This is a genomic window from Mycobacterium sp. 852002-51613_SCH5001154 (assembly GCF_001667425.1).
GTDB lineage: Bacteria > Actinomycetota > Actinomycetes > Mycobacteriales > Mycobacteriaceae > Mycobacterium.
Genome location: NZ_LZII01000019.1, coordinates 1 through 57,671, shown reverse-complemented (window position 1 = coordinate 57,671; position 57,671 = coordinate 1). Strand labels below are relative to the sequence as shown.

Sequence of the window (57,671 nt, the reverse complement as noted above, 5' to 3'; positions counted from 1 at the left end):
CCTCCGGCACCGGCACCTCGTGCCAGCCAAGCGTGTACAGCAGCCGGGAAACGTCGCCGCCAAGCCCGCGCAACAAGGCTTCCCGGGGCGCGCGTTTGACGGTGAACTCGCGTATTCCGCCGAGGTGACGGCCATTCCGATCCACGAAATCGAGATCGAAGACCTGAGTTTCGCTTTCGACGCCGCCGGTACGCCACTTCGCTCGGCAATAGAACCGCTGCGGCATCCGATCCGACAGCACCACTCGCCCGTACCGCAGCGGGAGAAACAGATCCGGAACCGCTCCGCGTTCGGTCGCCGCTAGCAGCGCCGGGAAGGCAGGGAAGGCGACGCCCGTGCACAGGTCCAGCAGCACCGGATGGACCGGCTCACTTCCCAGGTGTTCGGCGAGTTCATCGCCGACGACGACATCGCCGATCGCCTCACCTTCGCCCACCCACAGCGATTTCAGGGACGTCGACCAGGTCGGACCCCATGCCAGCTCCATGTCGGCGAAGGTGTCGAACAGCTGCTGGGGACGGGTGCGGTTCAACCGCTCGATCGCCGCTTCGACGGGGTCCGCCGGATCAACTGCCGACTCTTCGTCGACACCGGTGAAGACGGCGCCATCGGCGTTCAGCGCCCACTCGGCATCGCGGACGCCATATGGGCGGCTGTGCACTTGGAAGGTCCAGCCGCCGCGATCCTCGGAGGGATGCAATGTCAGCTGCACCTCGCGAGATTGCTTGTCGGCCAAGATGATCGGCTCATAGAAGAAGACGTCTCGTACGTGAGCCGGCGTTCCGACCGCCGCGAGGGCCATCGCCGCGTAGGTCGCGCCCGGAACGACGACGGTGCCATAGATGACGTGATGGGACAGCCACGGCTGGGACTTGACGGACAACCGGCTGGTATAGACGACGTCACCCGAGGCGAGGTCCTTTTCAGCGCCCAAGATGGCGGATACCGTGCCGCCCTGAGCATCGGTGCCTGCGATCCCGGACGCCTTGGGCCAAAAGTGCCGGCGCTGGAACGGATAGGTGGGCAGGTCGAGCCTGCGGCGTGGGAGTTGTTGCAGCGCAGCGAACTCGAGCCGATGTCCGGCAACGTACGCCGCGGAAAGCGCTTCGGCCATCTGGCGCCGGGCGCCCGCTCCCTTGCGCAGGGAAACGATCGCCCGTGGCGCCGGCGAGTGTTCCGGCCAGACCTGCACCGCAGCCGCGGTCAGAATCGGTTGCGGCCCGATCTCCATCAACACCGAGCATCCCAGCGCCGCCAGCGTGCGGACGCTCTCGGTGAACTGCACCGGCTGGCGGGAATGCCGCCGCCAGTATTGCGCGTCGAGCGCGGTTTCCGCCGTGAGCACGGCGCCGGTGCGGTTGCAGACCAGCGGCCGTGTCGGTGTGGCGAACTGCAGCCGCGCCGCATACGACTCGAATTCGTCGAGCGCCGGCTCCAGCAGCTCCGAGTGGAAGGCGTGGCTGGTATCCAGCCATGTGCAGCGGATCCCGTCATCGCTGAAGATCGCGACAATCTTTTCCAGCTCGGCACCCGGACCCGACAGCACCGTATTGCGGCCGTTGTAGGCGGCGACCGAAACGGCGGAGAACTGCTTGGCGGCGTCCTCCACCTGCTCGGCGTCGGCGAACACCGCCACCATTCGACCGCCCTCGGCCAGATTGCCGAAGAGCCGGCCGCGTTCGGCCATCAACCGTGCCCCGTCCTCGAGGCTGAAGACTTCGGCCACGCATGCCGCCGCATACTGGCCGACGCTGTGCCCAAGCACAACGTCGGGTTCGATGCCCCACGACTGCCACAACCGGGCCAGGCCCATCTCGATCGCGAAGAGTGCCGGCTGAGCAAAAGAGGTGTGCCGCAACGCGTCTCCCCCGGAGTCGCGGTCGGTGTCGAACAACACCTCCAGCAACGGACGCGGCAGCAGATCTTCGACCGCTTCCGCGCACCTCGTCACCGTTTCGGCGAATACCGGCTCCGTGTCGAACAATTCGCGAGCCATCCCCGGGTACTGGCTGCCCTGGCCGGTGAACAGCCACGCCGTCTTCGGCGGGTCGGCACACTCGCCGCGGACCACACCCGGTCGCACCCGGCTCTCGGCCAATTCGGCCAATGCGTCGCGGGCACCTTTGACGGAATCGACGACCAGGGCGGCGCGGTGTTCGAAATGCGAACGCCCGACGCCGGCCGTGAAGCACACGTCGGCGATGTCAACCTCGGGGTGTGCGTCCAGCCAGGTGCCGTAGCGCTGCGCCAAGGCCGCCAACGCCTGCGGCGAGCGCGCCGACAACGCAAACACGCCGAGCCAATCACCCGAGACGCCCGACTCCGGCGCCGTCGCGTCACCGTTTGCGGGGTCGCCGGCCACCGTTTGCGGCGGCGCCTCCTCGAGCAGCACATGGGCGTTCGTGCCGGTGAACCCGAACGAGCTCACTCCGGCCCGGCGGGGCCTGCCGTCGGTCTGCCAGGGCATCGCCCTGTCCACCACCCGCACCGGCAACGAGTCCCACGGAATATGCGGCGAGGGATTCTGGAAATGCAGGTTCTGCGGCAGAAGTTCGTGCTGCAGAGACAACACGACCTTGATCAAACCGGCGACCCCCGCGGCCGACTCGAGGTGGCCGAGGTTGGTCTTCGCCGATCCAATGAGCAAGGGCCGGTTCGGGTCACGGCCGGCGCCGTAGACGGCCGCCGCGGCCTGCACCTCGATCGGGTCACCCAGGGAGGTACCCGTGCCGTGCGCTTCGAGGTAATCGATGTCTGGACCGGCGACGCCGGCCCGGGCCAGCGCCGCGGAGATAAGCCGCTGCTGCGCACCCCCGTTGGGCACGGTCAAACCGCTGGAGGCGCCGTCCTGATTGACCGCGCTGCCCCGAATGACGGCACAGACGCGGTCGCCACTGCGCTGCGCATCGCTCAGCCTCTTGAGCACCAGAACGCCGCAGCCTTCACTGCGCACGTAGCCGTCGGCGGCGGCGTCGAAGGTCTTGCACCTTCCGTCCGGCGACAACATCCGGGCGCGGGAGGCGGCGACGATCGAGGCCGGACTCAGCAAGACGTTCACCCCGCCGGCCAGCGCCAGATCGCAGTCACCGGAGTGCAACGCCTGGCAAGCCTGATGGACGGCCACCAGCGAGGAGCTGCACGCGGTGTCCACCGCCACGGCCGGTCCTTCCAGCCCGAGCGCGAACGCGACCCGGCCCGCGATGGCATTGAGCGCATTGCCGGTGATGAAGTGTGCTTCGATGCTCTCGACCGAGTCCCGCGACAGCAGGTGTGAGTATTCGTTGGCGGCCACGCCGACGAAGATGCCGCTTCGGCTACCGCGCAGGGCCGCAGGGGAATAGCCGGCGCGTTCCAGCCCCTCCCAAGCGATCTCCAGCATCAACCGCTGCTGCGGGTCCATCCATAAGGCCTCGCGCGGGGAGATACCGAAGAACTCCGGATCGAATTCGTCGATCCCGTCGAGGAATCCGCCGCTGCGGCTGTAGATCTTGCCCGGCGTTTCGGGGTCCGGGTCGTAGTACTCGTCGATTTCGAAGCGGTCATCCGGGATCTCCCGGATCGCGTCGACAGCGCCGGACAGGACTTCCCAATACGCTTCGGGATCGGGCGAGGCCGGAAAACGGCACGCCACCGCGACGATCGCGATCGGCTCGTCCGCGGACCCGGTCGACAGCGACGGCGGCGGCTGGGTAGCCGCCTTGGAGCCCGCCTGCGCGGTGAGGCCGAGGACGTCGGTGAGCAGGTACTCCGCCACGTCGGTGACACGCGGGTAGTCCATCGCCAGGGTCGCCGGCAGTTCCTTGCCCACCGCATGTTCCACGCGGCGCCGCAATTCGACCGCCATCAGCGAATCCATGCCCAGGTCGAAGAATCCGGCCTCCTCCCGAATCTCCGCCGCGTCGATCCGTGTCACCTCGGCGACAACATCGCGCAGGTAATCGACGAGGAGTTTCTTGCGCTGCTGCGCCGGGGCGAGGGTGAGCTGTTCCACGAACCGCGTGGGCCCAGCGGAAGGTTCGGGGGCCGTCACCGACTCGGGCACCTCGCGGCCGACCTCCTCGAGGAAGGACCGCTTGCCCGCCTGCTGATAGAGCGGCAGGAAACGGGACCAGTCGATCCGAGCCACCACCCCTTGCGTCGCAGAAGCCACGATGAGCTCGGCCATTCCGGCCAGCGCATCAGCGGGCGGCAGCGTGCGGACTCCGCGTTGCTCCAGTCGCGCACATGCGTCTTCGTCGGCCATGCCGGCCGTCCACGGACCGAAGTTGACGCTCACCGCAGTGACACCCTGCTCGCGGAGCCGCCAGGACAATCCGTCCAGGAAGGCGTTGGCCGCGCCGTATGCGGTCTGGCCAAAGCTGCCCCATACCGAGGCGATCGAGGATGTGCTGAGGAAGAAGTCCAGCGCCAGGTCCACGGCAGCTTCGCTCAAATGCCAAGCGCCCCAGACCTTTCCCGCGAACACCCGATCCACTTCAGCATCGTCCAGGTGGCGCAGCGGCGTGTTACCGATCTCTCCGGCGGCATGGACGATCCCGGCGAGCGGCGGTAGTTCGGCCTGCACGGTGGCCAGCAGGCGAGCAACGTCGTGCGGATTGGCGACATCGGCTGTGATGACCCGCGTTTGGCAGCCCCACTGTTCGCGCATGGCATCGATCCGCCGTTGCGCCGCATCGCTGGGCGGGCGCCGGCCCGTCAACACCAGGTGCCCGGCACCGTGCGCGGCCAGGTATCCGGCGATTTCCAGCCCGACCGCGCCCAATCCACCGGTCACCAAATAGGTGGCCTCGGCACGCAAGGCGAGCGGTGTTCCGATCGGCCGCCCTTCGCGCCGGGTCAGCCGGGCGACATAGACACCTTCGTCTCGCAGCGCGACTTGGTCTTCGCCACGCGGCCCTGCCACCACCTGACTGATCAACCGGGTCCACTCGCCGGCAGTGCCTTCGGACAGATCAGCCAGCCCGCCCCACAACTGCGGATGCTCGAGGGAAGCGGCGCGCCCGAACCCCCACAGACAGGACTGTGCGGGCCGTACGCTGTCGGCCGCGGTGACACGTTGCGCGCCACGGGTTATCAGCCAGATGTGTGCGCGGATTTCGGCGGCGGCAGCGGCGCGGAAGAGTCGACGCGTTCCGCCCAGGACATGGTGTTGCATCCGCAACAAGGAACGCATCGATGGCGCATTGCCCCGATCGAGCCCCGCGCAATGCAGGATGCGTAGCGTCGGTTGCTCTGCCGCCGCCGCGCGCAGCGCCGATTCGAGCCGCTCCTCTTCGGCGTCGGACACCGGCAGCCCGACGATCCGGAACGGATGACCCTGAGCGGTCAGCGCGTCGGCTAACGGTGCGACCGCTTCGGCGTCATCGCCGATCAACAGCCAGGAAACGGTGTCCGTGCGGGTGGCCGCGGCAACGGATTTCTCCCAACGGACCTCGTACCGAGCATCCGCAATGGACTCGGTTTCCCGCTGTCGGTTGTGTTGTGCCGCAAGCCTGGTCAGCACGTCGGTGGTCTGCCGGCTGGCGTTCGCACCGTCGATCAGCGCGGCAAGTTCCTCGATCCGGCCGTCCTCGAGAAGCTGGACGGCTTCGGTGCGCGTGGCGTCGGCTTTCGCGGGCACCTGGGTGGATGGAACGTCGTTGTCCCGGAACCAGTACCGGCGATGCTGGAACGGATAAGTGGGCAAGTCGAGCTTGCGCGTCGGCCCCTGCTGCAGAGCCCCGAAGTCCGGCAGGTGACCGCCGGTGTAGGCGGTGGCAAGGGCTTCGATGATCTGGCGGTGGTCGCCGCCGGTTCGGCGCAACGACGGGATCGCCCGCGGCGCCGCCGCCCGGTCAGGCCATGCCCGCAAAGCCGCGGCGGTGAGCACCGGTTGCGGACCCACCTCCAGCAGCATGGCGCAATTGAGATCGGCCAGGGTGGCCACACTCTTGGCGAATTCGATCGGCTGGCGCGCGTGGCGGCGCCAGTACGGTCCATCGAGTTTCGCATTCCGGCCGAGGGCGGCGCCGGTGCGGTTGCATACCAGAGTCCGTTGTGGCGAGCAGAAATCGAATCGGCTTGCGTACGACTCGAATTCATCGAGGGCCGGGTCCAGCAGCGCTGAATGGAACGCGTGGCTGGTGTCCAGCGACTCGCATCGAACACCGTCGGCGGTCAAGCTGGCCACCGCCCGGTCCAGATCCTCTGCTGGTCCCGACAGCACGGTATTGGCACCGTTGTAAGCGGCCACCGAGAGCCGCGGGAATTCGTCGGTGAAGCCCTCGACCCGCTCCGCGGCGGCGAAGACCGCCACCATCCGACCGCCCGCGGGCAAACCGCCGAAGAGGCGACCGCGTTCGGCGAGCAACGACGCTCCGTCCTCGAGGCTGAACACACCGGCGACGCATGCGGCGGCATACTGGCCGACGCTGTGACCCAGCACCACGTCGGGTTCGAGGCCCCACGACTGCCAGAGCCTCGCCAAGCCCATCTCCACGGCGAACAACGCCGGCTGGGCGTTGTTCGTCCGCCGCAGATCTTCGGAACTCGCGGGGTCGAAAATGACGTCCAACATTGGCTTTTCGAGCGCGCCATCGACCACCGCCGCGCAACGGGTCATCGTTTCGGCAAACACCGGTTCGGTTTCGAACAACTCCCGGGCCATGCCGGCGAACTGGCTGCCTTGACCCGGAAACAACCACGCCGTCTTCGGCCTGTCGTCGCACGTTCCCCGCACCAAACCCGGCGCGGGACGGTCGTCGGCGAGCGCCCCGAGCAACTCCGCGGCGGACTCCGTCGAATTGACCACCAACGCGGCGCGGTGCTCGAAGTGAGCTCGGCCGACGCCGGCGGTGAAGCACAGCTCTGACAGGCTGGTATCCGGATGCGCGCTCAACCAGCTGCGGTATCGACCGGCCAGCTGCGCCAAGGCTTCTGGGGTGCGCGCCGACAGCGGCAGCACGCTGAATCCTCCGTCCGCGGTCTTCGCGACGGGTACCGCGGGCGCAGCGAGCTGGGGCGCTTCCTCGAGGATGACGTGCGCGTTGGTCCCGGAGAAGCCGAACGAACTGACCCCCGCAACCCGGGGTCGACCGTTGCGCTCCCAGCTGGTGGCCTCGTCCACCACCCGCACCGCAAGCCGATCCCACGGGATGTAGGGCGATGGGTTCTCGAAGTTCAGGTGCTTCGGCAAAACCTGGTGCTCGAGCGACAGGACAACCTTGATGATTCCGGCGATCCCCGCGGCGGCTTCCAGATGCCCGATATTGGTCTTCACCGACCCGATCAACAGCGGCCGGCCCGCATCACGACCCTCGCCGAGTACCGCGGCCGCGGCCTGGACTTCGATCGGGTCGCCCAGCGATGTCCCGGTCCCATGCGCCTCCAGGTATCCCACGTCGCGGGCGGAGACGCCGGCGCGCTTCAGCGCCTCGGCGATGACGCGCTGCTGGGCGACACCGTTCGGCACGGTCAGTCCGCCCGACGCGCCGTCCTGATTCACCGCGCTGCCGCGGACCACCGCCCGAATCCGGTCACCGTCGCGGATCGCGTCGTCCAGCCGTTTGAGGACGACGACACCGCATCCCTCACCGCGCACGTAGCCGTCCGCCGCCGCGTCGAACGTCTTGCAGCGGCCATCGGGCGCGAGCATGTGCGCCCGCGAAAAGGTCATCATCGTGGCCGGGCTGAGCAGGACATTCGCACCGCCGGCCAGCGCGAGGTCACATTCCCCCAGCCGCAGCGCTTGGCAAGCCTGATGGACCGCCACCAACGACGAGCTGCACGCGGTGTCGACCGTGACGGCCGGGCCCTGCAGCCCCAACCGGTAACTGATCCGCCCGGCTGCCGCGGCGGCCGCCGTCCCGATCGCCATGTACGCGTCGATCGCGTCGTACTTCAGCTCATCCGAGACCATCGCCAGGTAGTCATGGGTGGACAGACCAATGAAAACCCCGGTGTTGGTATTCGCCAAAGCCGTTGGGGCCGTGCCTGAATGCTCCACCGCCTGCCATGCCGTCTCCAGCAACAGCCGATGCTGTGGGTCCATCAGCATGACCTCACGCGCCGATACCCCGAAGAACGGCGCATCGAACCCCACTGCGTCGTCGACGAAGCCCGCCCGTCGGCTCACAATCTTCCCGGGCGCGTCGGCATCGGGGTCGAAGAATTCCTCGACACGCCACCGGTCCGGGGGCACCTCTGACACCGCATCCCGCCCGTGCCGCAGCACGTCCCAGAACTCCGACGCGTCGGCAGCACCCGGAACACGGGCTGCGTAGCCGACTATCGCGAAACCCGATGCCTTCTCTGTTGAAGCTTCGGCGGTTCCCATGCATCTGTCCTCTCGCATCGACCCGCGAAGGTAGATCCCCGGGGCCGGCCTCCGGCGACGGGTCCGTAACTCCGGACCAAACCGTGTGACCCGATCACTGCACCACATGCCGACCCGGTACGCAGGAGAATCGTTCCCCCTACGGCGAGTAGTGTCGCCGGATGCCAGACTGCGTCCCACGCCGGGCCGCCCATCACCCTAATCGGTAGCCCCGCCTGTCGCTGCGAGCACGTGCGGCCCGGCATGTCGGGGACGGTGGGTGCCGAAGAAGCTATCTTGATCTCGCCAGCGGCCGGCCGGAACCGCAGCGCTGGCGGAACGAGGAGAAGATATTGCGTATCGGGAAAATCACCATCGGCTCAATCCGTGATTGGACGCCGAGCCCAGGAGTTCTCATCTCCTGGCACCCGACACCCACGGCCCGGGAAAGGGCCCGGCAAGCGCCGGTCAGCCCGGTGCCCGTCAGCTATATGCAGAGTCAGCATCTTCGGGGTTATCACCGGCAAACGACCTCGGGGCTCGACTATTCACGGCAAATCATCGCGACCTGCGAAGTCCCCGGCCAGTGCGACATCTCCGCCATGAATGACGCGCTCAATGCATATTTGCGCCGGCACGACACGTATCGCAGCTGGTTTGAGCACACCGACGCGGGCGACATCATTCGGCATACCATCGACGATCCCGCCGATATCGAATTCGCGCCCACCGACCACGGCGAAATGGCCGTTGACGACTTGCACAACCATGTGGTGGCCACACCCGATCCGCTGCACTGGGAGTGCTTCAGCTTCGGGATTGTCCAAAACGAGAATCACTTCACCTTCTACGCGAGCATCGACCACGTCCACGGGGACGCGGCGCTGATCGGCATCACGATGGTGGAGTCCCACGCGCTGTACATGGCGTTGACGGGTGGCGCGGGGCCCCTTGCGCTGCCCGCCGCCGGCAGCTTTGACGATTTCTGCGCCGAAGAGCGCCGCTACACGTCAGACTTGACCCTGGATTCGCCGCAGGTGCGCGCGTGGATCGACTTCGCCGAGAACAACGATGGAAGCCTGCCGGAGTTCCCTTTGCCACTGGGAAATCCGTTGGAGCCCAGCAAGAGTGAGATGATCACGGACACCCTGATGGACGCGCAACAAACCGCGAGATTCGAAGCGGCCTGCTCGGCGGCGGGTGCGCGCTTCGTCGGCGGCTTGTTCGCCTGCCTCGCCCAGGTGGAACACGAATTCACAGGTGCCGCCACCTATTACGGACTCACCCCCAGAGATACCCGAAAAACTTCGGACAACTTCATGACCCAGGGTTGGTTTACCGGCTTGGTTCCGATCACCGTGCCGATTGCCGCCGTGTCCTTTAGCGATGCCGCCTGGGCGGCTCAGAGTTCTTTTGACTCGAGTCTGAACATGGCGAAGGTCCCCTATTACCGCGTGCTGGAATTGGCGCCGTGGCTGAGCAGGCCCCGCCCTAACTTTCCGGTGACAAATTTTTTGCATGCGGATGCCGCTCCGATGAACGCCGTGCTCGCGGCAGCTGAGATGGGCTACACCAACAACATTGGGATCTACTCCGACGGAAGATATTCGTACCAGCTAACGATCTATACCTTCCGGTACGAGGAAGGCACCGCGATGGCGATAATGTTTCCAGACAACGCGGTTGCCCGAAAATCAGTCGCCCGGTATGTCGCGGCAATGAAGTCCGTCTGTATGCGGGTCGCTGATAGCGGGCATTGGGGGCGCGTTGCCTAGCGGGGAACAGTGCGATGGCTACTGATTTTCTCCGGACTCGGCCTTTTCACGCGGCCGGGAGCGTAGCGAGGTCGATGTGCGACGGCTAGCTGATTTTGTGGTGCGTTGGCCCGGGGTCGTCATAGGTTTCTGGGTCCTGATCGCGGTCGCACTGCCGCTGACGTTCCCGCCCCTGAACGAGATGGCGCAGAAGCACCCACTCGCGATGCTGCCGAGCGGCGCGCCGTCGAGCGTGGCCGCCCGGAAGATGACCGAAGCGTTTCACGAATCGGGCGCCGAAAACCTCATGCTGGTGGTGCTCAGCGATGAGAAAGGGCTTGGGCCCGCCGACGAAGCCACCTACCGCAAGCTGGTGAGCGCCCTGCACGACGACCGGCGCGACGTGCTGATGTTGCAAGATTTCGTCAGCACGCCGCCCTTGCGTCCGGTTTTGACCAGTAAGGACCGCAAATCCTGGGTGCTGCCGGTCGGCCTCGCCGGCGAATTGGGCACACCAAAGTCCTACGCCGCCTACCTCCGCGTTGCCGACATCGTCAAACACAACGTCGCCGGATCCCCGTTGACAGCGAACCTGACCGGACCCGCTGCCACCGTCAGCGATCTCACCGTCGCGGGCGAGCGGGATCGCCTTCCGATTGAACTGGCGATCGCCGCCCTGGTGCTCGTCGTCCTGCTGGTGGTCTACCGCAACCCACTCACCATGCTGCTGCCGCTGCTCGCGATCGGAGCGTCGATGGTGATCGCGCAGGCCGTCGTCGCCGGAATCTCGCAAATCGGCGGCCTAGGCGTTTCGAACCAGTCCATCGTCTTCTTGAGCGCCATCATCGCCGGCGCGGGAACCGACTACGCGGTCTTCCTGATCAGCCGCTACCACGACTATCTGCGACGCGGCGCGGACTTCGACGAAGCCGTGCGGCGGGCGCTCACCTCGATCGGAAAAGTGATCGCCGCATCCGCGGCCACGGTCGGAATCACTTTCCTCGGAATAAGTTTCGCCCGAATGGGTGTGTTCTCCACGGTGGGTGTCTCGTCGGCCATCGGGATCGGCGTCGCCTTCCTCGCTGCGATGACCTTGCTGCCCGCCATCCTGGTAGTGGCCGGGCCGCGCGGCTGGGTCAAGCCCCCACGCGAACTGACCGCCCGGTTCTGGCGACGTTCGGGGATTCGCATCGTGCGCCGGCCCGGCGTGCATCTGGTTGCCAGCGTGCTGGTGCTGATCATCCTCGCCAGCTGTGCGGGCTTGGTGCGCTACAACTACGACGACCGCAAGGCCCTGCCGTCCTCGGCACCGAGTTCGATCGGGTATGCCGCGCTGGATCGCCACTTCCCGGTCAATCAGTCCATTCCCGAATACATCCTCGTCCAGTCACCGCACGACCTGCGTACGCCGCGGGCGCTTGCGGATCTGGAGCAGATGGCCGACCGAGTCAGCCAACTGCCGAACATCGCTGCGGTCAGCGGCGTGACCCGGCCCGCGGGCGCGGTGCCGGAACAGTTCAGGGCCACCTACCAGGCGGGCGCCATCGGCGCTCGCCTGGGCGCCGGTTCGGCCCTGATCAGCGACCACGCCGATGATCTCAACCGACTGCTCGCCGGGGCCAACACCCTGGCCGACAACCTCGGCGATGTGCGGGGCCAGGTCAACCAGATGGTCGCAGGGATGCAAGGCCTGACCGAGGCTTTCACTTCGATGAGGACCCAGTACGGCGGCGACAAGTTGGTCAAGGAAGTCGTCACCGCCGCCAAGCTCGTCAGCAGCATCAATTCCCTCGGCCATACCATCGGCGTCAACTTTGCGGCCGTCAAGGACATGTTCGCCTGGGTGGCCCCGGTGCTGGCGGCGCTCGAGGGCAACCAGGTTTGCGATGCCGATCCGTCCTGCAGCGCCACCCGCGCCCAATTCGAGCGTGTGGTCAATGCCCGCGGTGACGGAAGCCTCGACCAGATCAACGATCTGGCGGGACAGCTCCAGGCGTTCCAAGACCGGCAGACCCTCAACGCCTCGGTGGATCACCTGCGTGGTGCACTCGCCAACTTCGTCAAGGCGCTGCATGCCATGGGGCTGGACCAGCCCGGCGGCCTGCAGGCCGACCTGAACCATCTGCAACAAGGCGCTGACCGGTTCGCCAGCGGAAGCCGGCAAGTGGCCGATGGGGTGGACCAACTCGTCGACCAGATCAAACAGATGGGTACGGGGCTCGGCGAGGCGTCGGCGTTCCTCCTCACGCTGAAACGCGACGCGGCGGAACCGTCGATGGCGGGGTTCAACGTTCCGGCGCAGCTGCTGCACATGGAGGAGTTCAAAAAGGCCGCCAAGGCGTTCATTTCGCCCGACGGGCACTCGGTGCGGTATTTGGTGCAGACCAAACTCAACCCGTTCAGCGCCGAGGCGATGGATCAGGTCAGCGCGATCAGCGATACCGCCAGAGGAGCCCAACCGAATACGTCATTGGCGGATGCGTCGATATCGATGGCCGGATATCCCGTTACGCTCCGGGACACGCGAGACTTTTACGAGCACGACATCAAATTCATCATTGTCGTCACCATCATCGTCGTGCTGATGACGCTGATCGCGCTGCTGCGTGCGGTCGTCGCGCCGCTGTATCTGGTCGCTTCCGTCGTTATCTCGTACTTGTCGGCGGTGGGTATCGGCGTCCTGACATTTCAATTCCTACTGGGCCAGCAATTACATTGGAGCGTCCCGCCGTTGGCCTTTGTGGTATTGGTCGCCGTCGGGGCCGATTACAATATGCTTTTCGTCTCGCGAATGCGTGAAGAATCCCCGAACAGCATGCGTTATGGCGTCATCCGCGCGTTGAGTTCGACCGGCGGTGTGATCACCGCGGCGGGTTTGATCTTCGCCGCCTCGATGTGGGGCCTGGTGTTTTCCAGCATCGGCACCGTCGTCCAGGGTGGCTTCGTGATCGGGATCGGAATCTTGCTCGACACCTTTCTGGTCCGCACCATAACGGTGCCCGCCTTGGCTACGCTGGTCGGGCGGGCCAGCTGGTGGCCGTCACGGCCGGGAGCGCAGCGGTCGCGAGCCCAGTCACCGGCCGGGACCGCGGACTAGTACCAGTCAGCTGCGAGGCCGACGAGCGATATGCGACACTACGAGACCAAGTCGGGCAGGCGGGAAGTGGCGATGCGGCAAGTACTCGCAGGAGTTACCGCTGTGGTAACCCTCGGCGTCACAGGATATTTCGGCCTCGGGATCGCGACGGCCGATGACGAGCCCGGCGACGGGACGGCGTACGCGTTGGGCGGCGCGCACGTTCCCGGCATTCCGTACGACGAGTACGGCAGGCGCCTGGGTGCCGGCTGGTTTCCCGGGCTGAGCCGAGAGATCGTCGACTACCCGGCGGGGCAGGTGCAGGGCCACGTGCTCGAACGGCTCTTTCCGGGGATTGGTCGGCTCGATGAATCCTTCCCGGGTTTGGGCGTGGATGGCCCCAGCGTCGGCGAGTCGGTCGCCGTGGGGACCGAGAACCTGGATGCGGCGATCCGCAGGGGTGGGCCCGGTGCCGCGATCGGGTTGTCCGAGGGTTCGCTTGTGGTTGACGCCGAGCAGGCCCGGCTCGCGAACGATCCGACCGCTCCCCCACCAAACCAATTGGTCTTCAGCACATTTGGCAATCCGGTCGGGCATCACGCCTTCGGCGAGAGTTTCCTGACCTCATTCTTTCCGGTCGGCGCCGTCGTTCCTGCAATGGACTACCGCATACCGCCCCCCGTGGAAAGCCAATACGACACCAAGGCCTTCGTCGCCGCCTACGACATGATCGCCGACTTTCCGGACCGGCCGGACAACCTGTTAGCGCTGGCCAACACGCTCGTGGGCGAAGCGACCGGTCATACCGCGGTCGCGTTCACCGACCCCAGCATGGTGCCGCCGCAGAACATCAGGACGACCGTCAACTCCAGGGGCGCGAAGACGACGACGTATCTGATTCCCGAAAGGCACCTCCCGCTGGTACTGCCCTTGGGCTACCTGGGCGTGCCGGAAGACGTGCTGAATCAGCTCGACGCGGAGCTGACCCCGATGGTGAATGCGGGCTACTCGCGCAACGACGACCCGCTTACCGCTCCGCTTCAAGTGGATCCAGTGCGGGGCTTCGACCCCGCGGCCGTGATCGCACCGGCCAGTCAGGCCACCTTCGGCGGGGGCGGCGATCCCTTTTCGCAGCTGATGTCCAGTGCCATGGCTGCGCTGAATCAGGGCAACCGCTGACCTTGAGGGTGTAGACACGCCCGGGCGTATGGCGGCGATAATGACCCAAATTCGCCCACGTCAAAGGAGACGCGATGAGCAAACCCCCGACGGACCGCCCGCTGCGCGTCATCCAGTGGACGACCGGCAACATCGGGCGACGTTCGCTGCACGCCATCATCGGCAGGCCGGACATGGAGTTGGTCGGGGTGTACGCGCACGGAGCGGACAAGGTCGGCGTGGATGCCGCCGAACTGGCCGGCTGGCCGAAACCGACCGGCGTGCGCGCGACGAACGACATTGACGCGCTGATCGCCCTAGGTGCCGACGCGTGCTGCTACAACCCGTTGTGGCCCAACATCGATGAGCTGGTGCGCTTGCTGGAGGCGGGCGTCAACGTGTGCTCCAGCGCGGCCTGGATCACCGGCGGCAAGCAGACGCCCGAGGACCGCGAACGCATCGTGGATGCTTGCAAACGAGGCGGTTCGACGATCTTCGGCAGTGGGGCGCACCCGGGCATGACCAACATGGTGGGCATGGTGCTCAGCGGCGCGTGCGAACGCGTCGACGAAATCCGGATCACCGAGTCCGTGGATTGCTCGACCTACGAGTCGGCGGAAACGCAGACGGCGATGGGCTTCTCGCAGGATCCCGACACGCCGGGGCTGGCGGAAAGCGTGCGGCGCGAAAGCGAGGTCTTCGCCGAATCGGCCGCCATGATGGCAGACGCGATCGGCGCGAAGCTGGACCGGATGACCTTCGACGTGACCTTCACCGCGGCCACCGGGGATTCGGATCTGGGCTTCATGAAAATCCCCGCGGGAACGGTCGGCAGCGTCTATGGATACCACCGCGGCTGGCAGGGCGACCGCAACGTGGTCAGCGTCGGGTTCAACTGGACCATGGGCAATCATGTGGTGCCGCCCAAGCCGCTGGAGCACGGCCACGTCATCCAGGTGTACGGACTGCCCAACATGCGGACGGTCCTGCATTGCCTGCCACCGAAGGATTGGACGGAGCCCGGGTTCATGGGGTTGGGAATGATCTACACGGCGATGCCGGTGACCAATGCGGTCCCGGCGGTGGTGGCGGCCGAGCCCGGGATCGTGACGCTTGCCGATCTGCCGCCGGTCACCGGCAGGGTGGCCCGGTAACGGCCCGGAACCATATGCGGTTCACCACATCGGAGGCACCCGGAGGAACGCTTGCGTGCACTAAGGTTTAGAGTGCTTAGCTGAGCAAATTGTCGAGGGACATCGGTGTCGTCGGCGACGTAGGTGAGCTTTGCGGCAGCGCCGGGGTGGCGGTAATGCGGAAGGCGGTCAGGTGGTGGCTAGTCCAGACTCAGGTCCACGTACCGGCACCGTGACCCGCGTCCTCAAAAGGGCGTGGATACCGCTGCTTCTGGTGGTGGTCTTGGCCCTTTCGGCGTTGATCGTGTCGCGGCTCCACAAGATTTTCGGCTCGCAGGATCTCAACGCGAACTCCGGCAAGGGGATCGAAATCGTACAGTTCAACCCGAAGGTCGTCGTGTACGACATCACGGGGCCACCCGGGGCCACCGCCAACATCAACTACTGGGACGAGAACGCCAACACCCATCAGGTCAATGCGGCGCCACTGCCGTGGTCGACCACCATCTCGACCACCTTGCCCTCGGTGAGCGCCAACATCATGGCGCAGAGCGACAGCGGTGAGATCAGCTGCAAGATCACCGTCGACGGCGTCGTCCGCGAACAGCGGAACTCCGACGGCCACAACGCGCAGACCTTCTGCCTGGTGAAGTCCGCATGAGCGACGGCACGGGCAAGGGCCACCTGGGCACCGCGGACACCGAGGACACCGGACCGGTCACGACGCCGGCCCAAGCAAAGGCCGAGCGCGGCCACCGGCCATACCTGCCCCACTCGATCCGAATCTTCGCGGTGCCGATCATCGTGGGCTGGGTGTTCGTCACGGTCCTGGTGAACGTCATCGTCCCGACGCTGGAAAAGGTCGGCGAGGCCCATTCGGCGCCGATGACACCGCTGGACGCGCCGTCGATGAAGGCGATGATGCGGCTGGGCCACAACTTCCGCGAGTTCGATTCCAACAGCACGGTCATGATCGTGCTGGAGGGCCAGCAGCCCCTCGGCCCGGACGCGCACCAGTACTACGACAAGCTGATTCGGGACCTCCGCAAGGATCCCCAGCACATCCAGCACATCCAGGACTTCTGGGGCGATCGGCTCACCGCCGCGGGCGCGCAAAGCGCCGACGCCAAGGGCGCGTACGTGATGATCAACCTGGCCGGAAACCAGGGCACCACGCTGGCCAACGAGTCGGTGGACGCCGTGCGCAAGGTGATCGACGAGAACAAGGCACCACCGGGTGTGAAGGCCTACGTCACCGGTCCCGCCGCGTTGTCCGACGACATGCACATCATCGGTAACGCCAGCCTGGCCAAGATCACGCTGTTCACCTTGGGTGCCATCGCGATCATGTTGCTGCTGGTCTATCGGTCCATCGTCACCACGCTGGTCCAGCTGTTCATGACCTTTGTCGCGCTGGCCTGTTCGCGGGGTGTCGTCGCCGTTCTCGCGTACCACAACGCATTTGGGCTCACCACTTTCGCCGCCAACATCCTCACCATGCTGGCGATCGCGGCCGGCACCGACTACGGCATCTTCCTCGTCGGCCGTTATCAAGAAGCGTTGCGCGCCGGCGAGGATCGAGAAACCGCGTACTACACCACCTTCAAAGGGGTGGCCCCGGTTGTGCTGGGGTCGGGGCTGACCATCGCCGGGGCGACGTACTGCCTGAGTTTCACGCGGTTGCCCTGGTTCAACACCATGGGCGCCCCTGTGGCGATCGGCATGCTGGTGGTGGTGCTGGCCGGACTGACGCTGGGTCCGGCGGTTGTCTTCGTGGGCAGTCGCTTTCACCTCTTCGAGTCCAAGCGGGCGGCCAAGCGCGGGCGGCTCTGGCGGCGGGTGGGCACCGCGGTGGTGCGCTGGCCCGCACCGGTTTTGGCCGTGAGCGCCGCGGTCGTGTTGGTGGGCATGGTCGCGTTGCCGAGCTACAAGACGAGCTACAACGACCGCTACTACCTACCGACCTCCGCCCCATCCAATCTCGGGCAGGCGGCCGCCGACCGCCATTTCTCGCAGGCCCGGATGAACCCCGACATGCTGATGGTGGAGTCCGACCATGACATGCGAAACCCGGCCGACATGCTGGTGTTGGACCGGGTCGCCAAGAACGAGATGCGCACGCTCGGCATCGCCATGGTTCAGGACATCACCAGGCCGCTGGGCATTCCGATTCAGCACAGCTCGATACCGTTCCAGAACAGCATCCAAAGCCAGACGACGATGCAGAACATGGGCTTCCTGAAGGAGCGCATCGCCGACATCCTCAGAATGGCCGACGACCTGCAGACCCAGATCGAAACCACACAGCGCCAATACGAGGTGTCACTAGACCTGTCGAACGCCGCGGACGACAGCGCAAAGACCACGGCCGTGACGTCGCAAATCACCGATACCCTGCGTGACCACATCGCGGATTTCGACGACACCTTCCGGCCGATTCGCAGCGTCTTCTACTGGGAGAGGCACTGCTACGACATCCCCGTGTGCATCGGGTTACGGTCCCTCTTCGACACGTTCGACGGGTTCGACCAGCTCGCCGAGCAGTTCCACTACCTCACCGCCGACATCGCGCACACCGCCAAAGCCACCCACGACCTGAATGCGCTGTTTCCCACGCTGATCACCACGCTGAAGACCACCAGGGGCATCACGCTCACCCTGTACCAGACGTTCAAGGCGATGATCGACCAGATGGAGGCGATGAGCAATACGGCGATCGTGATGGGGCAGAGCTTCGACGCGTCGAAGAACGACGACTTCTTCTACCTGCCGCCGGAGGCTTTCGACAACCCCGATTTCCAGACGGGCCTTCGCATGTTCTTGTCGCCCGACGGTAAGTCGGCGCGATTCTTCATCACCCACCAGAGCGATCCGATGACGCCGGAAGGTATTTCGCGGGTCGACGCCGAGCGCACCGCCGCGCAGGAGGGACTCAAGCAGTCGTCTCTGCAGGACGCCAAGGTCTATCTCGGCGGCACGGCCCCGACGTTCAGGGACATGGCCGACGGCGAGAAGTACGACCTGATGATCGCCGTGGTGTCGGCCCTGACGCTGATCTTCATGATCATGCTCCTGCTGACTCGAAGCGTGGTTGCCGCGCTGGTGATCGTCGGCACTGCGGCCAGCTCGATCGCCGCGTCATTCGGCCTGTCCGTGCTCATTTGGCAGGACCTGTTCGGCATCAGAATCCACTGGATCGTGATGGCGCTGTCCGTCATCATCCTGCTGGCCGTCGGATCCGACTACAACCTGCTGCTGGTCTCGCGATTCAAAGAAGAGATCCATGCCGGGCTCAAGACCGGAATCATCCGGTCGATGGCGGGTACCGGTGGGGTGGTGACGGCCGCGGGCCTGGTGTTCGCCTTCACGATGGCCTCGATGCTCGGCAGCGACTTGCGGGTGCTGGGCCAGTTCGGCTCGACGGTGTGCATCGGTCTGCTGCTCGACACCCTGATCGTGCGCACGCTGCTGATGCCGTCGATCGCGACGCTGCTGGGACGATGGTTCTGGTGGCCGCAGGTGGTACACCCCCGCGGCGACAACGCCCGGCGCGCGGTGCCGGCTTAAGTCGGCAGCTGCACGACCACCGCGACGGCTCCGGCACCGACATGCAGCGCCAGCACCGGCCCCAGCGGGGTGATGATCGCCGGCTCGCAGACCGGTAGTCTGCGCGCCAGCTCCGCCGCCACTTCCTTGGCGCCGTCCGGGTTGGCGACGTGATGAACCGCCAGCGCGGCCGGACTGTCGCCGGCGACCCCGCAGACCCGGTCGATCATCGCCTCCGTCGCGTGGGTGACGGTGCGTACCCGTTGCGCCAGAACGAGTTTGCCGTCGTCGATGCGCAGCAGCGGCTTGAGCGCCAGCGCCGTGCCCAGCCATGCCTTGGCGCCGCCGATTCGCCCGCTGCGGCGCAGGTTGTCCAGCCGGTGCACCACCATGAAGGCGTGGCTTTGCCGTGCGGCCGCGGTCGCCGCGCCGGCGACAGCGTCGAGGTCACCGCCGGCGGCGGCGGCCCGCGCGGCGGCCAATGCGATGAAGCCCGTGCCCATGGCGGTCGACTTCGAGTCGACGACCCGTACGTGGGCGTCCAGGTCGGCGGCGGTCCGTTCCGCCGCGCCGCAGGTGCCCGACAGTGCGGACGAAATGTGCACCGCCACCACGCCGTCCCCGCCGCTGTCGGCCAGCGCCTGCTGGTAGGCGTCGGCCAGTTCGGCCGGTGTGGCCGCCGCGGTGGTGGCGTGACGCTTGTAGATGTCGTCGGGGATCTGGTCCACGCCGTCACGCAAATCGACACCGTCGAGCAGGATGTGCAGCGGCACAACCCGTATCGCCCACTGCTCCAGCAAGTCGGCCGGCAAGCGCGCCGACGCGTCGGTCACCACTACGACGGACATCGAGCTACCCGCGTGGCTTGTCGGTGTGAACGCCGGTCTGATTGCGCGGCTCTCCCCCGCAAGCGGGAGGTGCCCCCACCTCATCGCGCTGCGCGTCCCCCGCAAGCGGGCGGTGCCCCCCCTGCATCGTCGCCACGCCGGCTTCGGCCAGGGCCTTCAGCATCAGCTCGGCGACCGCCTGGTGCGCTTCGAAATTCCAGTGAATGCCGTCGGGATTTCCGCGCCCACTCATGATGTGCTCGGCGACAGCCGCTTTGAGGTCCACCAGGGGAACGTCGTGGGTTTGCGCCCACTCCGTGATCGCCGCGGCGGTCGCCGGGCGGCCATGGTGGGCCCTGCCGTAGGTGTCGGCGATATGCACCGACGGCAGCGAGGCCACGATCGGGATACCCGGGCGGTTGAAATCGATTGCGTTGCGGGTCTGTTCGAGGTACTCGGCGCTCAGGTGCGCGGGCAGCGCGGACCGGGCCACCGGCGAGAGCCTGGGCTGCAGCCAGCCGTAGCCGTCGCGGACCCAGCGCCGCACTCGCGGCGGGCGCACGTAGCGGATCAGTTCGCGCAGCGCGGTCGGCAGCACCGACGGCAGCGAATCCATGCCGCCGGTCGCGAAAATGACCGCCCCGGCCCTGGGCAGCGCCGCCCAGGCGCGCGGGTCCTGGGTCGCCGCCCACCAGATATCGCGGCAGGTCCAGCCGATGCGACCGATGAGTTCCACATCCCAACCCAATTGCGCTGCAACGATATTGGGCCAGATGCGCGGATCGTCGGCGGGCAGGCCGCCGGTGGGCCCGTAGTAGGCCAGCGAGTCGGCGAAGATCAGCAGGGTGGGCCGTGCATCAGAGGACATCGTTGGGCACCTGCGCCGAAGCGTTCCACACATCGAGGCGCCAGCGGATGCTGTCGAAACCCGCCCCGGAGTCGTCGGCATGGCCGGAAAGCTGCACCCAGCTGGCGTTGCCCATGCCGCCCAAGGTCGGCCAGTTCGCGACCGGAAGCTTGAGCAGCGCGGCCGACAGCGCGGCGATCAGCCCGCCGTGGGCCACCAGCACCACCGGCCGATCGGCGTGCTGGGGGCCACCCCATTCCGGCTCGCCGGAGACCAGTTCGGTAACCAACGGAACGCTGCGGGCGGCGACGTCGACCCGGCTTTCGCCACCATGGGGCGCCCAGGTGGCGTCTTCCCGCCAGGCCAGCCGGGCACCGGGGGCCTGCGTGTCGACCTCGGTGTGCGTCAGCCCCTGCCAGTCGCCGAGATGGGTTTCCCTCAACCGCGGATCCACCCGGATCGGCAGGCCGGTCCGCTCCCCGAGCCGGATCGCCGTGTCGTAGGCGCGATGCAGATCCGACGACACGATGAGCAATGGCTGTAGCTTGCCGAGCACCTCGGCGGCGGCGATCGCTTGCGCCCGCCCGAGCTCGCTGAGTTGGGAATCCAGCTGCCCCTGCATGCGGCTGCCCGCGTTGAACTCGGTTTGCCCGTGCCGCAACATGATCAGCCGACGAATCGTCATTGCGCGCCCGCCGAGTCGTCGGGAACCGCGGCCAGGTCCACCGGCACGACCGGGCAGTCGCCCCACAACCGGTCCAGGGCATAGAAGTCGCGGTCGTCCTGGTGCTGGATGTGCACGACGATGTCGCGGTAGTCCAGCAGCGTCCAGCGGCCCTCCCGGGTGCCCTCCCGGCGCGCCGGCTTGTAGCCCGCCCTGCGCATCTTCTCCTCGACCTCGTCGACTATGGCATTGACCTGCCGCTCGTTGGACGCCGAAGCGATGACGAAGCAGTCGGTGATGACAAGTTGACCGGACACGTCGATCACGACGACATCGTCGGCCAGTTTCGAGGCGGCCGCGCCGGCGGCCACGGTCGCCATGTCGATCGCCTCCTGCGTGGCGGTCATGTGTTCTTCCCGGCGGGCAGGGTTGATCGGCTCACGGTGTCCTTCGATTGTTCGCCGCGATACAGCCGGCGCTTGGAGACGTACTGCACCACGCCGTCGGGCATCAGGTACCACAGGGGCCGGTGCTGCTCGGCGCGCAGACGGCAGTCGGTCGACGAGATCGCCAGCGCCGGGATCTCGACGAGCGTCAGCACGTCCTCCGCCAGCTCGCCCAGCACGCCGGTGATGTGTTCGCGCCGCAGCTCGTAGCCGGGCCGGCTGACGCCGACGAACCGCGCCAGCTCGAACAACTCCTCCCAGCCCTGCCAGGACAGGATGGAAGCGAGCGCGTCGGCCCCGGTGATGAAGTACAGCTGCGAATCGGGGTTGAGGGCGTGCAGTTCCCGCAGGGTGTCCTTGGTGTAGGTGGGCCCGGCGCGGTCGATGTCGACCCGACTCACCGAGAAGCGCGGGTTGGACGCGGTGGCGATCACCGTCATCAGGTATCGGTCCTCGGCGGCGGAAACGTGGCGGTCCTTCTGCCAGGGCTGACCGCTGGGGACGAACACCACTTCGTCGAGGTCGAACAGGTCGGCGACCTCACTCGCGGCAACCAGGTGCCCGTAATGGATGGGATCGAACGTCCCACCCATCACTCCCAGCCTGCGCAGCTGCTTTTGCACGATTTGCCAGCTTACTTGAGGCGGCGATCCGGCCCGATTCCTCAGCCCGCGGGCCGGTCGGCACCCCGGGGGCCTCCCGCGAGCGTCACGCCAGCGTGACGCAGGTGGCCGAGCGTCACGCCAGCGTGACGCAGGGAGGAAGAACGCCCTCAGACCGGTAGCAGCTGGTCGATCACGGCGGCGAGCTGCTTGGCCGACCGGCATTCGTGCATCGTGATGACCTCTTGGTAACGCGGCACCGCCGAGTCGCCGCTGCCCCACAGGTGTTTGGGCTCGGGATTCAGCCAGTGCGCGTGCCGGCTGGCGGTCACCATGTGGGCCAGCAGCTCGGTCTCCGGATTGCGGTAGTTGGTGCGGCCGTCACCGAGCACCAGCAGCGAGCTGCGCGGGGAAAGGACGTTGGGGAACGCCTGCACGAACGACGCGAAGGCGTTGCCGTAGTCGGAATGCCCGTCGCGGCTGTACACGCCGGCCTCCCGGGTGATCCGCTGGATCGCCACGGCCAGGTCGGCTTCGGGCCCGAACATCTGGGTGACCTCGTCGGTGGTGTCGATGAACGCGAACACCCTCACCCGCGAGAACTGTTGGCGCAGCGCGTGTACCAGCAGCAGGGTGAAGTGGCTGAACCCGGCGACGGAGCCGGACACGTCACACAGCACCACCAGCTCCGGGCGCGCGGGGCGGGGTTTGGCCAGCACCACGTCGATCGGCACGCCCCCGGTGGACATCGACTTGCGCAGCGTCTTGCGCAGGTCGATCACGCCCGCGCGGCTGCGGCGCCGCCGGGCCGCCAGCCGGGTGGCCAGAGTCCGGGCCAGCGGAGCCACCGCCCGTTGCATCTGGCGCAGCTGTTCGCCGGAGGCCCGCAGAAACTCGACGTTCTCGGAAAGCTGTGGGATGCCGTACATCTGGACGTGGTCGCGGCCCAGCTGCTCGGCGGTCCGCCGCTTGGTCTCGGCGTCGACCATCTTGCGCAATTGCGTGATCCGCTGCGCCGCCATGGCTTTGGCGATCTGTTCCTGGGTGGGCGTGGGTTCGTCGCCGTACGGGGCGAGCAGCCCGGCCAGCAGTTTGCCCTCCAACTCGTCCAGGGCCATCGCCTTGAGCGCCTGGTACGACGAGAACGACGGGCCGCGGCTGGAACTGTATTTGCCGTAGGCCTCCACGATGCGCGCGATCATCGCGACCAGCCGCTGGTCCATGTCGGCGAGCTCGGGGTTCTCGGTGAGCAGATCCAGCAGCATCTGGCGCATCGCCTCGACGTCGTCGGGCGGCAACGAGGTATCGCCTTGCGCGTCGGCCTCCTCGTCGGTCACCACCGCGCGGGTGCCCAGCGCCGCGGGAAACCACAGGTCGAACATGGCGTCGTAAGTCTCGCGGTGTTCGGGACGGCGCAACATGGCGCAGGCGATGCCCTCGCGCAACACCTCACGATCGCCCAAACCGAGGGTGGCCATCACCCGCCCGGCGTCCACCGTCTCGGACGGTCCCACCGAAATCCCCACCGCGCGAAGGGCTTCCACGAAGCCAACCAGGTGGCCGGGCAGCCCGTGCGGGGCGAGGGGCCGGGTCGGTCGGATGCGGCGGGGGGCCATCGGTGCGTCCCTAGTTCAACCGGAGCTCGCCGGTTGCGCGCTGCTGGTCGGACTGATGCTTGAGAACCACGCCCAGGGTGGCGGCAACGACGGAGTCGTCGATGGTGTCCAGGCCCAGCGCGAGCAGCGTCCGGCCCCAGTCGATGGTCTCGGCGATGGACGGCACCTTCTTGAGTTGCATGCCGCGCAGCACGCCGATGATTCGCACCAGCTCCTCGGCGAGGTGCTGGGGCAGCTCGGGCACCCGCGACAACAGGATGCGGCGTTCCAATTCGGGACTGGGAAAGTCGATGTGCAAGAACAGGCAGCGACGCTTGAGGGCCTCCGACAGTTCGCGGGTGGCGTTGGAGGTCAGCAGCACGAACGGCGTCCGCTCGGCGGCGATCGTGCCCAGCTCGGGCACGGTCACCGCGAAGTCGGACAACACCTCGAGCAGCAGGCCCTCGATTTCGATGTCGGCCTTATCGGTTTCGTCGATCAGCAAGACCGTGGGCTCGGTGCGCCGGATGGCGGTCAGCAGCGGACGCTGCAGCAGGAACTCCTCGCTGAACACGTCGTCCTTGGTCTGGTCCCAGTCCCCGGAGCCGGCCTGGATGCGCAGGATCTGCTTGGCGTGGTTCCACTCGTAGAGGGCGCGAGCCTCGTCCACCCCCTCGTAGCACTGCAGGCGGACCAGTCCGGAACCGGTCGCCTGGGCGACGGCGCGGGCCAGCTCGGTCTTGCCCACGCCGGCGGGGCCCTCCACCAGCAGGGGCTTGCCCAGCCGGTCGGCCAGGAACACCGCGGTCGCGGTGGCGGTGTCGGGCAGGTAACCGGTCTCGGCCAACCGTCGCGAGACGTCGTCGATGTCGGCGAACAGCGGCTTGGGCCGGGCGGGCACGCTCACTATCTCGGTTCTCCTAAAGCACTTTTCGTCGCGGTCAGGCGGGGCGGATTTGCCCGTCGCCCCACGCGATCCACTTGGTCGAGGTCAATTCCGGCAGCCCCATGGGGCCGCGCGCGTGCAATTTCTGGGTGGAGATGCCGATCTCGGCGCCGAAACCGAACTGCTCACCGTCGGTGAACGCCGTCGACGCGTTGATCATCACCGCGGCGGCGTCGACGCCGTCGCTAAACCGTTGCGCCGCAGCCATATTGCTGGTGACGATGGCCTCGGTGTGCCCGGTGCCGTACTCGTTGATGTGGGCGATCGCGGCGTCGATGCCGTCGACCACCGCGACAGCGATGTCCATCGACAGGTACTCGCGGCGCAGGTCGTCCTCCCCCGCGTCCGCCGAGAACCCGCCGTGCACGGTCACGCCGGCATCCTCCAGGGCGGCCACCAACCGGGGCAGCGCCTTCTTGGCGATGGCGGCATCGACCAACAGCGTCTCGGCGGCGTTGCAGACGCTGGGCCGACGGGTCTTGGAGTTCAGCAGGATCCGTTCCGCCACGTCCAGGTCGGCGCCCTCGTGGACGTATACGTGACAGTTGCCCACGCCGGTCTCGATGGTGGGCACCTGCGCGTCGCGGACCACCGCGTTGATCAGGCTGGCTCCCCCGCGCGGAATCACCACGTCGACCAGGCCGCGGGCCTGGATCAGGTGCGTGACCGTCGAGCGGTCGGCGGCCGAAAGCAGTTGCACCGCATCGGCGGGCAGGTCCTCGCTGACCAGCGAAGCGCGCAGCACCTGCACCAGCGCCTGATTGGACCGGGTGGCCGAAGAACTTCCGCGCAGCAACACGGCGTTGCCCGACTTGAGCGCCAGACCGAAGGCGTCGACCGTCACGTTGGGCCGGCCTTCGTAGATCATGCCGACGACGCCGAGCGGCACGCGCTGCTGCCGCAGATGCAAACCGTTGGGCAGGGTGTAGCCACGCAGCACCTCGCCGACCGGGTCAGGCAACCCGGCGACCTGACGCAGGCCGGCGGCAATTCCCTCGACACGTCTGGGGTCCAGCGCCAACCGGTCGAGCATCGCGGTCGGGGTGCCGGAGGCCTCGGCGGCGCTGAGGTCTTCGGCATTGGCCGACAGGATCAAATCGGTGTGGGCCGCTATCGCGTCGGCCGCCGACCGCAGTGCCTGGTCCTTGGCGACCGTCGGCAGCAATGCCAGGACGCGGGACGCGACCCGGGCGCGGCGGGCGGCGTTGTGGACCTCCCGGCGCAAGTCAGACTCCCGCTGTTGAGCCCCACCGCTGAGGAATGGTGCTTGCAGACTCATTGAACCAGGGTATCGGGCCTTAACCGGCCAGGTGAGGCGGCCCGGGTATTACGGCATCCGCCCCGCGCGTAACGCGCCGACTATCAAGTCGCGGTCTCCGGTGGGTCAGCGAAGTGTTTTTGCCGCCGTCGGTACCCCGATGCGGGCCGGGCTGGTCCGTTCACGGTGCGTCACCTGTCGCACCTTGGCTTGTCGCTCCTCGATGAGTCGTCCTAAGTCTTGGAGCAGCAACGGCTTACGCATCACCAGATGCTCGAGGTGCTCGCGATCGATCTGCAGTGCCGTCACCTCGTCCAGCGCATACGCGCCGGCGAGGTTGGGCTGGCGGGTCAGCGCGGTCAGGCCTAGGAACGATCCCTCGTCCAGGGTGGTGACTGGCACCACCGAGCCGTCGTCGGTCGTCGCCGTCAAGCGCACCCGGCCGGCCACCAGGAAGGTCATGCCGGGCGAGACCTGGCCGGCGGATTCGAGGATTTCGTCGGCACCGTAGCGGACGAGCTTCGCGTACGGGACGAGCGATTGCTGATCGGTATGGCTCAGCCGCAACGCCGGCGCGACGACCGTGCGCAAGGCTTTTTCCACGCGTTGTTTGGTGGAGTAGTTGTCGTCGGCACCGTCAAGATGCAGGCGCGCCCGCCGCGCCGCATACCAAACCCAGCGCAGGAAGGTCGCTTCGGTGGCTTCGGCGTCGGCGGGGGACGCCAACCGGATGGTCGTGCGGTACTGGGCGCCGCCCAAGGAGACTGCGGTGGGCAAGGTTCCGGGCCTGCGGGCCGGCAACGCCGTAGCGACCCGCGTGAGCATCGCGCACACCTTGTCCGGGGAATCGCCGGGCGCGAACTTGGTTGTGATCGCGCAGTCGTACGCGCGCGACGGGCGACTGAGGTTGGTGAACGAGGTGCTGGCGAGCATCGAGTTGGGCATGATGCGGATGCCGCTGCCGGTGTCGATGTGCACGGACCGCCAGTTCACTTCGACGACACGCCCCCGCGCGGTCCCGGTGTCCAGCCACTCATCGATCCGGAACGGCTGCTCGAACAGCATGAACAACCCGGACACCACCTGGCCGACGGAGTTCTGCAGCATCAGACCGATGACCACCGAGGTGACGCCCAGCGCGGTGAACAGGCCACCGATCCGGACGCCCCAGATCATTGACAGCATCACCGCCAGGCCGACGCCGATGACTCCGAAGCGGGCGACATCGACGAAGATGGTGGGCAGCCGTTTGCGCCAGCTCTTGTCGGGCGCGCCCTCGAACACGGTGGCGTTCAGCGCGGACAACACCAGCACGAGCACCAGCAGGCCGAAGAGCGTGGTCAGGATCCGCACCGAGCCGTCTTTGGCGGGCACCTGCGAAGCCTCGACGAGCAGCAGCAACAACGCACCCAGCGGCAGCAGGTAGTTACGCAGCAGGCTTACCTGCCGGGCCAACTGGCTGTGTCGGCGGACCAGCGTGCGGTGCAGCTCGGTAAGCAGGATCAAGGCCACCGGGAATCCGACCGCTACGCCGATGGCCCAGTAGAACCACGATGAGTCGAACAGGTTCATGATCGCTCCGACAACCGGTAGATCGCCTGGTCGGTTCCGCTGACCGAAATGGTGCCGGCCGGCGTGAACTGCCGCACGTCCCGCATCGCCTCGTAGACCTGGGAGGTGACGTAGATACCCGATTGGTTTGCGCCACTTTGCATCCGGTAAGCGAGGCTGACCGCGGCGCCCCACATGTCGTAGACGAGCCCCGAACGGCCCACCAGTCCGCTGATGACGTCACCGGTGCTGATGCCCACCCGAAGGCGCAGCTGGTGGCCGGTCTGGCCGTTGAATCTATCGATGATTTGGCGCATTTCGATAGCAAAGTCGACGCTGCGGTGGATGCTGTCCAGCCGCCGCGTGACCACACCGCAGCTGGCGAGATAGCCGTTATGGAACGTGCGAATCCGCTCGACGCCCAGAGATTCGGCCGCCGAATCGAACTGCCGGAACAGTTCGTCGACGATCCCGACGAGCTCGTCGCCGGATACATCCACGGAAACCTCGTCGAGCCCGACGATTTCGGCGAAGATGACGGCCACGCCCTGGTGTTCCAGCGCGATGGTCTCCTGACCCTCGCGATATCGCTGAACGACGGACTCGGGCATCAGCGCCAGCAACAGGCGGTCGTTCTCCCGGCGCTGTTCGTTGAGAAGTTCCTCCTTGATTGCCAGGCTGCGACTCATTTCGTTGAAAGCAGCGGTCAGGTCGCCGATCTCGTCGCGGGTGGTGACCGGGATGTCGACCTCGTAGTTGCCGGAGCTGATCTTCTGCGTGCCGGCCTGCAGCCGACGGATCGGCCGCAACATCAGTTGGGCCAGCACCATCGACGCCACGCAGATGGCGAAGATCATGATCGCCACCGCCAGCACTACCGTCCTGCTGAACCTGCCCAGGCGCGCGAAAGCGTCGGAGTTGTCCCGTGTCGCCAGGATCGACCAGTGCAGATCGGAGTTCGGCACGCTCAGCGGCGCGTAGGCTTCCAGCTCCCTGTTGCCCATATAGTCGGTGGCGCTGATGACTCCGGTCTGTCCACGTTGGGCGGCGCGAAGGCCCGCGGTGGGGACCGGCTGGACCAGGGTCGTGCCACCCAGCCGGATCGCTTCGTCGACCACGTCGGGCGGCGTGCCCGATGCCACCGCCTCGCGCCGGTATTCGGCCGGATCCTCCAGGAAAAGCCTCGAGTCGGAACGCATCAGGTTGTCGGCTCCGGCGAGGTAAGTCTCGGTCGACGGGCCCATTCCCGCGGCATCCCAGTGTTTGTCGGCGGTCATGATCCTGTTGATCTTCGAGATCGGCAGTGGCAGGGCCATGACGCCGTTGAATTTCCCGTTCATTCCCACCAGCGACACCGCCCACGCCGTGGGGGTGTCGAGTTCCGGCTGGTACGGCTGGAAGTCGGTGATCCAGACGAAGCTGAGATCGTTGGAGCGCAAGGCCTTTTGGTACGCATCGCGCAACTTGGATTCCCGGTAAGGCCCGGTCAGAATGTTGGTGCCCAAGTCCGGGCCCTTATTCACCGAATAGACGACGTTGCCCTGCATGTCCAGCAACAGCGCATCGGGGTATTCGAAGCGGCTGACGATCTCGCGCATGTAGAAGCCGTAGCGAGCGTTGGCCGCCGACCACGCACTGCCATCGCCGGCGTCGTCGACCTTCCTCGCCTCGGAGATCGAACGGTAGGGCGCGGTGTAGTAGGCCTGAAGGTACTTCTGCGCGTTGGAACTCGGGAGGATGGCGTTGCGATCGAGATCTTCACCCGTGATCCGTTTGATTGGCTTGATCATGTTGTCGTCGTAGTAGTTGACGATCGCCTGCTGCTGGGCCGGGTTGATCGTCGCATTGGACAACTGGGCGAATCCATCGGTGAACGCCGTCATCGCCTCGACGATGCTGAAGCCGCCGCTGTAGACGATCAGGGAGTTGGTCACCTCTCTGAAGAGCGACTGCACCTGGCGCGCCTGGGACTCGCGCAGTTCGGTGAGTCGCTCGGATTCGACTTGGCGCAGGGCGTTGCGGCCCGACGACGCCCCGATGAACCCGATCACCCCGATCGACAGGATGCTGGAGAGCAGCAACATCAGCAGCAGCTTGGATTGCAGGCCGATTCGGAAACGCCGACGGCGACGGAACTTATGGCGCTTGCGGGCCGGGCCTTGCTCTGTCACAGGCATTTCGGCCGGAGCCTGCCCCGCGGCATGTTCCGGTGTGGTGTTGGAAGCCGGCTCAGCGTCTCTTAGCTCGCTCGATGTCACTCGACTTCGCCCTTCCTCGGACACGCAGCATCGCTCACGCAGCACACTAGCGCGCGTGTCTGCAGATATGGGCGATTGCGGCAAAGCATTCGACGCCGACGCCGCCCAACCCTTCATTCAGCTAACGGAGCCCACTTATTCTTGGCGTTATGAGCTATGGGTGCGCGGAGGGTCGCGGTTGCGGGACGACCGACGTGACAACCATCCGTCGCCCGGAGCGTGACGCCGAATGGGTACGGGCTGCGCGCCTGGTGCGATGGCTCGCGTGGGCGAGCCTGGCGTGGATGTGCGCGGAGGGCGGGCTCGGCCTGTGGCAAGGGTTCACCGCCGGATCCGTCTCCCTGATCGGCTGGGCGCTGGGTAGCGCGGTCGAGGGCTTGGCGAGCGTGATCGTCGTGTGGCGGTTCACGGGTGCACGCACGCTGTCGGAGACCTCGGAGCGCCGGGCGCAAAGTGGGGTGGCCGTCTCGTTCTGGCTCGTCGCGCCCTACGTCGCCTTCGAATCGGTCCGTAGCCTGCTCGCCGGGGCCCGCCCCGAAACGACATGGATCGGGATGGCGTTGACCGCCGCGGCGCTAATCCTGATGCCGCTTCTCGGCCGGGCCAAGCAGAGGCTCGGCAGGCGTCTGGACTCGCGGGCCACGGCCGGGGAGGGCACACAGAACTATCTTTGCGCTGCGCAATCAGCGGCGGTCCTTCTCACGCTGGCCGTCATCGCCGTGTGGCCGGGCGGCTGGTGGCTGGACCCGGCGGTCGGACTCGCCATCGCCGGCTTTGCGGTCCGGGAGGGCTTCGCGGCGTGGCGTGGCGAGGAATGCGCATGCTGACCCAGGCGCCAAAACCACGTCACGGCACACTGTTTGGCTCTTGGAATCGGCTAACGTCAACGTAATGGCACGGGTCTGTGTGGTCGGCAGCGTGAACATGGACCTGTCGCTGCGCGTCGATGCCCTCCCCTCTCCCGGCGAGACGGTGCTGGCGTCGTCGCTGACCTACGCGCCCGGCGGCAAGGGCGGTAACCAGGCGGTGGCGGCGGCGCGCGCCGGCGCACGGGTTCAATTCGTCGGCGCGATCGGCGATGACCCGGCCGCCCGCCAATTGCGCGCCCACCTGCTGGACAACGGCGTGCGCCTGGACGCCACCGCCGAAACGCCCGGGCCGAGCGGCACGGCGATCGTCGTCGTCGACGCCCACGCCGAGAACACCATCGTGGTCGCGCCGGGCGCCAACGGCCGGCTGGCGCTGGATGCCGCGGCCGTGCGAAGCGTCATCGCCGGCTGCGATGTGTTATTGACGCAGTTGGAAATTCCGGTGCAGGCGGCGGTGGCCGCAGCGCAACAGGCCCGTTCGGCCGGGGCGGTCGTCATCGTCAATGCCTCGCCGGCCGGCCGGGACCAGGACTCGCTGGCCGACCTGGCGGCCGCAGCCGACGTGGTGATCGCCAACGAAGCCGAGGCCGACGAATGGCCCTGGCGCCCAACACACTTGGTGACGACGCTGGGCGCGCGCGGCGCCCGGTACGTCGGTGTCGACGGCGAATTCCTGGTGCCCGCTCCCCCGGTGGCCGCGGTGGACACCACCGGGGCCGGTGACGTGTTCGCCGGAGTGCTGGCCGGCAGCTGGCCGCCGCATCCCGGTTCGCCTGCCCAGCGGCTGAGCGCATTGCGGCGCGCCTGCGCCGCCGGCGCACTGGCGACGCTGGTGCCGGGCGCCGGCAACTGCGCACCGGATGCCGAAGCGATCGACGCGGCGCTGCACGACGCCCGTTAGCCGGTGTCCCCGCCGACGTCGTGGGCGATTCTCAGGCCGTCGCCGGTCTCCATCTCCTCCGCCGTCTGGCTGAGCAGGACACGGCTGCGGCTCGGCGACAACACGGTCGACACGTAGTGATGCGGCGCCTCGGCCACGAACGACAGGCGGTTGACGCGCAGCAGCGCGGCGCCGATGGCCGTGCCGAGCAGGTGCGCGTGGCGGGGTCCGGCGATCTCCGCCGTGATCTCGTGCAGCACGCGGTCCACGACGACGCCCCCGTCCGATAACAGCTCGTAAAGCGGTCTGCGCCGCAGTTCCCGCTCGGTCAGCACGTCGGACCATTCCGGCGGCAGCCAGGCTTCGGTCACCATCAACGGCTCATCGGTTCGGCGTTGGCGCCGCACCCGCACGATCTGCAGCAACTCGCCGGGAGCTTCCAGCGCCTCACCGATGGCCCTCGGGGGACGGCGCTTCCCCAGCTCGACGACATCGACCTTGGTTTCGAATTGCGTCTGTCGCAGCCCCTGCATAAAGGAACGCCCCGCCGCCAAAACGCCCGAGACATCCGCTGGGCCGTGCGGCCGCACGAACGACCCGACACCGTGCCTGCGCTCGATGTATCCCTGCTCGGCCAGGTCCCCCAGCGCCCGGCGCACGGTGATGCGCGATACGCCGAACTGGTCGCACAGGGTCTGCTCGGTTGGCAACGCGTCGCCAGGGGCGATGACGCCACGGTCGATCTCGTCGTGCAGCACCAAGAACAGCTGCCGGTGCAGCGGTACCCCGGCCGCCGCCGATACCGGCCCACCTTTGCCCTGCTGCACGGTCGTCAATGCTTCCACACGGCCTCCCTTGCGCAGTCCGATCAGTTGTTATATGTATATAACAACTGACCCAGAGCGCAGGGAGGCCCGATGAACGCCCCGGCCGCCACCGACCCGGAAGGGCCGACCGGGCGACTTGCCACCTGGGTCGCCGGTCTCACGCTCGACACCGTCCCGCGTCCCGTCCTCGACCGTGCGAAACACCTGCTCCTGGACGGGATCGGCTGCGCGCTCGTCGGGGCGCAACTGCCGTGGTCACGCATCGCGACCGACGCCGTCGTCGCGCTCGAAAGTCCCGGCGACACCGTGGTCATCGGCACCGGACGCACCTCCGGAGCGCCCGCGGCGGCGATCCTCAACGGCACCTTCATCCAGGGCTTCGAGCTCGACGACTTTCACCCCCTTGCCCCGCTGCACAGCTGCTCGCTGCTGATTCCCGCGCTGCTCTCGACGGCGTCCACGCGGCCGCACCGTTCGACCGGTGCCGACCTCCTGCTGGCCGCGATCGCCGGCTTCGAGGTGGGTCCGCGCGTCGGCTACACGCTGCACGGCACTCAGATGCTCGACCGCGGCTGGCACTCGGGCTCGGTTTTCGGCACCCACGCCGCGGCAATGGCGTCGGGAAAGTTACGCGGGCTGCCGCCGGCGCAATTGGAGGACGCCCTCGGGCTGGCCGGCACGCAGTCGGCGGGTCTGATGGCCGCGCAGTACGAGGCCATGAGCAAGCGCATGCACCACGGCTTCGCGGCGCGCAACGGCTTCTACGCGGCGGGACTGGCGGCGGCCGGTTACACCGGCATCAAGCGGGTGTTCGAGCGCGAATACGGCGGGTTTCTCAGCGTTTTCGGCGAGGGGCACGATCCCGACGCCGCGCCGCTGACCGGCGAACTCGGCCAACGCTGGGAGACCACCATCATCATGGTCAAGTCCTACGCCGCGATGGGTGGGGTGCACGCAGCGATCGACGCCGCCAGGCTGGTGCGCGAATCCGTTGCGCCCGAGGATATTTCGAAAATCGACATCACCGTGGGCGAGACCATCTACAAGCACGGCTGGTGGCAGCCGGACAAACCGCTGACCCCGATCGGCGCCCAGATGAACATCGGCTATGTGACCGCCGCGGCGCTGCTCGACGGCAACGTGCTGCCCGAGCAGTTCACCCCCGCCCGCCTCGATTCGGACGACATCTGGTCGCTCATCGCGGCGACGACGGTGCACCTGGACGAATCGCTCACCCACGCCGATTTCACCGAGAAATTCCGCACCGATGTCGCGGTCACCACCCGTGACGGTGCGGTCCACCGCGCCCGTGTGGCCTTGCCGCATGGCGCGCCCACCGACCCCGTCGCCAACGACGAACTCGTCGACAAGTTCCACTCGCTCGCCGACCGGGTCACCAGCCGGTCGCGCGCCGAAGCGATCGAGCGGGCGGTGGTCAATCTCGACGACCTCGACGACATCGACCAACTGACGGATCTGCTCGCGGCCCCGGTCGCGGGCGCGCTGGACTGAAAGGAAACTCATGGCCACTACCCCGGCCCGACAACGGCTGAAGGACATGCTCAGCACCCGGGAACTCATCGTCGCGCCAGGCGTTTTCGACGGCATCTCCGCACACCTGACGAAACGCACCGGCCACACCGCGGCGTACATGACCGGCGCCGGCGTGGCAGCCTCCGGCTTCGGCCTACCCGACATCGGGCTGGTCACCGCAACCGAGATGGCCGGCCGGGTCGCGATGATCACCGACGCGCTGGGTGACGTCCCCCTGATCGCCGACGCCGACACCGGCTACGGCGCGCCCATGAACGTGGTGCGCACCGTTCGCTCCTACGACGCGGCGGGGGTGGCCGCGATTCAGTTGGAGGACCAGGTCTTTCCGAAGCGTTGCGGCCACCTGCCCGACAAACAGGTGGTCGACACTGCGGTGTTCGAGCAGACTCTGGCCGCGGCGCTGGACACCCGCTCCGATGACAACCTGTTGGTGGTGGCCCGCACCGACGCGCGGGCGCCCCTCGGCCTGGACGCCGCCATCGAGCGCGCCAACCGGTACGCGCAGGCGGGTGCCGACATCATCTTCGTCGAGGCGCCGCAGGACGCCGGCGAGGTGGAGCGCATCGCGCGCGAAGTGGACGCACCCCTGCTGATCAACCTGGTGCTCGGTGGCCTGACACCGCTGCAGTCGGCCTCGCGGCTGCAGGAGTTGGGCTACGCCATCGCGATCCATCCGAGCAACCTCTTGATGCAGGCGACTTTCGGTATGTTGCAGAGCCTTTGCGAATTGAACGGCACCGACATCGCCGGCCACCTGCCCAGCACACCCGCCGATTTCTTCAACATGGTCGGAATGGCCGACTGGCTGGAACGCGATGCCCGCTACGCGCGAAAGGACCCCTCATGGGCATGACGATCATCGAGAAGATCTTCGCCCGCAAAGCCGGTCTGGATGCGGTGTCCGCGGGTGACACCGTCGTGGTCGACGTCGATATGACCGTGCTCATCGATTTGCAGTTCGCCACGATGTGGATTACGCCCAACCGGATTCACGACCCCGACAAGCTGGCGGTCGTCATGGACCACGCCGTGCCCGCACCGACAATCAAAGACGCCGCGGGCGGTCCGCGGGCCCGCGAATTCGTCGCCGATTTCGGCGTCGAACGGTTCTATGACGTCGGCCGGCACGGCATCTGCCACCAGGTGATCGCCGAGAACGGACTGGCGCGGCCCGGAGAAATCTTGGCCTGCACCGACTCTCACACCTGCGCGGCGGGCGCCTACAACACCGCCGCGCGGGGCCTCGGGCCCGCGGAGATCTATTCGATCATGTGCACCGGCACGACATGGTTTCAGGTCGCGCCCACAATCCGCTACGAGCTCGAGGGCGCCAAGCCCGAGACCGTCAGCGGAAAAGACATCTTCTTGCATATCGCCAACGAGTACGGCGATGCCCCGAACCGCAACCTGGAATTCGGCGGCACCGGCCTGGCCGGCATCCCGATGCATGACCGGCGGACCGTCGCGACCCAGTGCGCCGAGGTTTCCGCCGACTTCGCGACGTTCGAGCCCGACGACGTATTGACGTCGTTTCTCGACGACCGTGGTGTCACCGAATACGGTGCCGTCACACCGGATTCCGATGCCGCATACCAAGAGATCCGCCGTGTCGATCTGACGACACTGGAGCCCTACGTGGCGCGACCGGGAACGGTCAGCCGCAACGGGCTGCCCGTCTCCCAGCTGGACCGCCGCAAGGTCGACCAGGCCTTCATCGGCTCGTGCGCGAACGGACAGCTCGAAGACCTCGCTATCGCCGCACGGGTGATGCGCGGCAAGTCCGTCGCACCCGGTGTGCGCCTGTTGGTCACGCCCGCCTCCCAGGCGGTGTACCGGGAGGCCATGCGGCTGGGGTACTTGCAGGACCTGGCGGACGCGGGTGCGGTCATCACGAACTCCACCTGCGGCGCCTGTTTCGGCTACCACATGGGTGTGGTCGGTCCCGGAGAGGTATGCATCACCTCGAGCACCCGCAACTTCACCGGGCGCATGGGCAGCACCGAGGCCGAGATCTTCATGGCATCACCGGCCACCGTCGCCGCGTCGGCGATCACCGGCTACATCACCGACCCGAGGAGTGTGACGGCATGACCGTGGAGTTTCGGGGCAAGCTCTGGCTGTTCGGAGACAACCTCAACACCGACGCCATGTATCCGGCCTTCGCGATGAAGATGGATCCGTCCGAAGCCGCCAGGCACATTTTCTACGAGGTTCGTCCGGGTTGGACCGACCAGGTGTCCCCGGGTGACATCGTGGTGGCGGGCAGGAACTTCGGGCTCGGATCCTCACGGCCGGTGGCGGCCCTCTTCGTCGAACTCGGCGTCGCGGGACTGGTCGCCGAGGAATTCAACTCCTTGTTCTTTCGCAATGCCGTCAACGCCGGCCTCCCGGCCATGACCGTGCCCGACGCCACCAGCGTTTTCCACGAAGGCGACACGGCCACCTTCGACCTGACCGGCGGCACCTGGCGCAACGACACCACGGGTGCATCCGGACGCGTCCCCAGACTCCCCGGGCTCATCCTCGACATCATCGAAAGCGGCGGCGTACTGCCCCGGTTGGTGGAGCAGGGTTATCTTCCCAGCGAACTGGGTGATCTCCTGCGGTCGCCCACTGTTGCGATCCGCAGCGCGGGCAGCGGCGCATGACGGCGCTGCCGGGCCGGCTGCTGCGCGGCGTCCGCGCCGGCGCGCACCGAAGTCCCCTTGCCGGGCCGGCGTTCGATGCGCCCGCCTCCATCAGCCTCAGCAGCGCCGCGTTCACCGATGGCGGCGGCATGCCGGCCTCCAGCGCCGGCAAGGGCGTCGGGGACAATGTGTCGCCGCCGTTGCGGTGGAGCGCGCCGCCGCCGGGGACCCGGCAGCTGGTGCTCATCATCGACGACGTCGACGTGCCGCTGCCCCGCCCGCTGCTGCACACCGCCGCGGTGATCGAGCCGACGCTGGAGGGCCTCGATGCCGGCGGGTTGCAGCCCGACGCGGCAGGCCTGCGGTGCCTGCGAGCCGATCTGGGCCATCGCGGGTACGCCGGGCCGCGCCCGATCCCCGGCCACGGGCCGCACCACTACCGATTCCATGTGTTCGCGATCGACCAGCGGGTGCCGGACGGCATCGCCACGGCCAAGGCGCTGCTGGCCGCGATCCGTGGGCACGTGCTGGCCCGCGGCGTGCTGACCGCAACCTACGAACGCTGAGCGCGCGGGTCGACGCGACCCGCCTGACCTGCGGTTGGCAGTGGTTGGCAGCGTCTGGTGTCGATCTGGCAGTGGTTTGCGGGCAGCGTCAGTGGCGATCGTTGTCAGCCATCGACGAAAGGAACATCAATGTCCGCCACCACCATTGACCGCACGGGCACCCGGGACGGCCTGCTTCGCCTCGCCATGCGCGCCGACGCCGCCATCAGCGGCCTGGTCGGCCTGGCCGGTATCCCGCTGGTCGGCCGGCTCGCCGAGCTTTCGGGCACCACGAAGGCGTTCGAATACACCATGGCCGCGTTCTTGATCGGCTACGGCGTGCTCGTGTTCGGGCTCGCCAGCATGCGATCGGTGCTGCGCGCCGGTATGGGCGTCATCATCGCCAATGTGGCCTACACGGTGGCCGCCGTAGTTCTGGTGCTCGCGGATGTCTTCCCGCTGACCTCGGCCGGCATCGCGTTGAATCTGGCGGCGGGCGCCTACACGCTGGTGTTCGCGGAGTTGCAGTACCAGGGCTGGCGCCGCGCGCGGGCGTGAGCGGACGCTCGGGGCCGGTCCGATGATCCCGGGCGGGCCCCGAGCGGTCTACTCCTCGGGTATTTGCCGTTCGATCTCGTCGAGCCAGATGCGCGCGGACATGTCCGACGGGGCACGCCAATCACCGCGCGGTGACAGCGCACCACCGTGCGACACCTTGGGGCCGTTGGGCAATGCCGAGCGCTTGAACTGGCTGAACGAGTAGAACCGCTGCACGAAGATTCCGAGCCAATGCCGAATTTCCTTGAGCGAGTAAACCGGTCGCTTGTCGGCGGGGAATCCCGGCGGCCAGTTCCCACGCTCGGGGTCGCTCCACGCGTGCCATGCCAGGAACGCGATCTTCGACGGCCGGAACCCGTAGCGCAGCACGTGGAATAGCGAGAAATCCTGCAGGGCATACGGTCCGACCTTGTCCTCGCTGCTCTGCAGCTCTTCCTCTTCGCCTTTCGGTACGAGCTCCGGGGAGATCTCGGTGTCCAGCACCGACTCCAGCACGTCGGTGACGTCGGACTCGAACTGGCCGGACGAGATGACCCAGCGGATCAGGTGCTGGATGAGCGTCTTGGGGACACCGCCATTGACGTTGTAGTGCGACATCTGGTCGCCCACCCCGTAGGTCGACCAGCCCAGCCCGATTTCGGAGAGGTCGCCGGTGCCGAGCACGATGCCGCCGCGCTGGTTGGCCAGCCGGAACAGGTAGTCGGTGCGCAGGCCCGCCTGCACGTTCTCGAAGGTGACGTCGTAAACCTTCTCCCCGCGCCCGAACGGATGGTCGATCTCCTTGAACATCACCATTGCGGTCTCGGTGATGTCGATTTCGGAGAAGGTGACCCCGAGTGCCCGGCACAGCTCGATCGCGTTGCGCTTGGTGCGATCGCCCGTCGCGAACCCGGGCAGCGTGAACGCCAAAATGTCGCTGCGCGGCCGTTCCTCGCGGTCCATCGCCCGTGCGGCGACGATCAACGCGTGCGTCGAGTCCAGGCCACCGGAAATCCCGATGACGATCTTCGGATAGTTCAGCGCGCGCAGCCGCTGCTCCAGCCCGGACACCTGGATGTTGTAGGCCTCGTAGCAATCCTGTTCCAGGCGTTGCGGATCGGCGGGAACGAAGGGGAAACGCTCGATGTCGCGGTGCAATCCGATATCGCCGTCGGGCGGGTCCAGCCGGAAGTCGATGCGCCGGAACGAGTCGGCCGACCCGCGGTGGTGGCGCCGGTTGTCGTCGAATGTCCCCATGCGCAGCCGTTCCGAACGCAGCAGGTCGATGTCGACGTCGGCGACGCTGCGTCGCTCCCCTTTCGGGAAGCGCTCCGATGAGGCCAGCAGCTCACCGTTCTCCCACACCATGGTCTGACCGTCCCAGGCCAGATCGGTGGTCGACTCGCCCTCGCCCGCGGCGGCGTACACATAGGCGGCCAGGCACCGCGCCGACGCCGAACGGGCCAACAGGCAGCGGTCCTCTGCGCGGCCGATTGTGATCGGGCTGCCGGACAGGTTCGCCAGCACCGTCGCGCCCGCCAGCGCCGCTTCCGCGCTGGGCGGAATCGGCACGAACATGTCCTCGCAGATTTCCACGTGCAGCACGAAATCGGACACATCGGACGAGGCGAACAGCAGGTCCGGGCCGAAGGGAACGTCGGCGTCACAGATCCGGATGGTGCCGCGCTCGTCATCTCCAGCCGCGAGCTGGCGGCGCTCGTAGAACTCCCGGTAGGTGGGCAGGTACGACTTCGGCACCACCCCGAGCACCTTGCCCCGATGGATGACCACCGCGGTGTTGTAGATGCGCTGGCGGTACCGCAGTGGGGCACCGACAACAAGAACCGGCAGCAGATCGGTCGAGGACCCGACGATGCTCTCGATGGCGGCCGCGACGTCGTCGAGCAACAGGTCCTGCATCACGATGTCCTCGATGGAGTACCCGGACAACGTCAGCTCCGGGAACACCGCCAGCGCGACGCCGTCGTCGTGACAAGCCTGCGCCAACCGCAACACCGACTCCGCGTTGGCCGCCGGATCGCCGAGCGTGGTGTGATGCGTGCACGCGGCGACCCGGACAAAGCCCTGGCTGTAAGCGTTGTAAAAGTCCATCGCCCTTCCATTGTCGCCTGACCTGTGTCAACCCGCGGCCGCCGGGTATCCCCTCCATCATGAGCGATACTGCCGTCGTCGTGGTCGACATGATGAACACCTATCAGCATCCCGATGCTGAAGAACTAATACCCAATGTCGCCAGCATCATCGACCCCCTGGCCGATTTGGTCCGGCGCGCACGCGAATCCGACGACGTGGACCTGGTCTACGTCAACGACAACTACGGCGATTTCGCGGCCCAGTTCTCCGACATCGTCAGCTCCGCGCTCGACGGCGCGCGCCCCGATCTGGTGAAGCCGATCGTGCCGGCCGGGGACTGTCGCGTGATGACCAAGGTCCGGCACAGCGCCTTCTATGCGACCGCGCTGGCCTACCTGCTGAACCGCCTGGAGACCGAGCGGTTGGTCATCGCCGGACAGGTCACCGAGCAGTGCATCCTCTACACCGCGCTCGACGCCTACGTGCGCCACTTTACCGTCGTGATTCCGACCGACGCGGTCGCCGGCATCGACGCCGAGCTGGCCGCGGCGGCGCTGAAGATGATGGAGAAGAACATGTCCGCGGAGCTCACCACCGCCGCGGAGTGCCTCGGTTAACCACCCCGTGGCCGTACGCTGGACGGGGTGACCACCCCCCGCGCAGAATCGCCGGAGTTGGTCGCGTTGCTGGCCGGCCGCCGGATGGCGGTGCTGACGGGGGCGGGCCTGTCCACCGACTCCGGCATTCCCGACTACCGGGGGCCTGATTCCCCGCCCAGCAATCCCATGACGATCCGCCAGTTCACCTCGGATCCGGTGTTCCGGCAGCGGTACTGGGCGCGCAACCACGTCGGCTGGCGGCACATGGATGACACCATGCCCAACGCCGGTCACCGGGCGTTGGCCGCGCTCGAGCGCGCTTCGGTGGTGACCGGGGTGATCACCCAGAACGTCGACCTGCTGCACACCAAGGCCGGCAGCGAGAACGTCGTCAATCTCCACGGCACTTACGCGCGGGTGGTCTGCCTGGACTGCGGATACACCATGAGCCGCGCCGCGCTGGCCGAACAACTGGAAGCGCTCAACCCGGGATTCGTCGAGCGCGCCGAAGCGGTCGGCGGCCTCGCGGTGGCCCCCGACGCCGACGCCGTCGTCGCCGATACCACGTCATTCCGCTATCTGGACTGCCCGCGCTGTGGCGGAATGCTCAAGCCGGACATCGTCTACTTCGGCGAAAGTGTCGCCAAAGAGGTTGTCGACCAAGCATATTCACTGGTAGACGAGGCCGATGCACTGCTGGTCGCCGGCTCGTCGCTGACGGTGTTCTCTGGCTACCGCTTCGTGCGTCACGCCGCCGCGCTGGGCAGGCCCATCGCCATCATCAACCGGGGCCGCACCCGCGGGGATGACCTGGCCACCGTCAAGGTCGACGGCGGCTGCTCGGAGCTGCTGACGCTGCTGGCTGACGAGTTATCGCCGATAGCAGCGGGTTAGAACGTGCACGGCATGCTGCGCACGGCGTGAATGAAGTTGCCCGCGACGTAGGTGGGCTCACCCGCCTCAATGTCGGGCAGCTGCCGCAACAATTCGCCGAAGATGGCCCGCAGCTGCGCCCGGGCCACATGCGCGCCGAGACAGAAGTGCACCCCGCCGCCGCCGAAGCCGACGTGCGGGTTGGGGTTGCGGCTCAGGTCGAAACGCTCCGGATGGTCGAAAGCCTCGGTGTCCCAGTTCCCGGCCGGATAGAACATCACCACCTTCTCCCCCGCCCGGATGGTCTGGCCGCCCAGCTCGACATCCGTTGCCGCCGTGCGCCGGAAGGTCATCACCGGTGAGGCCCACCGGATGAACTCCTCGACCGCCATGGGAATCCGGTTGTCGAAATCCTCGAGGAGCCAGGCGCGCTGATCGGGAAACTCCGTGAGCGCCTTCATCGCATGGCTGGTGGTCTGGCGGGTGGTGTCGTTGGCGGCCACGGCGAGCAGCACGAAGAACGCCGCCACGTCGGCGTCGGAAAGCCTGTCCCCGTCCACCTCCGCGTTCACCAGGCCGCTGAACAGGTCGTCGCCCGGCCGTTCGCGGCGGTCGGCGGCCAGCGCGCCGGCGACCTGGTGCAGATACATCTGATTCTCGACCAGGACCTCCAGCGGATTGCGCCCGTCGAGGTAAACGGGGTCGGCCCACGACACCAGCGCGTCGGCGGCCCGCGCCACGCGCTCGCGCTCGGATTCTTCGATCCCCACCATGTCCGAGAGTGTGCGGATCGGCAGCTGCTTGGAACACTGCTCGACGAAATCGACGCCGCTGCCGGCGGCCCGGAGTTCTTCGACGATGGTCTTGGCGTTCGCCTTGATCGAGTCCTCGATGCGGCGGACCTGCCGCGGGGTGAACGCCGCGCTGACCAGCTTGCGCAGCTTGGTGTGCCGCGGTGGGTCCATCGCCAGGAAGGATTGCGACGCCTCGAGCAGTTCCACGGGAACGTTCTCGAAGATCACGCCTTTGCCGGACAGGAACGCCTCGTTGTTGCGGCTGACCGAGACGATGTCCGCACGCCGGGTTAGCGCCCAGTAGCCGGGATCGTCGGGATCGGACATCAGGGCGTCTTCGACCGGGGGGTGCCAGCTCACCGGGCGTTCGGCCCGCAGCACCGCGAATGAACGCTCGCGATCGGCCGCGGTGGTCGACCAAAACGCCCGCGAGGACAGGTCGATGGGGTCGTAGGCACGCCCGGGTTTCCCGGTCCCCGACATCCCGGTCATCACGGTCATTGGTGATCCCTCCGTTGCGTATGACGCCGGTCACAGACTCGCTTGCGACACTATTCCTAGACAGAGTGTCTAGTCAATACGTCAAACCACGTTCTATGCTGGGAAGATGCCATCGGTCACCCGGAAGCCGCAGGCCAACCGCGAACAGGAACGTCAGCAGCGGCGGGAGCACATCGAGCGCCGGCTGCTGGACGCCACCGAGCGGCTGATGCGCGACGGCGCCAGTTTCACCGAGCTCAGCGTGGACCGGCTGTCTGGCGCGGCCGGCATTTCCCGCGCGAGCTTCTACATCTACTTCGAGGACAAAGGGCACCTGCTGCGCCGACTCGCCAACCAGGTGTTCTCCGACCTCGCCGAAAGCGCGGATCGCTGGTGGAGCGTGGCCGGGCGGCACGATCCGGGCGACGTCCGCGCCGCGATGGACGGCATCATCGCCAGCTATCGGCGGCACCAACCGGTGCTGGTCGCGCTCAACGAGATGGCCGGCTATGACCCGCTGGTCGCGGCGACCTACCGCAACCTGTTGACCGCGGTCACCGGGCGGATGACCCGGGTCATCGAGGAGGGGCAGGCCGATGGCTCGATCCGGCCGCAATTGCCGGCGGCCACCACTGCCAACGCGCTGACCTGGATGGTCGAGCGGGCCTGTCAGCAGAACCTCCCGCTGAACCCGCACGACTACGACGCGGAACTGGCCGCCACGTTGACCGAGATCGTTTGGGGTGCACTGTATCTCACGGCCACCTCGGTGCGCTGATGCGCAGGCGACGTCGGTGGCCGTCTGTGACGGAGCCGACATAGTTAGCACACTAACTATTGCCGTACCATGTAAATATGGCGCCGCTGACCGCACCGGAGATCGACCCGCTCTCCCTCGAACAGCAGGTTTGCTTTGCGCTGAGCGTGACCAACCGCGCCGTTTTGGCGGTCTACCGGCCGCTGCTGGAGCCGTTGGGGCTGACCCACCCGCAGTACCTGGTGATGCTGACGCTCTGGGATCACCAGCGGGTAGCAAGGGAACAGCGAAACGCGCTGTCGGTCAAGGAGATCGCGGCCACGCTGCAGATGGATCCGGCCACGCTGTCGCCGATGCTCAAGCGCCTGGAGGCGCTCGGCCTCGTCACCCGTACGCGAAGCACCGTCGACGAGCGCTCAACTGATGTCAAACTCACCGACAGCGGCACAGCCTTGCGGCGCCGTGCGCTGAAGATTCCACCCGCCGTGATCGCGCGTCTGGGCGTCGACATCGCCGAACTTCAGCACCTGCACCAGGTGCTGACCCGCATCAACGCGGCCGCCTTGGCAGCGGGCGCCTTGCAGCAGTCCTGAACCCGCCGCCCAAAGGAGTCACTGTGACCGATCCCAAGACCCGCACCAAACCCAGCTTCTGGCAGCACATCGCCTACTCGTACGGTCGGTGCCTGCCCAGCTCGATGCGCGACTGGGTCGCCAACGATCTGGCGGGCAAGGGAGCCGTGCGCCGGCACATGATCCGCTGGGCCATCCCACCGCTGTTGGTTCTCGCGCCCTTCTGGCTGCTGCCCGCTTCGCTGTACGTGCACACCGAGATGACGGTGCCGCTCTACACCTGGGCCCTGCTGATCTCGCTTGCGTTGAACAAGGTCTGGCGTCGGCACCGGCTGGCGCAGCACGGGCTGAACCCGAACCTGGTCGACGTGCTCAAGAACAAGAAGCAAGCGAGGATGCATGAGGACTACGCCCTGCGTTACGGGCCGCGTCCCGAATCAGCGGCGTGGCAGGACAACAGCAACCCCTTCAGCTAGCCGCCTTAAACCGCCACCAGGTCGTCGGCATGCACCGCGGGCCTGCGCAACTCCCCCGGCAACTCGGAGGTCGACCGGCCGATCATGCTCGCGAGCTCGGTCGCGTCGTAGGCCACCACGCCACGGGCCACCATGGCCGCATCCGGGCCGCGCAGTTCGACGACGTCTCCGGCGTAGAACCGGCCCGACACCGCGGTGATGCCGGCGGCCAGCAACGAGCGACGCTGGGACACCACCGCACGCACCGCGCCCTCGTCCAGGGTCAGCGCGCCCGCCGCCTCGGCTGCATACCGCACCCAGAACCGGCGGGCCGACATCCGAACGGGCCGGGCGGCAAACACCGTGCCGACCGAGGCATCGGTCAGGGCGGTCGCGGCGTCGGCTGCGGCGGCCAGCAGGACCGGTACTCCCGCGTCGGCGGCCAGCGATGCCGACGACATCTTGGACACCATCCCCCCGGTACCGAGGTCGCTGCCCGGCCCGGCAACCACACCGGTCAGGTCCGCCGCGCCAGAGACTTCCGCAATGAAGCGGGCGCCCTGGGTTTTTCGGGGATCGGAGTCGTACAGACCGTCGATGTCGGAGAGCAGCACCAGGGCCTCGGCTCCGACCAGGTGAGCCACCAGCGCCGAAAGCCGATCGTTGTCGCCGAACCGAATCTCGTTGGTGGCCACCGTGTCGTTCTCGTTGACGATCGCCACCGCGTGCAGGGCCCGCAGCCGGTCCAGGGTGCGCTGGGCGTTCGTGTGCTGGGCCCGCATGGAGATATCGTGCGCGGTCAGCAGCACCTGCCCCACCGTGCGGTCATACCGCGCGAAGGCCGCACTCCACGCGTTCACCAGCGCGACCTGCCCGACGCTGGCCGCGGCCTGCTTGGTCGCCAAATCCTTGGGGCGACGGTTTAACCCGAGCGGTTCGATGCCGGCGGCGATCGCGCCCGAAGAGACGATGACGACGTCGGTGCCCGCCTTCATGCGCGTTTCGATGGCGTCGGCCAGCCCGGCCAGCCGACCCGCGTCGAACACCCCCGACGGTGTGGTCAGCGCGTTGGTCCCGACCTTGACCACCAGGCTGCGCGCGGTCCGGATGGCTTCACGGTGCGTGCTCACGACTCGTCACCGCGTTCGCGCCGCTGACGGCGGGCGGCCTTGCGCTCCGCGGCCCCGGTGCGTTCGCTGCGTTCCAGCCGCACATCGGTGCCTCTCCCAGACATCGCAACCTGTTGTCCCGCAGGCGTTTGCGGCTCCCAGTCGAATGTCATGTCCCCGATGGTCACGGCGCACCCGGGTTGCGCGCCCAGCCGCAGCAGTTCATCCTCGACACCCAACCGGGCCAGGCGGTCGGCGAGGTAGCCCACGGCTTCGTCATTGTCGAAGTTGGTCTGCCGGACCCAACGCTGGGGCCGCGCGCCCGTGACCACGAAGCCGCCCTCGCCGTCCGGCTCGACGGTGAAGCCGCTATCGTCGACGGGAACCGGCCGGATGACCGGCCGACGCGGCACCACCTGCGGGCGGGCGGCGTTGTATTCCGAGATCATCCGCCACAGCCCGAAGACCAACGGCTGCAGGCCTTCCCGCGATACCGTCGACACGAGGAACACCGGCCAGCCGCGTTCGGCGATGTCGTCGCGGACGAATTCGGCGAGTTCCCGCGCCTCGGGCACGTCGATCTTGTTGAGCACCACCGCCCGTGGCCGCTCGGCGAGATCGCCCAGGACCGAATCACCTTGCAGGGTGGGCGTATACGCGGCGAGTTCGGCTTCCAGCGCGTCGATGTCGGACATCGGGTCGCGGCCCGGCTCGGCGGTGGCGCAGTCGACGACGTGCACCAGCACCGCGCAGCGCTCGATGTGCCGAAGGAAATCCAGGCCCAGGCCACGGCCCTGCGCTGCGCCGGGAATCAGGCCCGGCACATCGGCGACGGTGAAGGTGTGCTCGCCCGCCGACACCACACCGAGGTTGGGCACCAGCGTCGTGAACGGGTAGTCGGCGATCTTCGGTTTGGCCGCCGAGATCGCCGACACCAGTGACGATTTCCCGGCCGAGGGAAAACCGATGAGGCCGGCATCGGCGACGGTCTTGAGCTCGAGCGTCAGGTCCCGGGCTTCGCCCTGCTCACCGAGCAGCGCGAAACCGGGGGCCTTGCGGGCCCGCGACGCGAGTGCGGCGTTGCCCAGGCCGCCACGGCCACCGGCCGCGGCTTCGAAGCGGGTGCCCGCACCCACCAGATCTGCCAGCAGCCGGCCGTTTTCGTCCAAGACCACGGTGCCGTCGGGAACCTTGACTTCCAAGTCCGCGCCGGCCGCACCGTCGCGGTTGTTGCCCATCCCCTGTTTGCCCGACGGCGCGGTGACGTGCGGATGGAAGTGGAAGTCCAGCAAGGTGTGGACCTGCGGGTCGACGACGAACACGATGCTGCCGCCGCGGCCGCCATTGCCGCCGTCGGGGCCGCCCAGCGGCTTGAATTTCTCGCGATGGACCGACGCGCAGCCGTTACCGCCGGAACCCGCGCGCGCATGGATGACGACCCGATCGACAAATCGAGGCATCGAATACCAGCCCTTCGAATGTCACGCCAGGGCGAATACCTCGCGAAGCCGCCGAAACGTTCCCCGCACGGGGGCGGTGCCCCCGGCTCGTGAGGCCTAGACCTGGGGCGTGATGCTGACGGTTTTGCGGCCGCGCTTGATGCCGAACTCGACGGCTCCGGCGGCCTTGGCGAACAACGTGTCGTCACCGCCACGCCCGACGTTCAGGCCGGGGTGGAACTTGGTGCCACGCTGGCGAACGATGATCTCGCCCGCCTTGACGATCTGGCCGCCGAACCGCTTCACGCCGAGCCGCTGAGCGGCGGAATCCCGGCCGTTGCGCGAGCTGGAAGCGCCCTTCTTGTGTGCCATGTCTGTCGCCTCCCGCTACTTGATTCCGGTGACCTTCAGGACCGTCAGCTGCTGACGGTGCCCCTGACGCTTGTGGTAGCCGGTCTTGTTCCTGAACTTGTGGATACGGATCTTGGGGCCCTTGGTGTGCTCGAGCACCTCGCCGGTCACCGCCACCTTCGCCAGCGCGGCGGCGTCGGTGGTCACCTTCGCGCCGTCCACGACCAGGGTGACGGGGAGCGACACGTTCGCGCCCGGGTCGGAGTCGAGCTTCTCGACCTTGACCACGTCCCCGACGGCGACCTTGTACTGCTTGCCGCCCGTCTTGACGATTGCGTAGGTCGCCATCGTTGCTCCTGCCTTCTTTCCTGTGCTCAGCCGCTCTTCGGCTCTTCGCGCGCGAGCCACCGGCGGTGCGCTCGGACAAAGCTAAGTGGGTCTGGGTTGCGGGTCTGCGCCGGCTGCCCGGGAGTCCCGCTGTCGCCGGCCAAAGTCCACCCGGCCTGACGACAACTGTCCTAGGGTACTTGACCAGCGGCTACAGGGTCAAACTGGTCCAGGTCAGTCCGCGTGGATGGGCGGGCCCGCCGGTCTGCCTGCCGCGCGGCGCCGCCGCGGGCGTTCGAAGCCCGGTCCGCCGTTGACGGACCCGTCGGAATCCTCGTCGGAATCGGAGTCATCGGAGTCGGAATCGTCCTCGACGTCCAGGTCGTCGTCCATCTCGAGGTCCTCGTCGTCCTCGCCGAGGTCGTCCTCGTCGTCGAGATCCTCGTCGTCGTCGTCGAGATCGTCCTCAGAGTCGTCGGTGTCTTCGTCAGTGTCTTCGAAGTCCTCTTGGTCGGTGTCCTCCACGTCGGCCGCGCCCCGTTGCTTGCGCTCGTCGAGCTCGTCAGTCGCTTCCTCGGCGGACTCGTCTGACTCGTCGTCGTCACGGTCGGTCTGCGCGGACCCGCCGGCGGCCATCGCCTTGAACATCGGGTGCTCGCCGGGAGCATGAGCCGGCACCTTGGCCACCACCGGCTCCTCGGTCCCTTTCTTCTTGGAGCGCCTGCCGCGGCGACCACCGGACTCCGACTTGCGTCCGTTCGAGGGGGCCGAATCCACCGGGTCGGTGTGCAGCACGATCCCCCGGCCGCCGCAGTGGGTGCACGACGTCGAGAAGGCCTCGATCAGCCCGGTACCCAACCGCTTGCGGGTCAGCTGGACCAGACCCAGCGACGTCACCTCGGACACCTGATGGCGGGTGCGGTCGCGCGCCAGCGCCTCGGTGAGCCGCCGCAACACCAAGTCGCGGTTGGACTCGAGGACCATGTCGATGAAGTCGATGACCACGATGCCGCCGATGTCACGCAGCCGGAGTTGGCGGACGATCTCCTCGGCCGCCTCCAGGTTGTTCTTGGTGACCGTCTGCTCGAGGTTGCCGCCGGACCCGGTGAACTTGCCGGTGTTGACATCGACCACCGTCATGGCCTCGGTCCGGTCGATCACCAGCGTGCCGCCCGAGGGCAGCCAGACCTTGCGCTCCATCGCCTTGGCGAGTTGCTCGTCGATGCGATGCACCGCGAAGACGTCGGGCCCCGGCTGACCGTCGGCGCCGCTGGGCGGTTCGTACTTGTTCAGCTTCGAAACCAGGTCGGGCGCAACGGAATTCACATAGTCGGTGATCGTCGTCCACGCCTCGTCGCCGGAGACGATGAGGCCGGCGAAGTCCTCGTTGAACAGGTCACGGATGACCTTGACCAGCACGTCGGGCTCTTCATAGAGCGCGACGGCCGCGCCGGCGGCCTTCTCGGTGATCTCGCCCGCCTTGGCCTCGATTTGCTTCCAGCGCTCCTGCAGCCGGGTGACGTCGTTGCGGATGTCGTCTTCTTTGACGCCCTCGGATGCGGTGCGGATGATCACCCCGGCATCGGACGGCACCACTTCGCGCAGGATTTCTTTCAGCCGCTGCCGTTCGGTGTCCGGCAGCTTGCGGCTGATCCCGGTCGACGACGCGCCCGGCACGTAGACCAGGTAGCGGCCGGCCAGCGATACCTGGGTGGTCAGCCGGGCGCCCTTGTGCCCGACGGGGTCCTTGCTCACCTGGACCACGACGTAATCGCCCGGTTTGAGCGCTTGTTCGATCTTGCGGTCGGACCCGCCCAGGCCGGCGGCTTCCCAGTTGACCTCGCCGGCGTAGAGCACGCCGTTGCGGCCGCGGCCGATGTCGACGAACGCCGCCTCCATCGACGGCAGGACGTTTTGCACGATCCCGAGGTAGATGTTGCCCACCAGCGAGGCGGACGCGGCCGAGGTCACGAAGTGCTCGACCACGATGCCGTCCTCCAGCACGGCGATCTGGGTGTAGCGCGCCCCCTGATGCGGCGGCTCGGTGCGGACCCTGTCGCGCACGACCATGATTCGTTCGACGGCCTCGCGACGCGCCAGGAACTCCGCTTCGCTCAGTACCGGCGGACGACGCCGCCCGGCGTCGCGGCCGTCACGGCGCCGTTGGCGCTTGGCCTCCAGCCGGGTGGAGCCGTCGATGCCCTTGATCTCGGCGTTTGACGAGCCATTTCCGCCATTGCCGCCGTTCTTCCCGCTGCGGGGCGGCCGCTCGTGCACCACCGTGTTGGGCGGGTCGTCGGAAGATGCGTTTTCATCACCGTCGTCGCCCGAGCCCGACTTGCGTCGCCGGCGCCTGCGGCGGCGGCGGTTGCCGCCCTCCGCCGAACCGTCATCGCCGGTGTCGGAGTCATCGGAGTCGTCGTCTTCGCCGTCGTCGTCCTCGGCGTCGGAGGAGTCGCCCTCTCCCGCCTTCTGGCCCCGTTGTTGCGGCTCGTCGTCGTCGCCCGAGTCGTTCTGGTTGTCGGGTCCGCCCTGCTCACCCCGGCCGCGGCCGCGCCCGCGTCGGCCCCGTCGGCGCCGCCGGTTGGCCGGTCGATCGGCCTGCTCGTCGTCTTCGTCGTCGGCGTCGGAATCATCGGAGTCGGTGTCGTCGTCGGCGTTGCCGTCGTCTTCCTCCACCTGTACCGGCTGCGGCGCGACGAACAGCGGCATGTAGTGCGGCCGCTCGACCGCCGTCTCGAGCATCAGCCGGGATTCGGGTTCCCCGGCCGCGGCGGCGTTCTCGCCGCCGGCTCCGGCGTCCGCGGCGCCCTCATCGGGCTGGGCAGCCAGCAGATCGCGTACCCGTACCGCGTCATCACGGTCCACGGTGGAGTGCGCGCTGCGTATCCGTCCGTCGAGGGCGCTGAGCGCATCCAGCACTCGCTTACTGGTCGTCCCCAGCGTTCGGGCGAGCGAATGGACTCTCAGGCGGTCCGGCAGTTCGTCGTGCCGAGTCGGCTCTTCGGATGACTCTGCGGATGGTGCACCGTCTACCACGTATTCTCCTCAAGCCCCCGGGCGCGTCCTTGCGACGCGGCCACGCGAGGGCTTCGCTATGGGCCCGGCTAACTTCCCCCGGGCTTGTGATGGTCTCGCCCCGAGCGGTTCGCGGGGAATGCACTCGGCGCCGTGCTGAATGATGGCCTGACATGCCGCGCACCAACGCCGGGGTGGCGATGATCGCGCTTGTCTAAGTCTTCATTCGGGTGTCCGAAGCCGGTCCGGCGACGTTCACCCTCCGTCAGTATCCCACATCACTCGGCGAGCCCCACCAACCCGTGAGCCAACGGGCCGTCAGCGGCGCGGCGCGGCCCCGTTAACCGGGGCGCTACGCGTCGGGAAACCAGAGCGCGATCTCGCGCTTTGCGGAGTCGGTCGAATCGGACCCATGCACGAGGTTGAACTGCGTCTCCAGCCCGAAATCGCCCCGGATCGTGCCGGGTGTGGCCTTCTCCACCGGGTCGGTTCCGCCCGCGAGCTGCCGAAACGCAGCGATCGCCCGCGGTCCCTCGACGATTGCCGCCACCACCGGACCCGAGGTGATGAACTCCAGCAGCGAGCCGAAAAACGGCTTGCCCTCGTGCTCGGCGTAATGCTCGGCGGCCAGGTCTTCGCTGACGCGCCGAAGCTCCAGCGCAGCGATGCTCAGGCCCTTCCGCTCGATGCGGCCGATGATTTCCCCGACCAGCTGCCGCTGGACGCCGTCTGGCTTGATCAGTACCAGGGTCCGTTCGGTCACGGCGCACAGCGTACAGAACCGGGCGGCGATCGGTCGGGCGGCGAGTGCGGCGGGGTCCTCTGGGGGCCGCCCCTACCGCTGGCGGCGTTGCACCTCGGCCCGGAAGTACGCGATCAGAGCCCACAATCCCGTGAACAGCACCCCGATGATCCCCACGCCGGGATACACCGCAAAGCCGGCAAGCAGGAGGACTTGGACACCCAGGTTCACCCAAATGGCCCAGGGTTTGCGCTGCACCCCGCCCAGCAGGATGAGCAGCGCGGCCACCCCGATCAGATAACCCAGCGACACCGGCCTCAGTCCACCGCCGACGGCGCTGACCACTGGAATCGCCAGCAGCACCACGATCGCTTCCAGGAGCAGCGTCGCGGCCATCACCGCGCCGAAGCTCTTCCAGGGGTCCGCCCGGTTCTGGTCGGTCATTCCGGATCCCGACCGAACAGGGTCCGCGCCGCCCCGGCGGTGACGACCGAGCCCGTGATGACGATTCCGGCGCCGGAGAAGGCTTCGGGTTCTCCGTCCACCGTCGCGTCGTCGACCAGGGCGGTCGCGGCGTCGATGGCGTCGCGCAGGTTCTCGGCGGAAAACACCCGATCGGGCCCGAACCGCTCCCCCGCCGCCAGCGCCAGCGACTCGACGTCCAGTGCCCGCGGCGACCCGTTGTGGGTCACGACGACGGCATCCAGAACCGGCTCGAGCGCCCCGAGGATGCCGTTCACGTCCTTGTCGGCCAGCACGCTGAGCACACCAACCAGATAGCGGAAGTCGAATTCGTCGCTCAGGGTCTGCGCCAGCGCGGCCGCACCGGCCGGGTTGTGGGCGGCGTCGATGAAAACGGTGGGCGCGCTGCGCATGCGTTCCAGCCGGCCGGGGCTGGTGACCGCGGCGAACCCGGCCCGCACCGCCTCGACGTCGAGTTGCCGCTGCGCCCCGGCGCCGAAGAACGCTTCCACCGCCGCGAGTGCGACCGCCGCGTTGTGCGCCTGGTGTTCGCCGTGTAGCGGAAGGTAGATGTCGGAATACACCCCGCCGAGGCCCTGCAGCCGCAGCACCTGCCCGCCGATCGCGACCCGACGCTCCAAAACCGCGAACTCCGAATCCTCGCGGGCCACCGCGGCGTCGGCCCGCACGGTCTGGGCCAGCAGCACTTCCATCGCTTCGGGCGCCTGGCGTGCGATGACGGCGACGGTGTCGGGTGCGCCGTCGGGAGCCTTCGTGATGATGCCGGCCTTCTCGGCGGCGATGCCGGCGAGGTCGTCACCGAGGTATTCGACGTGGTCGATGCCGACCGGGGTGAGAACCGCCACCGGGGCGTTGATGACGTTGGTGGCGTCCCACCGCCCGCCCATGCCGACCTCGATGACCGCGACGTCGACGGGCGCGTCGGCGAACGCGGCGAACGCCATGGCGGTCAGCACCTCGAACTTGCTCATCGCCGGGCCGCCGGCGGCGTTCGACTGCGCGTCGATCATCTGCACGAAGGGCTCGATCTCTCGATACGTCGCGACGTACTGCGCCGGGGTGATCGGACGACCGTCGATCGCGATCCGCTCAACCGCCGACTGCAGGTGCGGGCTGGTGGTTCGCCCGGTACGACCGTGCAGCGCGGTGACCAGCGCGTCGACCATGCGCGCCACCGAGGTCTTGCCGTTGGTGCCCGCGATGTGGATCGAGGGATAGGCCAGTTGCGGTGAGCCCAGTAAGTCCATCAGCGCGCTGATCCGGGTCAGGCTCGGCTCGATCTTCGTCTCCGGCCAGCGTTGGTCCAGCAGGTGTTCGACCTGCAGGAGGGAGGCGATCTCGTCCGGCGTGGGAGCCAGGCTGGTGGCCTCGCCGGGCTCGGACCAGTCGGAGGGCTCGCTCACTGCAACCCGGCCAGCCGCGCGTTAATCCGGTCGGTCTCCTCCTGCGCCACGCGCTGGCGGTCGCGGATCTTGTCGACGACCTTCTGCGGGGCCTTGGCCAGAAAGTCTTCGTTGGCCAATTTGGCTGTGGTCGAGGCCAATTCCTTCTGCGCCGCGGCGAGGTCTTTCTCCAGGCGGCGGCGCTCGGCGGCGACATCGATGGTGCCCGAGGTGTCGAGCTCGACGACGACCGTGCTGTTCATGCCGGGACCGAGCCGCACCTCCAGCGACACCGACGGCTCGAACGCATCGCCCGGCGCGGTGAGCCAGGCCAGCGATGTCACCGCGGCCACCTGGGTGCTCAAATCGGCGCTGTCCATGCCGCCCAGCCGGGCCGGCACTTTCTGCCGATCGGCCAGGCCTTGATCGCTGCGGAACCGGCGGACCTCGGTGACCAGCCTTTGCATGTCGCTGATCCGTTGGAGGGCAACCGGATCCAGGTCGATACCCGACGACCCCGGCCAGTCGGCGATCACCAGCGACTCCTGGTTGGTCAGGGCTTGCCACAACGCCTCGGTGAGGAACGGGATGACCGGGTGCAGCAACCGCAGCAGCGTGTCCAGCACAGCGGCCAGCACCGCGGTGGTCTGTGCGTTCCCCTCGGCCAGCTGGGTTTTGGCCAATTCGACGTACCAGTCGCAGAATTCGTCCCACGCGAAGTGGTAGAGCGCCTCGCAGGCGCGGCTGAACTCATAACCGTCCAGGGCCGAATCGACCTCGGCGCGAACCTCTTCCAGCCGTCCCAGGATCCAGCGGTCGGCATCGGTCAGCTCGTCCTGCGCGGGCAACGGTGCGACGTGCGCACCATTTAGCAACGCGTAGCGGGTGGCGTTGAAGAGCTTGGTACAGAAATTCCGCGACGCCCGGACGGCGTCCTCGCCGACGGCCAGGTCGCCGCCGGGGCTGGCGCCGCGGGCCAGCGTGAACCTCAGCGCGTCCGCCCCGAACGTGTCCAGCCAGTCGAGTGGGTCGATGACGTTGCCCTTGGACTTGCTCATCTTGCGGCCGAATTCGTCACGGATCAGCCCATGCAGGAACACATCGGTGAACGGCACCTGTGGGCCGCGGCGACCGTCGAGCGTGATGGTGTCGTCGCCGCCGACGAAGGTGCCGAACATCATCATGCGGGCCACCCAGAAGAACAGGATGTCGTATCCGGTGACCAAGACGCTTGTCGGATAGAACTTTTCCAGCTCGGGGGTCTGCTCCGGCCAGCCCAGCGTGGAGAACGGCCACAGGGCCGAGGAGAACCAGGTGTCCAGCACGTCGGGGTCTTGCTCCCAGCCCTCCGGCGGTGTCTCGTCAGCGCCGACGCACACCTGCTCCCCGTTGGGCCCGTACCAGATCGGGATGCGATGGCCCCACCACAGCTGCCGCGAGATGCACCAGTCATGCATGTCGTCGACCCAGGCGAACCAGCGTGGCTCCAGGCTGGCGGGATGAATCACGGTGTCCCCGTTGCGAACCGCATCGCCGGCGGCTTTGGCCAGCGATTCCACGCGCACCCACCATTGCAGTGACAGCCGCGGCTCGATCGGCTCACCGCTGCGCTCAGAATGCCCGACGCTGTGCAGGTATGGACGCTTCTCCGCGACGACACGGCCTTCGGCGGCCAGCGCTTTGCGCACCGCGACCCGGGCCTCGAATCGGTCCATGCCGTCGAATTGCGTTCCGGTATCGGCGATCCGGCCCTTGGTGTCCATGATCGAGAGCATCGGCAGTTGGTGCCGCAGGCCGATTTCGAAGTCGTTCGGATCGTGGGCGGGCGTGACTTTGACCGCGCCAGTGCCGAATTCGGGGTCCACGTGTTCGTCGGCGACGATGAGGAGCTGCCGGTCGACGAAGGGGTGGGGCAGGGTTGTGCCGACCAGATGCCGGTACCGCTCGTCCTCGGGATGGACCGCGATGGCGGTGTCGCCGAGCATCGTCTCGACCCGCGTGGTCGCGACCACAATGTGGGGTTGCGAGTCGTCGAGGGAGCCGTAGCGGAACGACACCAGCTCACCCTCGACCTCTTCGTAGTTGACTTCGATATCGGAGAGCGCGGTTTCGAGCACGGGTGACCAATTGACCAGCCGCTCGGCGCGGTAGATCAGGCCGGCGTCGTAGAGCCGCTTGAAGATGGTGCGCACCGCCCGCGACAGGCCCTCGTCCATGGTGAACCGGTCGCGGCTCCAGGCCACCCCGTCGCCGAGCCGGCGCATCTGGCCGCTGATCGCACCCCCGGACTTGCGCTTCCAGTCCCAGACCTTTTCGACGAACAGCTCGCGGCCGAAGTCCTCTTTGGTCTTGCCGTCGACCGCAAGCTGCTTTTCCACCACGCTCTGCGTCGCGATGCCGGCGTGGTCCATGCCCGGCTGCCACAGCACCTCATAGCCCTGCATCCGTTTGCGACGGGTCAGGGCGTCCATCATGGTGTGTTCCAGCGCGTGGCCCATGTGCAGGCTGCCGGTCACGTTCGGCGGCGGCAGCACGATCGAGTATCCGGGTTTGGCACTCGTCGGGTCGGCCTCGAAGTAGCCCGCGTCGAGCCACTTCTGGTAGATCGCGCTTTCGGCGGCAGCGGGATCCCACGACTTGGGCAGGTCGGTGGCGGGGCTGCGGCTGGCGGTCACCCGTCAATTCTAGGGAGCGCCGTTCACCAGGATGTAAGTGCCCAAATCGCCGGTGAGTCAGCTCACTATGGCAGTCGGTCCACGTGCAGCATCACACCCGCGGCAGGGAACCTGGCCAGCAGCGCGTCGCCCATGGTGGCCGCGGGAGTGAGGACGCCGCGCAGATCGGTGAGCTTGTCACGGTCGAATGCCAGCGCGAGGCCGCACTCGCCCAACAGCACAGAGGTCGCCTTGTAGCCGGGGTCTCCGCGCTGCTCCATGCGCGCCACGTATCGGGCGCCGCTGGTTGTGGTGGTGTAGGTCTCGACGCGGTAGTGACCGCGCTCGCGGACCGCCGCGCTGGGTCCGGTGCCGGGCTTCGGGATGACGCGTTCCACCAGGCGGCGAGGCAACAACTTGAAGTAGCGGCTGCCCAGCTCCATGCTCGCGTTGCCCACGCCGCTCAAGACGGCGGATCCCACCGGCGCGAGGGGCGATGACCCCAGGCTCATGCTCTCGGTGTAACGGAACCGCCGGCCGTAGGCCCAGTCCAGTAACGCGTTGCTGCGCCGGACGATTCGGGTGTTGGCCGGCGCCATCATGAATCCGCCGGTCCACAGACCAGCCAGTTCGGGTGCGATGTCGCGACCACGACGCCACGGTAAATCGGGCTGGCGGCCTAACTCCGGTTCGGCGGCGCGATCGTTGCTCAGGGTGTAGGGGTCGGCCAGTTGGCGACGGATATCGGGATCCCCGGAGGCGGCGTCGAGGACTTCCAGCAGCGAGGCGATGGTGCCGCCGGACAGTCCACCGGAGAGGGAGCGCACGACGAAATCGGTCTGGGCCAGCTCACCCACGCCGTCGTCGCGCGCCGCAAGGTACAGCGCATACACCGTGAGATCCGAGGGGACCGAATCGAATCCGCACGCGTGCACGATGCGGGCGCCGGTGTCGGCGGCCTGCTTGTGGTACTGGTCGATGCTGTTGCGGATGAAGGGCGGTTCGCCGGTCAGGTCGGCGTAGTCGGTGCCCGCCGCGGCGCAGGCGGCCACCAGCGGCAGCCCGTAGCGGGTGTAGGGCCCGACCGTGGTGATCACGACCTGGGTGCGGGCCGCCATCGCGTTCAGCGTCGACGGCGACGATGCGTCGGCGGCGACCAGCGGCCAGGATTGCGCCGTTTCGCCCAGCGTGTCGCGGACGGCCCGCAGCCGCTCGGTTGACCTGCCGGCCAGCGCCACCCGTGTGCCCGGACCCGTTCGTGCCAGGTATTCGGCGGTCAACTTCCCGACGAAGCCGGTCGCCCCGTACAACACGATGTCGAATTCGCGCGGCGTTGCGGTCACCGGCCCGACGCTACCGGACCCGCCAATAAGTAATGCCGGGCCCAAAGCCCGGCATTACTTATTGGTGCGTTGGTCAGCCGCGACGCCCGCAGACCGGCCACGCGCCGATGCCCTGCGAGTGCAGCACGTTCTCGGCCACCCGGATCTGCTCCTCACGGCTGGCGCCGGAGGGGGAACCCGACCCGCCGTTGGCGTGCCAGGTGCTCGGGGTGAACTGCAGGCCGCCGGCGAAGCCGTTACCGGTGCTGATCGACCAGTTGCCGCCCGACTCGCACTGCGCGATGGCGTCCCAGTTCACGCTGTACGCGTGGACCGGAGGAGGCGGCGGGGCCTCCGGGCCCGGAGGCGGCGGCAGGTTCGGGTCGAAACCCGCGGGTGCCGGCGGCGGGGCGTCGGGTGCCGGGGG

44 protein-coding genes (1 of these 44 running past the window's edge) are annotated in these 57,671 nt (G+C 67.3%); 19 read left to right on the top strand and 25 right to left on the bottom strand.

From position 1 onward, the window contains the following. On the bottom strand, positions 1–8,314 hold the 5' portion of the coding sequence (locus tag A5750_RS06080; protein WP_067261613.1) for a type I polyketide synthase. It extends 2,675 nt beyond the left edge of the window; only the first 8,314 of its 10,989 coding nucleotides appear in the window; its start codon is at positions 8,312–8,314; its stop codon lies beyond the left edge, outside the window. A gap of 332 nt (positions 8,315–8,646) precedes the next feature. On the opposite strand from A5750_RS06080, the gene A5750_RS06075 reads away from it, so the two are divergent. The 6 genes from A5750_RS06075 (at position 8,647) to A5750_RS06050 (ending at position 18,981) form a co-directional block, all read left to right on the top strand. Continuing rightward, positions 8,647–10,068, top strand: coding sequence for a condensation domain-containing protein (locus A5750_RS06075; RefSeq protein ID WP_066952777.1), 1,422 nt, complete (start codon positions 8,647–8,649; stop codon positions 10,066–10,068). Positions 10,069–10,144: 76 nt separating this feature from the next. Continuing rightward, positions 10,145–13,144 carry an RND family transporter gene (locus A5750_RS06070; protein ID WP_066952775.1) on the top strand — a complete coding sequence of 1,000 codons (3,000 nt, stop codon included), beginning with the start codon at positions 10,145–10,147 and terminating at the stop codon, positions 13,142–13,144. Between the two features lie 72 nt (positions 13,145–13,216). Next, positions 13,217–14,302: an acyltransferase PE gene (gene pe / locus A5750_RS06065; RefSeq protein ID WP_066952879.1), complete on the top strand. Its 1,086-nt coding sequence runs from the start codon at positions 13,217–13,219 to the stop codon at positions 14,300–14,302. A 74-nt stretch (positions 14,303–14,376) separates the two neighbouring features. Beyond that, positions 14,377–15,435, top strand: coding sequence for a dihydrodipicolinate reductase (locus A5750_RS06060; RefSeq protein ID WP_066952773.1), 1,059 nt, complete (start codon positions 14,377–14,379; stop codon positions 15,433–15,435). Positions 15,436–15,607: 172 nt separating this feature from the next. After that, entirely contained in the window at positions 15,608–16,075 is a 468-nt protein-coding gene (locus tag A5750_RS06055) for an MmpS family transport accessory protein (RefSeq protein WP_197505366.1), read from the top strand. Then, positions 16,072–18,981, top strand: coding sequence for an RND family transporter (locus A5750_RS06050; protein ID WP_066952769.1), 2,910 nt, complete (start codon positions 16,072–16,074; stop codon positions 18,979–18,981). Before A5750_RS06055 ends, A5750_RS06050 begins: the two co-directional genes overlap by 4 nt. Here the strand turns inward: A5750_RS06050 and A5750_RS06045 are convergent. The 10 genes from A5750_RS06045 to A5750_RS06000 form a co-directional block, all read right to left on the bottom strand. Next, positions 18,978–19,808 (bottom strand): DegV family protein, encoded by an 831-nt coding sequence (locus A5750_RS06045; protein WP_066952767.1) that lies wholly within the window; start codon positions 19,806–19,808, stop codon positions 18,978–18,980. The genes A5750_RS06050 and A5750_RS06045 overlap by 4 nt on opposite strands. 4 nt (positions 19,809–19,812) lie before the next feature. Beyond that, positions 19,813–20,655 (bottom strand): diglucosylglycerate octanoyltransferase, encoded by an 843-nt coding sequence (octT, locus tag A5750_RS06040; RefSeq protein ID WP_066952765.1) that lies wholly within the window; start codon positions 20,653–20,655, stop codon positions 19,813–19,815. Next, a complete protein-coding gene (gene gpgP, locus A5750_RS06035; RefSeq protein ID WP_066952763.1) occupies positions 20,645–21,319 on the bottom strand; it encodes a glucosyl-3-phosphoglycerate phosphatase in 675 nt (224 codons plus the stop codon). Before gpgP ends, octT begins: the two co-directional genes overlap by 11 nt. Continuing rightward, positions 21,316–21,705 (bottom strand): ribosome silencing factor, encoded by a 390-nt coding sequence (gene rsfS, locus A5750_RS06030; protein WP_066952762.1) that lies wholly within the window; start codon positions 21,703–21,705, stop codon positions 21,316–21,318. Before rsfS ends, gpgP begins: the two co-directional genes overlap by 4 nt. Further along, entirely contained in the window at positions 21,702–22,355 is a 654-nt protein-coding gene (nadD, locus tag A5750_RS06025; protein WP_255360749.1) for a nicotinate-nucleotide adenylyltransferase, read from the bottom strand. The genes rsfS and nadD overlap by 4 nt, the downstream gene beginning before the upstream one ends. A gap of 161 nt (positions 22,356–22,516) precedes the next feature. Continuing rightward, positions 22,517–23,962, bottom strand: a complete 1,446-nt coding sequence (locus tag A5750_RS06020) for a VWA domain-containing protein (RefSeq protein WP_067261611.1) — start codon at positions 23,960–23,962, stop codon at positions 22,517–22,519. Positions 23,963–23,972: 10 nt separating this feature from the next. Further along, positions 23,973–24,848, bottom strand: coding sequence for a MoxR family ATPase (locus A5750_RS06015; RefSeq protein ID WP_066952758.1), 876 nt, complete (start codon positions 24,846–24,848; stop codon positions 23,973–23,975). 34 nt (positions 24,849–24,882) lie between these two features. After that, positions 24,883–26,166: a glutamate-5-semialdehyde dehydrogenase gene (locus A5750_RS06010; protein WP_066952756.1), complete on the bottom strand. Its 1,284-nt coding sequence runs from the start codon at positions 26,164–26,166 to the stop codon at positions 24,883–24,885. A 105-nt stretch (positions 26,167–26,271) separates the two neighbouring features. After that, positions 26,272–27,717: a mechanosensitive ion channel domain-containing protein gene (locus tag A5750_RS06005; protein WP_067261608.1), complete on the bottom strand. Its 1,446-nt coding sequence runs from the start codon at positions 27,715–27,717 to the stop codon at positions 26,272–26,274. Beyond that, the gene (locus A5750_RS06000) at positions 27,714–29,873 is read right to left on the bottom strand and encodes an adenylate/guanylate cyclase domain-containing protein (RefSeq protein WP_066952752.1); all 2,160 of its coding nucleotides are present in this window, start codon (positions 29,871–29,873) and stop codon (positions 27,714–27,716) included. Before A5750_RS06000 ends, A5750_RS06005 begins: the two co-directional genes overlap by 4 nt. A gap of 230 nt (positions 29,874–30,103) precedes the next feature. Between A5750_RS06000 and A5750_RS05995 the strand changes: the two genes are divergently transcribed. Beyond that, on the top strand, positions 30,104–30,781 hold the full coding sequence (locus A5750_RS05995) for a cation transporter (RefSeq protein ID WP_082959052.1): 678 nt from the start codon (positions 30,104–30,106) through the stop codon (positions 30,779–30,781). A gap of 64 nt (positions 30,782–30,845) precedes the next feature. Then, a complete protein-coding gene (locus tag A5750_RS05990) occupies positions 30,846–31,724 on the top strand; it encodes a ribokinase (protein ID WP_067261605.1) in 879 nt (292 codons plus the stop codon). On the opposite strand, the gene A5750_RS05985 is transcribed toward A5750_RS05990, so the two are convergent. Next, positions 31,721–32,539, bottom strand: coding sequence for a GntR family transcriptional regulator (locus A5750_RS05985; protein ID WP_369829480.1), 819 nt, complete (start codon positions 32,537–32,539; stop codon positions 31,721–31,723). The two genes, A5750_RS05990 and A5750_RS05985, sit on opposite strands and share 4 nt — an antisense overlap. 81 nt (positions 32,540–32,620) lie before the next feature. Here A5750_RS05985 and A5750_RS05980 point away from each other — a divergent pair, with 81 nt between their 5' ends. The 6 genes from A5750_RS05980 to A5750_RS05955 all read left to right on the top strand — a co-directional run bounded on the left by A5750_RS05980 (position 32,621) and on the right by A5750_RS05955 (position 37,814). Continuing rightward, complete coding sequence (locus tag A5750_RS05980; protein ID WP_067261603.1) at positions 32,621–34,042, top strand: MmgE/PrpD family protein; 1,422 nt, start codon at positions 32,621–32,623, stop codon at positions 34,040–34,042. 10 nt (positions 34,043–34,052) lie between these two features. Further along, positions 34,053–34,937 (top strand): oxaloacetate decarboxylase, encoded by an 885-nt coding sequence (locus A5750_RS05975; RefSeq protein ID WP_067261601.1) that lies wholly within the window; start codon positions 34,053–34,055, stop codon positions 34,935–34,937. After that, positions 34,928–36,175 (top strand): aconitase/3-isopropylmalate dehydratase large subunit family protein, encoded by a 1,248-nt coding sequence (locus A5750_RS05970; RefSeq protein WP_066952742.1) that lies wholly within the window; start codon positions 34,928–34,930, stop codon positions 36,173–36,175. The genes A5750_RS05975 and A5750_RS05970 overlap by 10 nt, the downstream gene beginning before the upstream one ends. Beyond that, positions 36,172–36,732 (top strand): 3-isopropylmalate dehydratase, encoded by a 561-nt coding sequence (locus tag A5750_RS05965; protein ID WP_066952739.1) that lies wholly within the window; start codon positions 36,172–36,174, stop codon positions 36,730–36,732. The genes A5750_RS05970 and A5750_RS05965 overlap by 4 nt, the downstream gene beginning before the upstream one ends. Then, positions 36,729–37,277, top strand: a complete 549-nt coding sequence (locus A5750_RS05960) for a YbhB/YbcL family Raf kinase inhibitor-like protein (protein WP_066952737.1) — start codon at positions 36,729–36,731, stop codon at positions 37,275–37,277. The genes A5750_RS05965 and A5750_RS05960 overlap by 4 nt, the downstream gene beginning before the upstream one ends. Positions 37,278–37,406: 129 nt before the next feature. Continuing rightward, positions 37,407–37,814 (top strand): hypothetical protein, encoded by a 408-nt coding sequence (locus A5750_RS05955; RefSeq protein ID WP_066952735.1) that lies wholly within the window; start codon positions 37,407–37,409, stop codon positions 37,812–37,814. Between the two features lie 48 nt (positions 37,815–37,862). Here A5750_RS05955 and A5750_RS05950 read toward each other — a convergent pair whose 3' ends face one another. Beyond that, positions 37,863–39,905: an NAD(+) synthase gene (locus A5750_RS05950; RefSeq protein ID WP_067261598.1), complete on the bottom strand. Its 2,043-nt coding sequence runs from the start codon at positions 39,903–39,905 to the stop codon at positions 37,863–37,865. A gap of 59 nt (positions 39,906–39,964) precedes the next feature. On the opposite strand from A5750_RS05950, the gene A5750_RS05945 reads away from it, so the two are divergent. Continuing rightward, a complete protein-coding gene (locus A5750_RS05945; RefSeq protein ID WP_067261595.1) occupies positions 39,965–40,504 on the top strand; it encodes a cysteine hydrolase family protein in 540 nt (179 codons plus the stop codon). 27 nt (positions 40,505–40,531) lie between these two features. Continuing rightward, the gene (locus A5750_RS05940) at positions 40,532–41,380 is read left to right on the top strand and encodes an NAD-dependent deacetylase (protein ID WP_067261593.1); all 849 of its coding nucleotides are present in this window, start codon (positions 40,532–40,534) and stop codon (positions 41,378–41,380) included. Here A5750_RS05940 and A5750_RS05935 read toward each other — a convergent pair. Then, on the bottom strand, positions 41,377–42,654 hold the full coding sequence (locus A5750_RS05935) for a cytochrome P450 (RefSeq protein ID WP_067261590.1): 1,278 nt from the start codon (positions 42,652–42,654) through the stop codon (positions 41,377–41,379). The genes A5750_RS05940 and A5750_RS05935 overlap by 4 nt on opposite strands. A 106-nt stretch (positions 42,655–42,760) precedes the next feature. On the opposite strand from A5750_RS05935, the gene A5750_RS05930 reads away from it, so the two are divergent. The 3 genes from A5750_RS05930 (at position 42,761) to A5750_RS05920 (ending at position 44,438) form a co-directional block, all read left to right on the top strand. Continuing rightward, positions 42,761–43,411, top strand: a complete 651-nt coding sequence (locus A5750_RS05930) for a TetR/AcrR family transcriptional regulator (protein ID WP_066952725.1) — start codon at positions 42,761–42,763, stop codon at positions 43,409–43,411. Between the two features lie 77 nt (positions 43,412–43,488). Further along, complete coding sequence (locus A5750_RS05925) at positions 43,489–43,983, top strand: MarR family winged helix-turn-helix transcriptional regulator (RefSeq protein WP_066952723.1); 495 nt, start codon at positions 43,489–43,491, stop codon at positions 43,981–43,983. A 23-nt stretch (positions 43,984–44,006) separates the two neighbouring features. Next, positions 44,007–44,438, top strand: coding sequence for a DUF5313 domain-containing protein (locus A5750_RS05920; protein ID WP_066952722.1), 432 nt, complete (start codon positions 44,007–44,009; stop codon positions 44,436–44,438). Positions 44,439–44,443: 5 nt separating this feature from the next. Here the strand turns inward: A5750_RS05920 and proB are convergent, their stop codons facing one another. From proB to A5750_RS05865, 11 genes are all read right to left on the bottom strand, one after another. After that, positions 44,444–45,547: a glutamate 5-kinase gene (gene proB / locus A5750_RS05915; protein WP_066952720.1), complete on the bottom strand. Its 1,104-nt coding sequence runs from the start codon at positions 45,545–45,547 to the stop codon at positions 44,444–44,446. Further along, entirely contained in the window at positions 45,544–46,986 is a 1,443-nt protein-coding gene (obgE, locus tag A5750_RS05910; RefSeq protein WP_066952719.1) for a GTPase ObgE, read from the bottom strand. Before obgE ends, proB begins: the two co-directional genes overlap by 4 nt. 96 nt (positions 46,987–47,082) lie before the next feature. Further along, positions 47,083–47,337, bottom strand: a complete 255-nt coding sequence (rpmA, locus tag A5750_RS05905) for a 50S ribosomal protein L27 (protein WP_046186480.1) — start codon at positions 47,335–47,337, stop codon at positions 47,083–47,085. Positions 47,338–47,352: 15 nt separating this feature from the next. Next, the gene (gene rplU / locus A5750_RS05900) at positions 47,353–47,664 is read right to left on the bottom strand and encodes a 50S ribosomal protein L21 (protein WP_007169506.1); all 312 of its coding nucleotides are present in this window, start codon (positions 47,662–47,664) and stop codon (positions 47,353–47,355) included. 213 nt (positions 47,665–47,877) lie between these two features. After that, on the bottom strand, positions 47,878–50,682 hold the full coding sequence (locus A5750_RS05895) for an Rne/Rng family ribonuclease (RefSeq protein ID WP_067261588.1): 2,805 nt from the start codon (positions 50,680–50,682) through the stop codon (positions 47,878–47,880). 331 nt (positions 50,683–51,013) lie between these two features. Further along, the gene (gene ndk / locus A5750_RS05890) at positions 51,014–51,424 is read right to left on the bottom strand and encodes a nucleoside-diphosphate kinase (protein ID WP_066952715.1); all 411 of its coding nucleotides are present in this window, start codon (positions 51,422–51,424) and stop codon (positions 51,014–51,016) included. Positions 51,425–51,496: 72 nt separating this feature from the next. Continuing rightward, entirely contained in the window at positions 51,497–51,847 is a 351-nt protein-coding gene (locus A5750_RS05885; RefSeq protein WP_067261586.1) for a DUF4233 domain-containing protein, read from the bottom strand. Continuing rightward, positions 51,844–53,289: a folylpolyglutamate synthase/dihydrofolate synthase family protein gene (locus tag A5750_RS05880; RefSeq protein ID WP_067261584.1), complete on the bottom strand. Its 1,446-nt coding sequence runs from the start codon at positions 53,287–53,289 to the stop codon at positions 51,844–51,846. Before A5750_RS05880 ends, A5750_RS05885 begins: the two co-directional genes overlap by 4 nt. Further along, a complete protein-coding gene (locus A5750_RS05875) occupies positions 53,286–55,943 on the bottom strand; it encodes a valine--tRNA ligase (protein WP_067261581.1) in 2,658 nt (885 codons plus the stop codon). The genes A5750_RS05880 and A5750_RS05875 overlap by 4 nt, the downstream gene beginning before the upstream one ends. Positions 55,944–56,008: 65 nt before the next feature. After that, on the bottom strand, positions 56,009–57,265 hold the full coding sequence (locus A5750_RS05870; protein ID WP_067261579.1) for a trans-acting enoyl reductase family protein: 1,257 nt from the start codon (positions 57,263–57,265) through the stop codon (positions 56,009–56,011). Between the two features lie 73 nt (positions 57,266–57,338). After that, the coding region (locus A5750_RS05865) for a transglycosylase family protein (protein ID WP_231989142.1) at positions 57,339–57,671 on the bottom strand (333 nt) is incomplete at its 5' end.

Excerpts from the sequence above, each read along its gene's own strand:
- pe (WP_066952879.1), top strand. The coding sequence starts at position 13,217 with ATGCGGCAAGTACTCGCAGGAGTTACCGCTGTGGTAACCCTCGGCGTC.
- A5750_RS06060 (WP_066952773.1), top strand. The coding sequence starts at position 14,377 with ATGAGCAAACCCCCGACGGACCGCCCGCTGCGCGTCATCCAGTGGACG.
- A5750_RS06050 (WP_066952769.1), top strand. The coding sequence starts at position 16,072 with ATGAGCGACGGCACGGGCAAGGGCCACCTGGGCACCGCGGACACCGAG.
- A5750_RS06045 (WP_066952767.1), bottom strand. The coding sequence starts at position 19,808 with ATGTCCGTCGTAGTGGTGACCGACGCGTCGGCGCGCTTGCCGGCCGAC.
- octT (WP_066952765.1), bottom strand. The coding sequence starts at position 20,655 with ATGTCCTCTGATGCACGGCCCACCCTGCTGATCTTCGCCGACTCGCTG.
- gpgP (WP_066952763.1), bottom strand. The coding sequence starts at position 21,319 with ATGACGATTCGTCGGCTGATCATGTTGCGGCACGGGCAAACCGAGTTC.
- rsfS (WP_066952762.1), bottom strand. The coding sequence starts at position 21,705 with ATGACCGCCACGCAGGAGGCGATCGACATGGCGACCGTGGCCGCCGGC.
- A5750_RS06020 (WP_067261611.1), bottom strand. The coding sequence starts at position 23,962 with ATGGCCCCCCGCCGCATCCGACCGACCCGGCCCCTCGCCCCGCACGGG.
- A5750_RS06010 (WP_066952756.1), bottom strand. The coding sequence starts at position 26,166 with ATGAGTCTGCAAGCACCATTCCTCAGCGGTGGGGCTCAACAGCGGGAG.
- A5750_RS06005 (WP_067261608.1), bottom strand. The coding sequence starts at position 27,717 with ATGAACCTGTTCGACTCATCGTGGTTCTACTGGGCCATCGGCGTAGCG.
- A5750_RS06000 (WP_066952752.1), bottom strand. The coding sequence starts at position 29,873 with ATGCCTGTGACAGAGCAAGGCCCGGCCCGCAAGCGCCATAAGTTCCGT.
- A5750_RS05995 (WP_082959052.1), top strand. The coding sequence starts at position 30,104 with ATGAGCTATGGGTGCGCGGAGGGTCGCGGTTGCGGGACGACCGACGTG.
- A5750_RS05990 (WP_067261605.1), top strand. The coding sequence starts at position 30,846 with ATGGCACGGGTCTGTGTGGTCGGCAGCGTGAACATGGACCTGTCGCTG.
- A5750_RS05980 (WP_067261603.1), top strand. The coding sequence starts at position 32,621 with ATGAACGCCCCGGCCGCCACCGACCCGGAAGGGCCGACCGGGCGACTT.
- A5750_RS05975 (WP_067261601.1), top strand. The coding sequence starts at position 34,053 with ATGGCCACTACCCCGGCCCGACAACGGCTGAAGGACATGCTCAGCACC.
- A5750_RS05970 (WP_066952742.1), top strand. The coding sequence starts at position 34,928 with ATGGGCATGACGATCATCGAGAAGATCTTCGCCCGCAAAGCCGGTCTG.
- A5750_RS05965 (WP_066952739.1), top strand. The coding sequence starts at position 36,172 with ATGACCGTGGAGTTTCGGGGCAAGCTCTGGCTGTTCGGAGACAACCTC.
- A5750_RS05960 (WP_066952737.1), top strand. The coding sequence starts at position 36,729 with ATGACGGCGCTGCCGGGCCGGCTGCTGCGCGGCGTCCGCGCCGGCGCG.
- A5750_RS05955 (WP_066952735.1), top strand. The coding sequence starts at position 37,407 with ATGTCCGCCACCACCATTGACCGCACGGGCACCCGGGACGGCCTGCTT.
- A5750_RS05950 (WP_067261598.1), bottom strand. The coding sequence starts at position 39,905 with ATGGACTTTTACAACGCTTACAGCCAGGGCTTTGTCCGGGTCGCCGCG.
- A5750_RS05945 (WP_067261595.1), top strand. The coding sequence starts at position 39,965 with ATGAGCGATACTGCCGTCGTCGTGGTCGACATGATGAACACCTATCAG.
- A5750_RS05935 (WP_067261590.1), bottom strand. The coding sequence starts at position 42,654 with ATGACCGTGATGACCGGGATGTCGGGGACCGGGAAACCCGGGCGTGCC.
- A5750_RS05930 (WP_066952725.1), top strand. The coding sequence starts at position 42,761 with ATGCCATCGGTCACCCGGAAGCCGCAGGCCAACCGCGAACAGGAACGT.
- A5750_RS05925 (WP_066952723.1), top strand. The coding sequence starts at position 43,489 with ATGGCGCCGCTGACCGCACCGGAGATCGACCCGCTCTCCCTCGAACAG.
- obgE (WP_066952719.1), bottom strand. The coding sequence starts at position 46,986 with ATGCCTCGATTTGTCGATCGGGTCGTCATCCATGCGCGCGCGGGTTCC.
- rpmA (WP_046186480.1), bottom strand. The coding sequence starts at position 47,337 with ATGGCACACAAGAAGGGCGCTTCCAGCTCGCGCAACGGCCGGGATTCC.
- rplU (WP_007169506.1), bottom strand. The coding sequence starts at position 47,664 with ATGGCGACCTACGCAATCGTCAAGACGGGCGGCAAGCAGTACAAGGTC.
- A5750_RS05885 (WP_067261586.1), bottom strand. The coding sequence starts at position 51,847 with ATGACCGACCAGAACCGGGCGGACCCCTGGAAGAGCTTCGGCGCGGTG.